Here is a 57,671-nt window from a genome sequence, read left to right as displayed (position 1 = left end):
GAAAGCTCGACGGCGTGCTCGCCGAGACCGACATCCTCATCGCCTCGCTCCCCGGCGGCGACCGCACCCGCCACATCCTCGACGACGCCGCCCTGTCGGCCCTGCCCGACGGCGCCCTCGTCGTCAACGTCGGCCGCGGTCCCCTCATCGACACCGACGCGCTCGTCGACCACGTGCGTCGCGGGCGTCTCCGCGCCGCGCTCGACGTGACCGACCCCGAGCCCCTTCCCGCGGATCACCCGCTCTGGGCCCTGGACGGCGTGCTCATCGCCCCGCACGTCGGAGGAGCCACCGATGCCATGCGCCCGCGCATCGCGCGACTCGTGCGCCGTCAGATCGAGCGCCTCCGCGCCGGCGAGGAACCGCTGAACGTCGTCATCGGCGGCTGAGAGCCGCCGCCGTCGGGCATCAGGCGGAGCGTCGCGGACGCATCGACCGGAGGGTCTGCGCGATGAGGCGGGCGTCGCCGCGGCCCCCCACCGCCATGATCGCCGCCGCTGCCACGAGCCACGCCGCTGCCAGGCAGACCAGGCGGAGCAGAGCGGGCCACGGCCCGAAGACCGCGAGGTCCAGGCCCCACGCGACGAGGGTCGCCCCGCCGCTCACCGCCAGGGGCACGAGGGACGCGCGCACGAGGACCCCGACCTCGAGGCCCGCGCGGGAGGCGAACACGAAGGTTCCCGAGGCCCAGATGAGCACCTGGCCCACGACCACTCCCCAGGCGATCCCCGCGGGAGCCAGGGGCGCCAGCAGCACGATGAGAAGCACCATCGGCACGCGCCCGACGATCTCCGACAGGAAGAGGGCCCCGGAGCGTCCCAGAGCGGCGAACCCCCAGTAGTAGGCGTACGCCGTGGTCTGGAAGACCGTGCCCACGGCGAGGATCGGAAGGAACTGCATCGCGGGGAGCCAGTCGGCGCCCAGCACCACGTCGATCAACGGCGCACCGCACACCACGAGCAGGCCCGTGACGGCGAGCAGCACGTGACTGACGAGGCGCTGCGCGCGCGCCAGCGCCTCGTTGAGGGCGGGAAGGCTGTCGGCGACGTGCGCCAATCGCGGCAGCACCACGCGCGTCAGCGGGGCGGCGACCTGCAGCAGCGGCAGCATCACCAGCTGGTACGCCCGCGAGTAGAACCCGACGATCGCCGACGGGTACCAGGCCCCCATGACGATCGTGTCGACGTTCGTCGTGACGTAGTGCGCTGCGTGGGTGGCGAGCGTCGACAGGCCGAAGGTGAGCAGCGACCCCATCTCGACGCGACGCGGGAGTCCGGGACGCCAGCCCGCCGCGGCGACGGCCCACCCGAGCGACACGACGGCCGCCACCGTGCCCTGCACGGCGAGAGCCAGATAACCCGAGCCGAGCAGCGCGAGCAGGATCGCGGCGACGATGCCCGCGGCATCCCCTCCCACTTCCGACGCGGCGAGGCGCGAGAACCTCTCCCGGCGATTCAGCTCGACCAGGAACTGGACCGCCGCGGCACGGAGGAGGTAGGCGGGTGCCGCGATGAGCACGACCCCGACCAGGCGACCGTCGCCGAACGCGGCGCCGATCGGAACGGCGACGGCCGCCACCAGCAGCGCCAGAACGGCCCCGATGCCGGTGTTGATCCAGAACAGGTTGCTCTTCTGCGCCTGGCTCAGCGACTTCTCGCGCAGGGCGGCGAGGCTGAGCCCGAAGTCGCCGAGCACCGACGCGATGCCGACGATCGCCAGTCCCAGGCTGACCACGCCGAAATCCGCCGGCCCGATCAGGCGTGCCAGCACGACGATGTTGGCGATCTGCAGGACGTACCGCAGCCATTGCGTCGACAGGAGCAGGGTCGCACCCCGGGCCCGTGCGCCCGAAGATCGTTCGGGCGTCACGTCTGTCGTCCTCCTCGCGTGCGCCGCGGGAGCCGCGCTCGAGCAGACTATTTTCGGCCGCGCGCTGCTCACCTCTCCGCCGCCCCTCAGGGGCTCGTTTTCACCCGGTCGGTCGCCCGTTCCGCCCCGGTCCTGACCGCGATCGATCACCGCTCGCGCGCACCTAGCCTGTGCGGATGACCTCCCCCGCCGTCGCCGCGTCCGACCTCTCGGTACGCCCGGAGTCCGAGCCCGGCACACGGCGCGCAGCGCGGCGACAGCGCCTGGCGGCCACGCCGCTCGCGGCACCGGCTCGCAGCACCGCGGCCCGCGTCGTCGCGTTCGGCCTGCTGCTGATGCTGTGGGCGGCCTCGATCGGCGGCACCATCGCGCAGACGCTGACGATGAGCCGCACGCAGGCGGCCGAGGGCCTGACGAGCGTGTACACGCAGGCGGTCGTCGACGCGGGGCACGTCGCCCTGCTGCTTCCCGCGGCCGCCGCCGTCTTCGTGCTGATCTTCCGCGTCGTCTTCGTGCAGAACGACGTCTCGCCCCTGGTGCTCGTCGTCCTGCCGTGGGTGTGGATCGTGTTCAACGAGTTCGCGCGGGGAGGAGCCGTCACCGAGCAGATGCTGCTGCCCATCGGCGTCGCCGTGACCCTGTGGGCGATCCAGCCGCGTGTGTCGGACCTGCGGGCGTACGCCCTCGCCGCCGCGGGGTTGGCGGTGGTCTCGATGGTGCTGACGTCCAGCGCCCCCGCCCTCATGTACATGCCGCAGACGTTCGACGCGAACTCCGAGAAGTCGTTGACCGGGCTCCCCCTGTTGGCGGGCTTCTTCGGTCACCCCAACGGCTACGGCCTGTTCCTGGTGCTCGCCCTGCCCCTGACGCACCTCTTCTCACGCTGGTATCTGCGCTGGACGACGGCCGGCGTGCTCCTCGTCGCCATCCTGTGGTCGGCGTCGCGCACGGCGTTGTTCGGGGTCGCGGTGTGGGCCGTGGTGCTGCTTGTGAGCATGCTGCTGGGCCGCGCGGGCAACCGGACCGTCGGCCGCGTGCTCGGCGCCCTGCTGCTCGTCCTGGTCGTCGTCGTCGTGGCCCTCCCCCTGATCACCACCGACCCCGAGGCGTTCACCAAGCGCGGCGCGATCTGGCGGTTCGCCCTGTCGCAGCTGTCGGGCGATCAGTGGCTCGTCGGGCTCGGCCACAGCTGGTACGTCGACCACTACGACCTGCTCAAGGCTGCCCTCTCCAGCGCCGCCAGCCACGGCCACAACGTCTTCGTGACGTACGTCGTCACGGGCGGCATCGTCCTCGTCGCGCTCCTCGCCGTCGTCCTCGCCGCCGCCGCCCGCGCGGCCGAGCATCTTCCCCGCCGCGACCAGGTCGCGGCGAGCACGTTCCTCTGCGTGCTCACGGCGGTGTCGATCACCGAGACGGCGTGGCGCGTCGAGGCGCCCGACACCCTGTTCGCGGCGATGGTGGTGCCCCTGTTCATCATCGCCGTGCAGGCTCGGGACCTGTCGCCCCTCGCCCGCCGAAGGGGTGACCGGACGGGTGAAACGCCCACCTTCTCGACGCTCACCCGTCGGACGGCATAAGCCGGACGCGCGGTCCTCCGACGCGCGCCCGCTCCCGCGGATCACACGACCCGCGGGAACGAAACCCGGGCCGTCAGGAGCGCCGCACCGCGGCGCGCAACCGCCGCAGGTTGGCCGAGGCCGGGGGCAGATCCCAGGTGAAAAGTGCCGCCACGGCGGCGTCGTCGATGCGTCGGCCCCGCTGGATCGCCCGACGCTCGCGCAGCTTGCGGGGCATCTTGACCGCGGCGATCCCGACGGCCTTCACGGCCGTGCCCCCCTGCCCGCGCAGCACGGCGCGCACGAACGTGAACGAGTACGAGAGCGCGAGGCGCGGGAACACCACCGGCAGGAAACGCGAGGGGACGTTCTTGGTCATGACCCAGAAGAGGTTCTTGAGCGTCTGGTGGGTGGTGAAGCCCGGGATGCGGCCGCTCGTCGCTCCGATCCGGTGGTAGGCGACGGCCCGGGGCGCGAGTTGCACGCGCCATCCCCGCAGCTGCGCCCGCCAGCTGAGGTCGATGTCTTCGAAATAGGCGAAGAAGTCCTCATCGAACAGTCCGACGTCGCGCAGCATCGCGGCGCGATAGAGGGTCGATCCGCCGCTGCCCCCGAAGATGTCGACCGCATCGTCGTACGCGTCGAGGTCCTCTTCGTCGCGCCCCCGCGGGTAGGGCAGGCCCCAGGTCGAGTAGCACTCGCCGGTGCTGTCGATGCGGCGGCCGTCGAGGGTCACGAACTTGCTCGCCACCATGCCGAGATCATCCCCGCTGCGCATGACGGCGACGAGCTCGGCGAGCCAGGTCTTCTCGACCACGGCGTCGTTGTTGAGCAGCGCGATGTGCTCGTGGCCCCGGTGCAGGGCGTAGCGCAGACCGACGTTCACGCCTCCGGCGAAGCCGAGGTTCACGGGCTGCACGAGCAGGGTGACGCCGGGGTACGACGAGCGGATCATCTCGACCGATCCGTCCGTCGAGCCGTTCTCGACGACGATCACCTCCACCGGTTCGGTCTGCTCCGCGAGCGAGTCGAGGCACGCGGCGAGCTCCTCCCGGCCGTTCCAGTTCGGGATGACGACCGCCGACGTCATCGCTCGTCCCCCCGTCCGAACAGGGCGTCCTCGAGTCGCGACGGATAAGTCTCGGCCGAGAAGACCGATCGCGCCCACTCCCTCGTCGCGGTGGCATCGCTCCAGGCCCGACGAGGATCGGCGAGGATCGCGAGGAGTGCCCGCGCGATCGCCTCGGTGTCGTCGGCGACGACGAGACCGCCCGTCTCTCCCTCGCCGACCAGTCCTTCCGCGCCCACGGTCGTGGCCACCACCGGGATCCCCCGCATCAACGCCTCCACGGTCTTGAACTTCAGCCCGGCGCCCATGCGCAGCGGGACGACGACGGCCGTGGCCGCCCGATAAGCCGGGTCGAGCGACTCGACCTCCCCGGTCACCTCGAGCAGCGGGTCGGTCTGCGCCGCGGCGATCATGCGCGCCGTGGGCCCCGCGCCCGCGAGCACGAACCGCACATCGGCCCGCGCCGCCCGCACGCGCGGAATGATCTCGTCGATCAGCCAGTCGGCCGCCTCGACGTTGACGTCGCGGAAGAACGCCCCCACGAACAGCACCGTCGAAAGCCCGGCCGGCGGGCCGTCGGCGGTCACCACCTCGCCGCCGTCCGGCGAGAACGGCGGCCGCAGGACCACGACGTCGTCGGCCGCGACCCCCAGGCGTCGCGCGTAGCCGGCGTCCTTTCCGCTGAAGACGACCACGGCATCCATGTCGCGGTACAGCCGACCCTCGTCGCGCGCGACGCTGTGGTTCCGCCACCGGCCGAGCAGCCGCGCCGCCGTCCATCGACGCGTCGTGGCGAAGATCCGCTCGTAGGTCTGGACGATCAGGTCCTGCGCCACGACCACGCGACGGGCGCGCGGGCCGGTGGGAAGCGCCCGGGCGATCCATCCCATCTCGCTCCAGTGCGCTTCGACGAGGTCGGCGTGCGCCGCCGCGTCTCGCACGGTGCCCGCGCGGAGGATCGCCCGCCGGAACCGCAGCGGCGGCCGCACGGGGAACAGCCGGATCTGCTGCGTGTCGAGCCACGCCGCGAGACGGCCGGAGGAACGCGGCGGGCAGACCAGGACCGTGACGTCCATCGCCTCCCGCAGGCGCCGGGCTCCCTCGTCGTTGCCCCGCCAGTCGGGCGCGACCACAGTGACCTCGTGACCGAGGGCGCGCAGGGCCCGGAGGTGCGACAGCACGTACTGTCCGCCCGCGTGGGGGATGCCGGGGTACGGCACGTGGGCCATGAGACTGACGATCCGCACGGTTCTCCTCCGGTCCCGCTCTCGACGGGCGACCTCGGGCGCCCGGACGGGCGACGCGGGGAGAGACGGGTGTCCCGGGGAACGTACCAACCGGCTCGACGGCATCCCCCGCCGGTGGCGGCGACGGGCGGCTCCGGAGGCGAACCTCACCCGTCGCCTCACCCCCAGCGCCTCGTCGCGGCTCGCGCCGACCGCCGAGAACCCCGGCGCCGGAGGCGGTCATACTCGGCGGCGGACCCCGCCCGAGAAGAGGACTCCGTGCCCACATCCCCGCCGCACATCGTGATCGACGCCCGTTCGATGTTCACCTCCACCGGGCGCTACACGCGCAACCTCATCGCGCACCTCGAGCAGATCGACACCGCGCACCGCTACACGATCGTGCTCCCCCGCGACCGGTTCGACGACTGGACGCCGACCAGTCCGCTCTTCGGGAAGGTCGCCACCGAGACCCCGTACTTCTCGTGGCGCGAGCAGACCTCGTTCGGGCGCGAGCTCCGGGCGCTACGCCCCGATCTGGTGCACTTCGCGATGCCGCAGCAGCCGCTCTACCTGGGCGCGCGCCGCGTGACGACCTTTCTCGACATGACGCTGCTGAAGGTGCGCAACCGCAAGAAGCACTGGGCCGTCTCTGCCGTGAAGCGCGTCATCGGCGCGGGGGCGTTCGTGGTCACGGCGCACCGCTCCCGCGTGAACCTCGTCATCAGCGCGCACGGGGGCCGCGACCTCGTCGCCCACACCCGCGTGCGCGCGTCGAGCCTGTACGTCACCTCGCCCGCGGCCGATGTGATCGCGGATGCCGCGATCCCGGTCGAGACGCCGTTCCCGCGCTTCGTGCTGTACGTCGGCCGGCAGGAGCCGTACAAGAACCTCAAACGGCTCATCCGCGCGGTCGTGCACCTGCGCGACGCCGGCGAAGAGATCGGCCTCGTCGTCGCCGGAAAGATCGACGACGACGGGGCGCGCCTGATCCGGGAACTCGACGAGCAGGAGCGGGGCGCCGTGCACTTCGCCGGTTTCGTCACCGACGCGCAATTGCGCGGGCTGTACGAGGCGGCGGCGGTGTACGCGTTCCCGTCGTTCTTCGAGGGGTTCGGACTGCCGGGTCTCGAGGCGATGCGCCACGGGTGCGCCGTGGTCAGCAGCGATGCGACGTGCCTGCCCGAGGTCTACGGCGACGCCGCGATCTACTTCGACCCCACGAGCACCGCCGGGATGCGCGATGCCGTGGCCCGGGTCCTCACCGACCCCGCGCTCGCACAGACGCTGCGGGAGCGCGGGGGCGCGCGCGCCGAGATGTTCTCGTGGCGGTGGATGGCGACGCGCACGCTCGACGCCTACCGCGACGCCCTGGAGTCCTGAGCGACCGACCGGCGGCGACGGCGACCGCGGGGGCGTCCGGGGTCACGGCATCCGGACCCTGAAGCCCGCCGCCCTCAGCCGCGGAACCCGCCGGGGTTCGACAGCAGGTCGGCGAAAGCGAGCTCGGCGGGGCCGACGAGCATGAGGCGCGAGCGCAGGTGCGCCCGTTCGAGGCGGATCGTGCGCCCCTCGGCGCCGAGGGGATGCACGCGCACGGCATCGGCCAGTCGTTCGCGGCTGACCGAGAGCAGGGCGCCGAGGTAGCCCGACAGAACGACCGTCTCGGGGCTGAAGGCGTTGACGAAGTTGGTCAGCGCGATCGAGAGCACCTCGACCTGGCGCGTCACCTCCGCCATCACGCGAGGGTTGCGAGCCACGCCCAGCTCGACGTCGAGTTCGTCTTCGTCGAGCTTGCGCCGACCCAGCAGGGGCTCGAGCAGGTCGAGGCTCACCTCGGCCTCGAGGCATCCTCGGCGTCCGCACACGCAGGCGCGCCCACGGGGGTCGACGACGGTGTGCCCCAGCTCGCCGGCGTAGCCCGAGGTGCCGCGCAGAAGGGTGCCGTCGATGATGAGACCGCCGCCGATGCTGTGCATCGCCCCGCCCAGGTAGAGCAGGTTGCCGACACCGACGCCGACACCGAAGCGCGACTCGGCGAGCGCGCCGATGCTCGCGTCGTTGCCGGCGGCCACCGGCATGCCGAGCTCGTCGCTCAGGCGCGCCGACACGGGGTCGCGCTTCCATCCCAGGGTGGGCGAGACGAGCACCGAGCCGTTGGCGTTGACGAGTCCGGGCACCGCGAGGCCCGCACCCACCACCCGGTAGTGCCGGTCGATGTCGGCGCGCATGGCCTCGACCGACGAGGCGACGATCTGCACGAACCGGCGCGGCGACGGCGCACTGGCCGTGTCGTGGCGCAGTCGCGCGTGCACCACCCCGCCCAGCCCGACCAGGGCGACGGTGACGGCGTGGGGTTCGGCCCGCACGCTGAGGGCGGCGACGTGGTCTTCGGGCTCGAGGTCGAGGGTCGGGCGCCCGACCTTGCCGGTGCGCTCGGTGCTGGCCGCCTCGCGCACGAGGCCCAGCTCGGTGAGCTCCATGACCAGGCCCGTCACCGTGGAGCGGTTGAGTCCCGTCGTCGCGCCCAGCTGCGCGCGTGAGAGCGCTCCCCGGGAATGGAGCAACGACAGCACCGACGCGAGGTTCTGCTGGCGGATCAGGTCGTTGGTGGTACGACCGACCGGGGGTGCGAGCGGCGTTGCGGGCTCGAACACGGCAGGGGTCATGAGAGGGGCACCTCCCCCATCATCCCATCGCGCAGGAACGGACGGTACGCGCAGCCGTCGAGAAGGACGGGGGCGGGGCCGACGGTCGACGCCGCGGCCCCGGGACGCGGATGGGGAGCGGGCCCCGGGGCCGCGCTCCCCATCCGGTCAGACACCGCCGTTGCGCCGCTTGTTGAAGATATCGAACGCGACGGCCAACAGCAGCACGATGCCCTTGATGGCCATCTGCCAGGCGGCGTCGACGCTGAGGATCGACAGCCCCATGTTCAGCACGCCCATCACCAGTCCACCGACGACCGCACCGACCACGGTGCCGATGCCGCCCTGGACGGCGGCGCCGCCGATGAAGACCGCGGCGATGGCATCCAGCTCGTAGTTCTGACCGGCGGACGCCACGGCGCTGCCGGCGCGCGCGGTGCTCACGACCGCCGCGAGGCCGGCGAGCACGCCCATGTTGACGAAGATGAAGAAGTTGACCCACTTCGTCTTCACACCGCTCATCACGGCGGCGAACAGGTTGCCGCCCATCGCGTACACGTGGCGGCCGAAGGTCGTGCGGTTGAGCACGAACGTGTACGCCAGGACGAGCACCGCGAGGATGATCAGAACGATCGGTGTGCCGTTGTAGGTGGCGAGCGTCAGGGCGATCGCCATGATCGCGACCGCGGCGATGAGGTTCTTCAGCCAGAACGACCACGCGACCTCACGGGGCAGCTCGAGGCGACGGAGCGTCGCGCGGGTGCGCAGCTGCTGGGCGATGAGCGCCACGACGGCGACGAGACCCAGCACGACGGTCAGCGAGTCCCAGTTGCCGATGTAGCCGAGCACCGGGGGCAGCCAGCCGGCGCCGATGGCGGTGAAGCCGTCGGGCAGACCCGCGATCGTGCCACCGGTGAGCAGCACCAGGGTGAGTCCGCGGAACAACAGCATGCCCGCCAGGGTGACGATGAACGCCGGGATGCCGACGAACGCCACCCAGAAGCCCTGCCACGCCCCGACGACCGCGCCGACGGCCAGCGAGAGGATGACGGCGGCCCACCAGGGCAGCCCCCACGAGTTCATCGAGATCGCCGCGATCGCTCCGACCATGGCGACCACCGAGCCGACCGACAGGTCGATGTGCCCCGCGATGATCACCATCACCATGCCGATCGCGAGGATCAGCACGTAGGCGTTCTGCTGGATGAGGTTGTTGACGTTTCCGGGCATGAGCAGTCGGCCGCCGGTCAGCACCTGGAACAGCACGATGATGATGACCAGGGCGGCGAGGATGCCGAACTGCCGGAAGTTGATGCGCGACAGGATGCCGCGGCGGCGCGGTCCCGGCTGCGTGGGCGCCTCGACCGTCTGGGTGGATGCGGTGGCCATGTCTTTCAGTTCCTTCCGGCGGTCATGTGCCGCATGAGGGTCTCCTGCGTGGCGTCGTCGCGGCTGACCTCTGCCGTGATGCGTCCCTCGGAGATCGTGTAGATGCGGTCGGAGAGGCCGATGACCTCGGGCAGCTCCGACGAGATGACGATGACGGCCTTACCCTGGGCCGCGAGTTCGTTGATGATGCCGTAGATCTCGTACTTCGCCCCGACGTCGATGCCGCGGGTCGGCTCGTCGAGGATCAGCACGTCGGGACCGGTGAACATCCACTTCGACAGCACGACCTTCTGCTGGTTCCCGCCGGACAGCCGTCCGGTGATCGCCGCGACGCTGGGGGCCTTGATGTTCATCTTGTAGCGGTACGAATCGGCGACCTTGTACTCGCGGTACCGGTCGACCACGCCCAGGCGGGCGAGGCGCGAGAGGGCGGATGCCGAGACGTTGACCTGGATGTCGCCGATGAGGTTGAGACCGTACTTCTTGCGGTCCTCGGTGGCGTAGGCGATGCCGTGCTTGATGGCCGCGTCGACCGTGCGCACGTCGATCTGCTGGCCGTTCTTGTAGACCTCGCCCGAGATGCCCGTGCCGTACATGCGGCCGAAGATGCTCATGGCGAGCTCGGTGCGACCGGCGCCCATGAGGCCCGCGAAACCGACGATCTCGCCCGCGCGCACCATGAACGAGGCGTCGTCGATGACCACGCGCTCGGTGTCGACCGGGTGGTGCACGGTCCAGTTCTCGACGCGGAAGAGTTCTTCGCCGATGTCGGGTTCGCGAGGGGGGAACAGGCTGTTCAGATCGCGGCCGACCATGGCGCGGATGATGCGCCCCTCGTCGGTGTCGGCGTCGGTGCGGTGCATCGTCTCGATGGTGCGGCCGTCGCGGATGATCGTGATGCGGTCGGAGATGCGCAGCACCTCCTTCAGCTTGTGGCTGATGATGATGCAGGTGATGCCCTGGTCGCGCAGCTGGTCGATCAGATCGAGCAGGTGGGCGGAGTCGTCGTCGTTCAGCGCGGCGGTGGGCTCGTCGAGGATGAGGAGCTTCACCTCTTTGGCCAGGGCCTTGGCGATCTCGACGAGCTGCTGCTTGCCGACGCCGATCTCGTAGATCTTGGTGGCGGGGTTCTCGCGCAGCCCCACGCGCTTGAGCAGCTCCGCGGCCGCGGTGTTCGTGGCGTTCCAGTCGATGACGCCGCGACGGGCCTTCTCGTTGCCCAGGAAGATGTTCTCGGCGATCGAGAGGTAAGGGCTGAGCGCCAACTCCTGGTGGATGATGACGATGCCCGCGGCCTCGCTGTCGTTGATCGAGCGGAACGCCATCTGCTCACCCTCGAGGGTGATGCTCCCCTCGAAGCTGCCCGCCGGGTAGACCCCGCTGAGCACCTTCATGAGGGTGGACTTGCCGGCGCCGTTCTCGCCGCAGATGGCGTGCACCTCTCCGCGGTGCACGTCGATCGACACGTCGGCGAGAGCCGGAACCCCGTTGAAGGACTTCGAGATCCCCGCCATGCGCAGGATCGGTTCGGTCATGGTGTGTGTCGTCCCTTCACCGTCGCCGGGGGCGACGCAAAAGTGGGCCGCCGAAGCGACTCGTGTGATCGTCGCCGGAGGCGACCGATGCCCTCCACCGGGCGGTGAAGGATCGAGCGGCGGGGCGGGCTGAGCCGCCCCGCCGCGAGAAGAGGACGGGGCGGGCGAGCCCGCCCCGTCGGTGATCGATCAGAGTCCGACGTCGGACGCCTTCAGGAAGCCCGAGTCGATGAGCTTCGTCTGCACGTCGTCCTTGACGACGACCTCGGGGGTCAGCAGGTACGAGGGGACGACCTTCTTGCCGTTGTCGTAGGTCTTCTCGTCGTTGACCTCGACGGTCTTGCCGTCCTTGATCTCCTGCACCATCGTGAACACGCGGTCGCCGAGGGCGCGGGTGTCCTTCCAGACCGTCATCGACTGCGCGCCGTCGAGGATCGCCTTGACGTTGGCCTTGTCGGCATCCTGACCCGTGATGATCGGGTAGTCGGCACCGGGGGTGTAGCCGGCCGACTTCAGCGACGCCTCGATACCGATGGCGAGGCTGTCGTTGGGCGAGAGCACCACGTTGACCTTCTTGCCGTCGCCGTAGAACGACGAGAGGCGGTTGTCCATCTCGGACTGCGCCTTGTCGGATGCCCAGCCCTGGATGCCGATCGACGCCCACGCGTCGTCGTTGGCGGGCGACTTGCCGCTGGGGACGACCAGCTGGCCCTTCTCGACGTACGGCTGCAGGACGTCCCACGCGCCGGCGAAGAAGAACTTGGCGTTGTTGTCATCGGGGCTGCCGGCGAAGGGCTCGAGGTTGAAGGGGCCCTTGCCGTCCTTCAGACCCAGCTGCTCTTCGATGTACTGGCCCTGCAGGGTGCCGACCTTGTAGTTGTCGAAGGTGGCGTAGTAGTCGACGTTCTCGCTGCCGTTGATCAGGCGGTCGTAGGCGATGACCGTGGCGTTCTGCGACTTGGCCTCCTGCAGCACCGGGCCGAGCGTCGAGCCGTCGATCGCGGCGATCACGAGGATCTTCGCGCCCCCCGAGATCTGGTTCTGGATCTGGCTGATCTGCTGGTCGGTCTTGTTGTCGGCGTACTGCAGGTCGACGGTGCACCCGGCGTCGGTGAGCTTCTTCTGCAGCTGCTCACCGTCGTTGATCCAGCGCTCGAGGCTGCGGGTCGGCATCGCGATGCCCACGTTGCACTCGGTCGAGCCACCGCCGGCGGCGTCGCCGCCTCCGTCGGCCGGACGGGTGGAGCTGCACGCTCCGAGGCCGACGGCGAGTGCGGCGATAGCCGCACCGGTCAGGATTTTCTTCAGCATGTGATCTGCGTTCCTCTCTGAACAGCAGGGACCTCGTGGTCCGCACCCGCGCCCTCCCCGGCGTCGGATCGGGTACGTCGTCGTCCCGGCACTCTGGTCCGTCGAATTATGACGGCTCCGAAAAATTATCCATCGAGGGGGGTTTTGTCTAGAGGCACGTCAAAATTCCCCGCGGCCGTGATCAGACCGTGACTCAGCGCTCGTCGCGGTCGGCGCCCGACCACAGATCGCCGCATTCGACGAACTCCGCCTCCTGAGCGATCAGGTAGGGCCGCGCCCCGACATCGCCCCGCACCGACGCCCCCACGGCCGCCCAGTGCGCTCGCCCGATGAGCACGGGATGCCCCGGCTCGCCGGTGTACGCCGCCTGGGCGAGGGCGTCGGGAGCCGCCCGCCGCACGAGGCGGGCGATCGCGGCCGGGACGACGTCGGGGGTGTCGACCGGCAGCACGACGACGGCGGATGCGGGTCCGGATGCCGCGGCCTCGAGGCCCGCGCGCAGCGACGTGGCCACCCCCGTCCGCCAGTCGGCGACGCGCACCACCGTCGCCTCGGCGGGCACCAGGAGGGCCGCCTCATCGGCGGCCGCGCCCACGACGACGAGGACGTCGCCGCACCCGCCCGCGCGCAGAGCCCGCACGGCGATCGCGATCCAGGGGACGCCGGCGCGGGTGCGGGCGAGGGCCTTGGGACCACCGAAACGACGCCCGGCGCCCGCGGCGAGGACGAGTCCGCACGGGGGCACGAGGGGGTCGGCGGGCATGGTCACGACAGCGTAGCGTGCGCGAAACACGCCCCGACTACCGTCGCGTCCATGCTCGAACTGGCCGCCGACCTGGTGCCCCTGCTCGACGCGGGAGTGCCCGTCGCGGCGGTCACCGTGACCGCCGTCGTGCGCAGCGCACCGCGCGGGGTGGGGGCCACTCTCGCCGTGACCCGCGACGCCCGCGTGATCGGATCGATCTCGGGAGGCTGCGTCGAGAGCGACGCCGTGATGCTCGGGCTCGATGCCCTGCGCACCGGCACCGTGCGCCGCGCGCGGTTCGGTTTCGGCGACGACGGCACGGTCACCCCCATCGCCGCGGGGCTCGCCTGCGGGGGTGCGGTCGACGTCGTGGCGTACCGGATCGACGCGGACGCCACGCGCGCCGCCCTCGACGACGCGCGCACCGGCCGCGCGGCGACCCTGCGCCTCGACCTCGACGGCGAGGCCCTCGTGCTACACCGCCCGGCACCGCCCCGGCTCATCGTGCTGGGCGCGGGTGAGCACGCCGCGGCGCTCTGCCGACTGGGGGCCGCCGCCGGATTCGCGGTGACCGTGTGCGACGACTGGGCCCTGCTGGTGACGCGCGAACGCTTCCCCGACGCGACCGAGCTGGTCGTCGCGGCCCCCCACGACTACCTCGCCACCCTCGACGAACCCGACGCGCGCACGGCGGTCTGCGTGCTGACGCACGACGAACGGCTCGACGTGCCCGCTCTTCGCGCGGCGCTGCGTCTGCCCGTGGGGTTCGTGGGCGCGATGGGGGCGCGGGCCACCGTCGCGCGCCGCGCGAAGCTCCTGCGCGCGGCGGGGGTCACGGATGCCGAGCTCGCCCGCCTGCACTCCCCCCTGGGCCTCGACCTGGGCGGCGTCACCCCCGAAGAGACGGCGCTCTCGGTGATCGCCGAGATCGTGGCATCCCGCAACGCCGCCGACGCCCGTCCGCTGCGCGACCGGCGCGGCCCCCGCCTGCACGGGATGGACCTCGACGCATCGTGCGCGGTGAGGAGCGCATGAGCGTGCTCGTCGTGCGCGGCGCGGTCGCCGTCGTCGACGGGACGGGGCGCGTGCACACCGGCGACGTCGTGAGCGTCGACGGCACGATCGTCGCCTCGGCCGATCTTTCGGGGGCGACCGTGATCGACGCCACCGGGTGCGTCGTGACCGCCGGGCTGGTCAACGCGCACCACCACCTCCTGCAGACGGCGTTCCGCACGCTGCCCGGCACCCGCGGCATCCCCATGCGCGACTGGTTGCCGGCGATGGCCGCGGCGTACTCCGCCGCCGGCGTCGACCCCGAGCTCACCGGGCTCGCCGCGCGGGCGGGGCTCGCCGAAGCCCTGCTGAGCGGGGTGACCACGGTCGCCGACCACCACCTGACCTGGCCGAGCGGCGCCGACACCGTCGGCATGGCGCGCGCGGCGGCCGCCGCGGCCCGCAACCTCGGCGCCCGACTCGTGTTCGTGCGTGGCGCCGCGCGCGACGATCCCGCCGAGGCGGCGGCCTCGGCCGACGCGATCGTGCGCGCCCTCGTTCCCGGGGCGCCCGGCGGCATCAGCGCCGACGGTGCGCTGCAGGTCGCCGTGGGCCCGGCCGGAGTGCACAGCGATCCCCGTGAGACGTTCGACGCGCTCGGCGAGGTCGCCCGCGTGCACGGTCTGCGCCGCCGCACGCAGGCGAACGAGGTCGTCGACGTCGCCATCGCCCTCGAACGCTACGGTGCCCGCCCGCTCGACCTGCTCGAGGAGTGGGGTTGGCTCGACGCCGACGTGACCCTCGCCCACCTGTGCGACGTGTCGGACGACGAGATCGCCCGGATCGCGGCATCCGGGGCCTCCGCCACCCACGCACCCGGCTGCGACGTGCCGATGGGGTGGGGCGTCGCCCCCGTACGACGACTGCTCGACGCCGGGATCTCCGTCGGGCTCGGCACGAGCGGTGGCGGGAGCAACGACGCGGGGCATCTGCTCGCCGACGCCCGACTGGCGATGCAGGTCTCGGCGCTCGTCGGGCCGCAGCTGCCCGCCGCAGACGTGCTCGCGATGGCCACGGCCGGCTCGGCCGACGGGCTCGGCCGCCCCGAGCTCGGGCGGCTCACCCCGGGATCCGCGGCCGACCTGTGCCTCTGGGACGTCTCGGGGGTCGCCGACGCCGGAGTCGCGGATGCCGTGGCGGGACTGCTGTGGGCCGCACCCGGCCGGCGTCCGCGCGACGTCGTCGTCGGTGGCCGTGTCGTCGTCGCCGGCGGCCGACTGGTCACCGCCGACGAGGACGAGGTCGTCGCCCGGCTGTTCGAGAGGGTGGGACGATGACGACCATGGCTCCCGCGATCCCCGCCGAGAAAACCCCCACCGGCGACGAACGGCTCGGCGCGCACCTGCGCGGACTGCGCAAAGCGCGCGGACTCACGCTGACGCAGCTGGCCGAGGCGGCGACGCTGTCGCATCCCTTCCTCAGCCAGCTCGAACGCGGTCTCGCGCGGCCCAGCATGGCGAGCCTCGAACGACTCGCGCGAGCGCTCGGCACCAGCCGGGTCGAACTCATCGCCGCCTCGGAGCCGCCCCGCCCCGACCACGACGCGCACCCCTCGTTCGTCGGCGCCGACGAGGGCGTGATCGGCCCCTACGCGGAAGGCACCGCGCGTCTGCTCGCGGAGGGCCCCCGACGCTTCGAACCCCTCGAGTTCACCGGCGCCAACCCCGACCCGGGAGACCACTACGTGCACGACGAGGACGAGTTCCTCACCGTGCTCGAAGGGTCGGTGGTGATCTCGTTCGGCGACTTCGGCGAGCGCACCCTGCGGGTCGGCGACTCGGTCTACTGCCGCTCGGGGACCCCGCACCGGTGGCACTCGCCGGGCGGGCTGCCGTATCGGTTGCTCATCGTGAAGGAACTCGTGCACGGCGGCGGTGTCGACGACACCGCAGAAGGAGAGTCATGACCGGAGGCGTCAGCTTCGAAGCCGTCGTCCGCGCCCGTCGCGATGCGGCGGAGGGCGTGGTCGTGCTCGACCTGGAGCGCACGGGTGGCACGCTGCCGCACTGGTCGCCCGGCGCGCACATCGACGTCGTGCTGCCCGACGGTGTCGAGCGGCAGTATTCGCTCTGCGGGTCGCCGACCGAGCGGGGCACGTGGCGCATCGGGGTGCTCCGCGAACGCGAGGGCTCGGTGTGGCTACACGAGAACGCGCACGTCGGTGCACCGCTTCGCGTGCGCGGTCCCGCCAACCACTTCTTGTTCGCCCCCACCGCCGGCCGCGCGTACGTGTTCGTCGCCGGGGGCATCGGCATCACGCCGATCGTGCCCATGATCGAGGCAGCAGAGACCGCCGGGGCGGCGTGGACGCTGCTGTACGCCGGCCGGTCGCGACGCACCATGGCCTTCGTCGACGAGTTGGTCGCGCAGTACGGCGACCGCGTCGAGGTGTACGCCGCCGACGAGGGACGCCGGCTCGACCTCGCGGAGTACTTCGGCGTCCCCGTCGCACGCACCGTCGTCTACTCGTGCGGACCCGCGCGCCTTCTGGAGTCCCTGGATGCCGCGATGGCGGGGTGGCCGCGCGGGAGCCTGCACGTCGAGCGGTTCGAGGCGAAGGTGCTCGGCCCGCCGGTGTGGGCCGAGCCGTTCGAGGTCGACCTGATGATGTCGGGCCTCACCGTGACCGTGCCCCCGGAGCGATCGATCCTCGACGTGGTGGAGGAGCACGGCACGGTCGTCCCCTCGAGCTGTCGGGTGGGCACGTGCGGCACCTGCGAGGTCGCCGTCGTCGACGGCGAGGTGGAGCATCGCGACTCCGTCCTCTCGCCGGAGGAACAGGATGCCAACCGGTCGATGATGGTGTGCGTGTCACGGGCGGCGTGCGGGCGGATCACGCTGGAGCTGTAGGAGCAGGACGGGCATTCGCCGCGGCCGACGGGGCTGCGCGCAAGGTTTGTCACGAGGGTCACGCCCAGGAAATACAGCGGAAACGCGCGGTTCCTAGCATCGGAACATCGCCGGATGTTGGTCACACCAACACTGGCCGGCCACTCCCGGTGGCCCGCCCCGATGCCGTGGCCCCTGTCTCGAAGTCTGTCTGCCCGACTCCCCGGAGGACCCCGTGTCTGCCGTTCCACCCGTCTCGATCGCCGCGCTGCGCGGCGTGCGCCTGACCTCGGGCGCCGTCGTCGACATCGCGCTCGACGGCGACGAGGTGCTCGCGGTCGTGCCGGCCGGAAGCCCCCTCCCCGACACCGACGGCGAGACGCTCGACCTCACCGGGTACCTCGTCACCGCGGCGGGCGCCGAGCCGCACGCCCACCTCGACAAGTCGCAGTCGTGGGACGCCATCCAGCCCCCGTTCGGCGACCTCGTGCGCGCCATCGAGAGCTGGCAGGCCTTCGCCGTCACCCTCGACGAAGACGAGACGCTCGGTCGGGCCCGGTCGACGGCACTGCGGATGCTGGCATCCGGGATCACGTCGATCCGCACCCACGTCGATCTGCTGCACGGCTCCGACCCCCTCATCGGCGTGCGGGCCCTGGTGCGCCTGCGCGACGAGCTCGAGGGCCTGATGGACATCGAGCTCGTCGCCCTCGGCGGCCCCACCGTGCCCGACGCGGTGTTCGACGCCGCGCTCGACGCGGGCGTCGACCTCGTCGGCGGAGCGCCCCACCTCGCCGACGACCCCCTCGCCGACCTCGAGCGCCTCATCGCCCTCGCGCGCCGCCGCGACGTGGGCCTCGACCTGCACACCGACGAGAGCCTCGCCGGAGCCGACACCCTCGCCGCGTACGCCCGCGCCGTCACCGGGTGGCACCGCCCCCGCACGGCCGGTCACTGCGTCCGCCTGAGCATGATGCCCGCCGCCGACCTCGCTCTGCTCGCCGACGAGATCCGCGCCGCCGACATCGGCGTGATCGCCCTGCCCATCACCAACCTGTACCTGCAGGGATGGGATGCCGCGCACGCGGTGCCCCGCGGGATCGCGCCCCTCGGCCGCCTCCGCGCCGCCGGCGTGCGCGTCGCGGCCGGTGCCGACAACGTGCGCGACCCCTTCAACCCCGTGGGCCGCTGCGACCACCTCGAGACCGCCTCGCTGCTCGTCTCGGCCGGTCACCTGGCACCCGAGGCGGCGATGGATGCCGTCACGACCGGTGCCCGCGACGTGATGGGCCTGCCCGTCGCCGGTCCCGTGCCGGGCGCCCGCGCCGACCTCGTCGCCGTGCGCGCCGACTCGCTCGGCGACGCCGTCGCCTTCGCGTCGGCCGACCGCGTCGTCCTGCACCGCGGCCGACTCGTCAGCCGCACCACCGTCTCGACCGAGACCGCGGCATCCGTCGCCCTGCCCGTCCGAACCCGCTCCGCCGCACCCGCGACGGCGTCGTAACCCGCCCCCAACGGAAAGTGAGCGCCCCCGTGACCTTGGCCTCTCCCGCCCCGGCATCCGTCGCGGATCCCACCGCGCCGATCCTGGACTTTCGCAACGTCGCCCTGACATTCCCCAACGGCACGACCGCCCTCTCCGGCGTCGACCTCACCGTCCATCCCGGTGAGTTCGTCAGCGTCGTCGGCCCCTCGGGCTGCGGCAAGTCGACTCTGCTGCGCATCGCCTCGGGCCTCGAAACGGCCAGCGAAGGCACCGCGACCGTCAACACCGACCGCATCGGCTACGTCTTCCAGGACGCGACCCTGCTGCCCTGGCGGGACGTGCAGTCGAACGTCGAACTGCTCGCCGAGCTGAACTGGCAGCCCAAGCGCGTGCGCGTGCCGAAGGCCAAGTGGGCCATCGACCTCGTCGGCCTGAACGGCTTCGAGAAGCACCTGCCGAAGCAGATGTCGGGGGGTATGAAGATGCGCACATCGCTCGCGCGCTCCCTGACCCTCGACCCCGAACTGTTCCTGTTCGACGAGCCGTTCGGCGCACTCGACGAGATCACCCGCGAACGCCTGAACGACGAGCTCATCAAGATCTTCGTCGCGCAGAAGTTCGGCGGTCTCTTCATCACCCACTCGGTCTCCGAGGCCATCTACCTCTCCACCAAGGTCGTCGTGATGTCGGGGCGACCCGGACACCTCGTCGACACCTTCGAGATCCCCTTCGACATGCCGCGCGACCCCGAGATCCGCTACACCGCGGAGTACGCGAAGCTCGTCGGCGAGGTCTCCCACGCCCTTCGGGAAGGACACTCATGAGCACCACTTCTGCAGAGCCGGTCGCCGTCGAGTCGCCCGAGCCCACGGCATCCACTCCCCCACCCACGCCCCCGCGTCCGCGCGCGACCGGCGCCCGTCGCGGGTTCGGGGCTCGCATCGCCGTCATCGCGCCGCCGTTCGCGGTGCTGGTGGTGCTGCTCGGCGTCTGGTACGCCATCTCGATCGGGCTCAGCGCCTCGGGCAAGGGCTTCCTCATGCCCATGCCCCACGAGATGTTCACCCTCGGCTTCTTCGACCCGCAGGTGGGCGCCGACATCTGGATCGCGCTCTTCCGAACGACCGGCGTCGCCCTCACCGGACTGATCGTCGCCATGGTCCTCGGCATCGGCTGGGCGATCGCGATGTCGCTCGCCCGCTGGGTCGAGCGCTCCACCTACGCGTACGCCGTGATGCTGCAGTGCATCCCGATCCTCGCGCTCGTGCCGCTGGTCGGATTCTGGTTCGGCTACGAATTCCTCGCCCGCGTCATCGTCTGCGTGCTGATCGCCCTGTTCCCCATGGTCTCGAACACGCTGTTCGGCCTGCAGTCGGTCGACAAGTCCCAGCGCGAGCTGTTCCGCCTGCAGAAGGCCAACAAGTGGACGGTGCTCACCAAGCTCACCCTCCCGGCCGCGCTCCCCTCGATGTTCGTCGGAATGCGCACCTCGGCCGGCCTGTCAGTCGTCGGCGCGATCGTCGGCGACTACTTCTTCCGACGCGGCGAGCCCGGTATCGGCTCGCTCATCGCCAACTACCAGTCGCGTCTGCAGAGCGCCGAGCTGTTCGCCGCCATCCTCGCCGCGTGCCTGCTCGGAGTCGCACTCTTCGTCTTCTTCGGCTGGCTCTCGAAGGCGGCCGTCGGCCGCTGGTACGACAGCACGCTCTGACCGACTCCCCGCATTCCGGATGCCACGGCTCCCCACTCCGCAACGGGTGGGGAGCGGCATCCGGCGTACCCGAAAACCCGCACTCGAACACCCGCACCCGAACACCCGCACCCGAGAGCTCCACCCGTCACAGAAAGCGAACCAGCATGCAGCGCTCCACCCTTCTTCGCGGCACCGCCGTCACCGGCGCCTTCGCGATCGCCCTCACCCTCACCTCCTGCGCCGGTAGCGCCGGGGAGCAGGCCGCCCCCGCCACCGACATGCCCATCGGCGCCGTCGACCTCTCGGCCGACTGCCCCGCGACCGTCGTCGTGCAGACCGACTGGAACCCCGAAGCCGAGCACGGTCACCTCTACGAGATGATCAAGGACGACTACACGATCGACGCCAACACCAAGGCCGTCACCGGCCCGCTGATGTCGGACGGCGAGTACACCGGCGTCAACCTCGAGATCCGCGCCGGCGGTCCCGCGATCGGCTTCCAGACGGTCTCGGCCCAGATGTACCAGGACGACAAGATCACCCTCGGCTACATCAGCACCGACGAGGCGATCCAGCTGTCGGCCACCACGCCCACCAAGGCCGTCTTCGCTCCCCTCGACATCAGCCCCACCATGGTCATGTGGGACCCCGCCACCTACCCGGACGTCAAGACGATCGACGACGTCAAGGGCGCGCTGTCGTCGAACGGCGGCGTGTGGCGCTACTTCGACGGCTCGGCCTACATCGAGTACCTCAAGAGCGCCGGCCTGGCCGACGCCTCGATCCTCGACGGCTCGTACGACGGGACGCCCTCGAACTTCGTCGCCGCCGGCGGCAAGGACATGCAGCAGGGCTTCGCCTCGGCCGAGCCGTACGTCTACCAGAACGAGGTCTCGGCCTGGGGCAAGCCGGTCGACTTCGCCCTGATCCACGACGCCGGATGGCAGACGTACCAGTCGTCGGTGTCGGTGAAGTCCGACAAGTTCGACGAGCTGTCCCCGTGCCTGTCGAAGCTCGTCCCCGTGCTGCAGAAGGCCGGCGTCGAGTACTACAAGGACCCCTCGGCGGCGAACGACCTCGTGCTGAAGCTCGTCGACGAGTACGCCACCGGCTGGACCTACACGCAGGGCGTCGCCGACTACTCCGTCAAGACCCAGGTCGACCTGGGCCTGGTGGGCAACGGCCCCGACTCCACCTACGGCAACTTCGACGACACCCGCTTCGCGGACTTCTACACCAAGGCCAGCAAGGTCTACTCCGACCTCGGCACCCCGCCCGCCTCGGGCGAGACCGCGGAGGACCTGTACACGAACGAGTTTATCGACACCTCGATCTCGTTCTGACCGCCCCGGCCCGGTCCGCTTCGCGCGGGCCGGGCCGTTCGGTCGGGTCGCCCCGGTCCCCGAGCTCGGCAACGGGACCCCGACCACTTCCTCCCCCACACCCCCGGCATCCCTTCCGCCCGTTCCACCCGGAGACACACCCATGAGCGACACCGCCACCCGCGTCCTCTCCCTCGAGGACGAGCTGCTCGACCTGCTCGGTCCCGCCGCCGTCAGCACCGAACCGCGCGTGCGCGAGCGCGCGAGCATCGACGGCTCGCCGATGTCGCCGATCATCGCCGCCAAGCTCCCCCTCGGCCTCGCCGACCTGGTCGTCTTCGCCGCCGACGCGGAGCAGATCGCCACCGCCGTCGCCGCGGCCTCGCGCCACGGCGTTCCCGTGACCGTGCGCGGCAAGGGCACCGGCAACTACGGCCAGGGCATTCCGATGCAGGGCGGCCTGGTCATCGACACCACCCGCGCCAAGGCCATCGTCGAGGTCGGCGACGGCTACATCACGGCCGAGGCCGGCACCCCGATGGTGCTGCTCGAACAGGCCGCGTGGGCCGCGGGCCAAGCCCTGTGGATGTACCCCTCGACGGCGCAGTCCACCATCGGAGGATTCCTCTCGGGCGGCTCCGGCGGCACCGGCTCGATCGCGCACGGCTCGAACGACCGCGGTTTCGTGGCCGCCCTCGACGTCGTGCACGCCGACGGCAGCGCCGAGATCCACCACTTCGAGGGCGACGAGGCTCAGAAGTACGTGCACAACTACGGCACCGCCGGCGTCATCGTGCGTGCGACCGTGCGCCTCGAACCGCTGCGCGAGTGGCGAGGGCTCTGGGCGAGCTTCCCCGACTACGCCGGCACGCTGTCGGTGCTGCAGACGATCGGCAACCTCGACCCCTCACCGCGCCTGGTGTCGGGCGACGGACCCGAGATCTCGGCATCCCTCCCCGCCGACGAGGCCATCCCCGAGGGCCGGTCGAGCCTGCGCGCGATCATCGACGCCTCGCTCATCGAGACCGTCACCGCGATCATCGAGGGCGCCGGCGGCCGGGTCGAAGCCGTGCGCGAGGGACCGCAGGCCAGCATCCGCCTGTCGATGCTGAGCTACAACCACCCCATCGAGTGGTACCAGAAGAGCCAGCCGCACGAGGTGTTCCACCTCGAGGTCGCGGGCGCTCCCCTGGCCGACGACGTCGACGCCGTCGAGGCCGTGTTCCCGGGCGGGAAGCTGCACATCGAGTCGACCAAGGAGTACCCCATCGGCATGCTCGCCGCTCCCTACGTCAGCGAGGACGACGTGTACCGCGGCATCGCCGACCTCAACGCGATCGGGGTGGGCGTGCACAACCCGCACCAGTGGAACGTCGACTTCAACGTCGAGCAGACCGCCGCCACCGCCCGCCTCACCGACCCGAACGGCCTGCTGAACCCCGGCAAGCTCGACCCCGCCTACGGCGGACCCCGAAAGGGAGCGATCATCTCATGACCCGCCTTCTCGCCGAGCTCAGCGGCCCCGCCGCTGCGGCCGCCCTCACCGAGGACTCGATCCTCGTGCTGCCCACCGGCGCCATCGAGCACCACGGTCCGCACCTTCCGCTCGCGACCGATGCCATCGTCGCCGAGGCCTCGGCCACGGCGGCCGTCGCTCGGGCCGCCGCCCAGGGCCTCGACGTCTGGCAGCTGCCGACCCTGTCGATCACGAAGTCCGACGAGCACTCGTGGGCGCCGGGCACGCTCTGGCTGACGCCTGAGACGATGATGCAGACGGTCGTCGACATCGGCCGCTCGATCCTCACCACCCGCGCCCGCACGCTCGTCTTCCTCAACGGGCACGGTGGCAACGTCGCCCTGCTGAACGTCGCGAACCGCGAGCTGCGTCGCCGCTTCGGCCTGCGCACCTTCTTCATGCCCGCCGCCCGCGTGCCCTCGTTCGACGGCACCGACGGCACCCCCGACGAGCACGGCACCGGCATCCACGCCGGCTACGGCGAGACGAGCATGATCATGCACCTGCGCCCCGAGCTGGTCGACCCGGCCGAATTCCACGCCACCGTGCCCGCGCACATCGGCGAGTTCCGCCACATCGGCTTCAACTCCAAGCCGGTGACCTTCGGCTGGCTGTCGAACGACTTCGGTCCCACCGGCGTGCTGGGCGACCCGACCGGCGCGAACGCCGAGGCCGGCGCGCGGATGTTCGAGGAGAGCGTGTCGTTCGTCGTCGAGGCGCTCGAGGAGATCAGCCGCTTCGACTACACCGCGTGATGCGGGCGAGGCGCGCACGACTCCTGCACGACGGGCGGATGCGGTCGCTTTGCCCGGGCGGGCGACCGGCCCGCAGGAGTCGTGCGCGGCCCGAGGGACGCGCATGAGCGTCGCCGCCGAAACCGGCCAGGGCGTCCGGGCCTACGGCCAGGTGCTGCGCCTGCCCGGGGCGCGGACGTTCGTCGCCGCCGGGATCCTCGCGCGCTTCCCCCGGGCGACACTGTCGCTCGGCATCATCCTCCTCGTCTCGGCCGCGACCGGCAGCTTCGCCTCGGCCGGGCTCGTCGTGGCACCGCTCGTGGTCGGCATGGCGATCGCGGCCCCGCTGTGGTCGTCGCGCATGGATCGGCACGGGCAGTCGCGCGTGATCCTGGTGTCGCTCGGATGCCTCGTGCTCGCGGCATCCGCATTCCTCGCCCTCGTGCTGACGGGGTCACCGTTCTGGACGTGGCTGATCGCGGCGTTCGTGACGGGGGCGGCGACCCCGGATCTCACCTCGGCCGTGCGGGCACGGTGGACGGTGCTGGCCCCGCCGTCGCAGCGGACGGCCGCGTTGGCCCTCGAGACCATCGCCGACCAGATGGTGTTCATCGCCGGTCCCCCCGCCATCACGGCGGTGGCCGCGGCTCTCGATCCGGCCGTCGCGGTGCTGGGGTCGCTCGGACTCGGGCTGATCGGCGGCGTGTGGCTCGCGTCGCAGCGCGGCACGCAACCCGCGTCGACTCCGCGGACGGAGCGGCGCGGTGTGGTGCTGCCGCCCGCCGGGGTGATTCCCATCGCTCTGGCCTGTGTCGCCCTCGGCGGCGTGTTCGGCGCGTTCGACGTGGGCCTGGTCGGCTGGGCCGAGGTGGGTGGGCACCCGTGGCTGGCCGGACCGGCGTTCAGCGCCCTGGCCGTCGCGATCGCGATCGGCTCGGTCGTCACGGGCGCGCGCACGTGGCGTCTCTCGCCCGCCGCGCGCTACATCGGCTTCGCGGCTCTGGCGGCCCTGGTCGCCGTCGGCCTGCCGTTCGCGCAGGGCTCCGTGCCGGTGCTGTTCGGGGTCATCCTGCTGCTCGGGCTGGCGGTGTCGCCGGTGATGGTGTCGGGGATCCTCGTCGCCTCGGCCCGCGCCCCCGAAGGACGCGTCACCGAAACCCTCGCCTACCCGACCGCCGCGATGTCGCTCGGTGTGCCGATCGGCGGTGTGATCGCCGGAGCTGCCCTGGATGCCACGGGCCCGGCCGTAGCCCTCGTCACGATCGCGGTGTCGCTGGCGCTGGCCGCGGGGATTGCCGCGGTGGGCGAGGCGGTGCTGCGGGTGGGGCGGTCTGACCCGACGCCCTGACGCGCGACTCCCACCCCCGTTGAGTGTCCATGACACGCCGCCCCCGACCGCTCGCGAGCGGCGTGTTCTGGACGCTCAACGGGTGAGTGCCGCGCCGAGGTGACGGAGAACCGAGACGTGGCCGTCGTCGGGACGCAGGTCGAGCCTCGCGTGCGGGAGAGCGACCGCCAGCATCCGCGCGTGGGCGGGAGGGATCACGCGGTCGCGTTCGCCCTGGACGAGGAGGACGGATGCCGTGACCTCCGCGAGCTCGAAACCCCAGTGCCGGGTGAAAGCGAGGTCGTCGTCGATCAGACCGTCGGGTCCGAACTCCTCGGCCGCTCCGGCGTCGGCTCCGAGTGAGGCCCACTCATCCTCGAGCGCCGCGAAGTCGGCATCCACGAACTGCGCCGGATCGAACTGATCGGTCTCGGCGAAGCGGCGCCGGGCGGCCTCGCCCTTCAGCGCGGCGCGCAGGCCGCCGGGCGCCTGCATTGCGGCGAACCAGTCGTCGTCGCCGGTGAACGGCGCGGGCGAGGCGAACGTGATCACCGCGCGGACACGGTCGGGCATCGCCGCGGCGCACGCGAGGGCGTGCGGTCCGCCACCCGAGGCTCCGACCGAGACGACGGATGCCACGCCCAACTCGTCGAGCACCGGCCGGGTGCCCGCAGCGACGTCGGCGACCGTGCGTCCGGGCATCCGCGGCGAACCTGCGTAGGCGGGACGGGCGATCGAGACGACCGCGAGACCCCGGGTGTCGGCCGCGCGCTGCACCGGGGGGAGGATCGCCCCCGTCTGCGGCGAACCGTGATGCCAGAGCAGCACGTCGCGTCCGGCGATGTCGGCGTGGGACGTGTGGACGTCGAGCCCCGCGATGGTCCTCTGCATGCGCCTACGCTGGCACGCCCGCCTCGCGAGCGCGAGGGTGCGACCGCCGCCTGCCGAAGCAGTGCGCCGAAACCCGGACGATGACGGGGCGGCCGTACGGCGTGTTGTGGACGCTCAGCGTGTTCATGCGCGCCCGCAGCGCCTCGAAAGACGTTGAATGTCCAGGACACGCCGCCCCCGGCGGGCGGGGCGCGGCGTGTCTTGGACACTCAACAGGGGGATTTTGGGGGGCGGGGGACGGGGGACAGGGACGGGGGATGCCGCGCCGTGGGGCTACAGGATGACGCCGTACTCGTCGGCCAGCGCGGGCAGCTCCTCGTGCAGCACGCGGGATGCCTCGGCGGCGAGCGGGTTGGTCGAGACGCCGCGGTCGTTGACGAGCTTTCCGCCGACGTAGACCTGCTGCAGGTTGCGCAGCCCGCAGGCGAGCACGTAGCTGCGCACGGGGTTCCAGAGCGGTCCGATGTCGGGGGTACGCGGGTCGACCACGACGAAGTCGGCGAACTTGCCCACCTCGAGGCTGCCGACGCGGTCGTCGACGCCCATGATCTCGGCTCCCCCGAGGGTGTGCAGGCGCAGCACGCGCTCGGGCATCATCGACAACGGGTCGTGGGTGCGGGCGCGCTGCATGAACATCCCCATGCGCATGTTCTGCCAGGGGTCGGCGACGTCGGTGCAGGCCTGGTCGTCGAGACCCATGCCGACCTTCATGCCGAGATCGAGCATCTCGGGCACGTGCGCGATGCCCGACGCCAGACGCCCGTTAGATGCCGGCTGCCACGACATGCTCGCGCCGCCGGCCGCGGCATCCTGGATGATCTCGGGCGTGGTCTGGATGAAGTGGCCGAACATCATGCCCGGGCGAAGAGCACCGGCGTTCTTGTACAGCTGGAACTTGGTCTGCTGGTGCTCGATCGCCTCGTAGGTCTCGAGGAAGTGCGCCTGGTTGGTGACGCCGAAGCGGTCCATGACCGCGACCTCGATCTCGGCGGCGTCGGGCCGCGTCGACCACTGCACCTGGCCCATGATCGAGGCGCCGAGGGCGAGGTCGGGGTCCATCGCGAGCACGTGGTCGAGCGACGCCTCGAAGCGCGCGAAGATCTCGTCGTCGGTGCCGACGGTGGCATCCAACGCGATCGAGTCGACGAAGCGGAGGCCGGCGTCGTGGCATCCATCGGCCTGTCGCGTGTGCCAGGACTGGTCGCGGAGCAGTCCGCCGCCGTCGCTGCGCTTGCCCTCGACCATCGGCTCCCACGGCAGGAGCGGGTCGGTGAAGTTGTACGCCGTGGTGACGCCGTTGGCGAGGAAGTCGAGCGAGCCGTGCAGCGTCGCCCAGTAGATCTGGTCGGGTGAGGCGTTGTTCAGCACGCTGAACATCGAGGTGCACCAGCCGTAGAGCGTCTGGTCGACGCCGAGTCCGCGCGAGCCGCTCGTGAAGAGGTGGCTGTGCGACGAGACGAACCCGGGAGCGACGAACTTGCCGTCGACGTCGAGGATCTCGTCGGCGGTGACGCCCGGATCGGGGTCGCCGGCGCCGATCGCCGCGATGCGGCCGTCGGTGACGAGCAGGAAGCCCCGCTCGATGTAACCGGGGTCGTCGGTGCCCGCGGGAACCGTGATGAGCCGTGCGTTGATTACCAGAAGCGACATGTTGATGACGGTAACAATGGCGTGTTTCCGCGGTGTTCCGAGCGGGTAGCGGGTTGTGTGCGCGCGGCGTGGAGCCGCGCGGCCCCGTTGAGTGTCCAGGACACGCCGTGTGGGGGCGGGCTCGTGCGGCGTGTTGTGGACACTCAACGCCGGGAAGGGCGGCGGGGGGCGAGAGGGACGCGCGTCAGGCGGAGGCGCGGCGCACGGCGGGGGCGATGGCGGCGAGCACCTCGTCGCGCGCGGGCGTCGACGGGAACACCAGAAAGAGGTGCGGCACCCCCTCGCGGCGGAGGAACTCGACGGGGACTCCGGATGCCGAGAGCTCGCCCGCGTACTCCTCCGCCTCGTCGGACAGCGGGTCGACGCCCGCCGCGACGATCACCGCCGGCGCGGAGCCGGTGAGGTCGGGGGCGCGCAGCGGCGCGGCCTCGACCGGGACCGCGGACATGGTCGTCGCGGCGACTGCCCCGGGCACCGCTGCCGCCGGGCCGGGCTGCGGCGTCGGGGCCGCGGCCGTGGCCGGGGCCGCGGCATCCTGCACATACAGCCCCCAGTACCACTGCATGCCGCGCGAGGTCAGCGGCAGGTTCTCGGTGTGCGCGCGATAGCTCGGGCGGTCGGGATCGGGCGCGTCGAGCACGGGGCACAGCAGCACCTGGCACCGGATGCCGGGAGCCCGGCCCTCACGCGAACGCAGCGCCAGAGCCGCGGCGAGGTTGCCCCCGGCGCTGTGCCCGGCGACGCCGAGAAGATCGGGGTCGACCAGACCGCCCGCGCCCTCGGCGGCGAAGCGCAGGGCGCGGTCGAGGTCGTCGAGACCGGCCGGGAAAGGGTGCTCGGGCGCCAGTCGGTAGTCCACGCTCAGCACCTGGGTGCCGGTCGCCGCGGCGAGTGCGCGGCAGAGGGCGTCGTTGTTGTCGAGGTTGCCGGCGACCCAGCCGCCGCCGTGAGCGAAGACGAGCGTGCCCCGGTGTCCGGTGCGGGGTCGGTAGAGGCGGAGCGCGAGGCCGTCGGCATCCGTGTCGATCGACTCGACGACGTCGTCGTCGGGCAGGCGTACCCACGACGGGTTGGCACGCAACTCGGCGATGCGCGCGGCGTCGTCGCCGTCGGCATCGGTCGCTCCCGAGGGGATCGTGCCCGCGCTCGCGGCGAGGCGGGCCAGGTGTGCGCGCACGTCGGGGTCGGTGATGGCCGGGTGCACGGTGTCGGTCACGGGGTCTCCAGGCAGGTCGAGTGTCCAGGACACGCCGCGCCGGTGCGGCGGGATGCGGCGTGTCCTGGACACTCACGAGAGGGGATGCGGGCGAGAGCGAGAGTACGGGGCGCGATCGCGCGGCGAGGGCGGGTTCGCCAGAGCGTTACGGGGCCGAAACACCGACGTCGCGCGCCACGCGCACGATGGCGACATGACCGTGCCCGAAGAGCGCGCCGCCTCGATCCTCGCCGCGCAGCGCTACGTCGTGATCGGCACGGCCGATGCCGACGGGCCGTGGACCGCCGCCGCGCAGTACCGTCTGCTCGCGCGCGGCATGTACGTGGAGTCCGGCCGCGCCTCGCGGCACGCCCGCGCGATCTCGGCGTCGGGGGTGGCATCCGGGGTCGTGTACGACTCGTCGGCCGCGATCGCCGACGCCGACGGTGTTCAGCTGTCGTTCCGAGCGAGCGAGGTGGATGCCGACGCCTCGGCGATCAGCGCCGTGCTGGCCGAGCGGTTGCCGAGGGATGCCGGAACCGACGAGGACGCCGCCGCGGTGCTGGCGGTACCCGACAAGCGCCTGTACGTGCTCGAGGTGGAGCGCGTGTTCGTGTTCGACCGCGATGCGTGGCGCACGCGCGGAACCGACGCGCGGCTGGAGGTCGACGCGGCCGCGGTCTGGGCACGACTCACGTGAGATGACGCCCGCCGACGCGGGTGGGCGAGAGCGTTACGCCGCCGAAACAGCCCCGACGTCACGGCGTGCGACGCTCCGCGTACGGTGACGCCCGAGGGCGACCCGAACCTCGCCAGAAGGAGTGCCATGTCCTACCGCGTCATCGTCACCGGGGGCTCCGGCGGCATCGGTGCCGCCATCGTCGCCCGGTTCGCCGCCGACGGCGCCGCGGTCGTCGTGCTCGATCGGCGCGCCCCGGCCGAGGGCGCGGCATCCGGCTTCTTCGCCGTCGACCTGCGGGACCCGCTCGACACCCGGCGTGCGGTGGGCGAAGCGGTCGCGGCCCTCGGCGGCGTCGACGTGCTGGTCAACTGCGCGGGAGTCTTCCAGCACGCGTCGCTGCTCGACATCACCGTCGACGACTGGGACCGCGTGCTCGACATCAACGCGCGCGCGACCCTCGTGACCATGCAGGCGGTCGCGCCGACGATGCTCGAGGCACGCAGCGGCGCGATCGTGAACATCGCCAGCATGGCGGCCAAGCAGGGCGGTGGCGGCGAGGGGCACTACGCGGCGTCGAAGGCCGCGGTCGTGGCCCTCACCCGTGCCGGAGCGCAGGAATGGGGATGCCACGGCGTCACCGTCAACGCCGTATGCCCCGGATACGTGCTCACCGACATGGGCGCCGACACCCGCTCCGAGGCCGACGTCGCCGCGTGGAGCGCGAAGTCTCCGTTGGGACGACTCGGCATTCCGGAGGACGTCGCGGGAGTGACGCACTTCCTCGCGTCGCCGTCCGGCAGCTACCTGACGGGACAGGCCATCAACGTCACCGGCGGAATGGTCATGCACTGAGCCGCGCGGGTACGCCGATGAGGCGGGCGTGGAAAAAGGGCCTTTCGGCTCCGAATAACCCGCCTCGGACTGTTCGCAGATAATTTCCTCGGACCAAAACTGTTTTGTGCCACTATGTCGTCAGTCGTCCGATAAAGACCCGCCGACGGTATAGATGCCGAGGCGCGGACGTTGAACAGCCCTCTCTGAAAGGCGCGATCATCGTCAGTTCTGGAATCCGCGGCACGTTTTTCGATTTCATCGACGACCCGTGGAAGCACGTGGGCAGAGAAGAGGAATCGGCGCGATTCCTCCGTGACGGCCTGCTCGTGGTCGACGACGGCCTGATCGTCGCCTTCGGACCCTTCGACGACATCTCGCCCCAGTACCCCGGTCTCGACATCACCGAGATCAGCGGGCGCATCATCACGCCCGGTTTCATCGACGGCCACGTGCACGTTCCGCAGACGCGGGCCCTCGGCGCTTTCGGGCAGCAGCTCCTGCCGTGGCTCCTCGACACTGTCTTCCCCGAGGAGGCTCGCTACAGCGACCGCGAGTACGCGCGCGCCGGATCGGATCGCTTCCTCGACAACATGCTCGCGGGCGGGACGACGACGGTGCAGGCCTTCACGACGACCTCCACCGTCGCGGTCGAGGAGTTCTTCGAGGCCGCCGCCCGGCGCGACATGCTGGTGATCAGCGGCGTCACCGGTATCGACCAGTTCGCACCGGAGGGCTCGACGAGCACGCCCGAGGAGTTCTACGACGACAGCAAGGCGATGATCGCCAAGTACCACGGCGTGGGCCGTAACCGCTATGCGATCACCCCGCGGTTCGCCCTCGGCGCGAGCAAGGACCTGCTGAAGGCGTGCCAGCGGCTCAAGCAGGAGCACCCCGATCTCTGGGTGAACACCCACATCTCGGAGAACCCGTTGGAGATCTCCAACCTTCTTCTGGCGCACCCGGACTGCACGGATTATCTCGGCGTCTACGAGAAATACGATCTGGTCGGCCCGAAATTCTCGGGAGGGCACGCGGTCTGGCTTTCCGACAACGAATTCGGGCGTCTTTCCGACAGCGGCGGCGCGGTGGTTTTCTGCCCGTGCTCGAACCTTTTCCTCGGCAGCGGCATCTTCCGCCTGGCGAAAGCGACCGACCCCGACAAGCGCGTCAAGATGTCGTTCGGCACCGACATGGGTGGCGGAAACCGGTTCAGCATGATCCAGGTGCTCGACGAGGCCTACAAGGTCGGGATGCTGGGCAACACGTTGCTCGACGGCACGACGAACCGCATCACCCAGGATCTGGCCGCGGCCGAGCGCAGCAAGCTCTCGCCCTACCGCGCGTTCTGGTCGGTCACCCTCGGCGGCGCCGAGGGTCTGTACATCGACGACCAGGTCGGCAACTTCGAGGTCGGGAAGTCCGCGGACTTCGTGGCGCTCGACTGGAACGCCGGTCCGTCCGCGATGCCGTGGCACCAGTCTCTGTTCTTCGGCGACGAGGGCCCGACCACGATGGAACAGGCCGCGCACGCACTGTTCGCGGTGATGATGGTCGGCGACGACCGCAACGTCGACGAGACCTGGGTCTCCGGCATCCGCCGCTACAAGAAGAGCTAGGGGTGGAGCGCCTCGCCGTCACCGACGGCCGACCGGTCGCCGGGGAGGTGTCGGGCGCCGACGACACCGCCGTCACTCTCGTGACCCACCGGAAGGTCGCGGCGCACGACGTCGACGCCTTCGAGGGATGGGTCGAGCAGTCGGGTCGGTCCCTCACGGGCACGCCCGGGTACCTCGGCAGCACCGTGATCACGCCGACCGACGCGCGAGGCGACTGGACGCTCGTGCAGCGCTTCACCGATGCCGCCTCGGCGCGCGCCTGGCTCGACGGCCCCGCTCGGCGTTCGCTCTACGCCCAGATCGCCGACGTACAGGTGCTCGACGAAGAAGTGACGCTGTTCCGGGAGGACCCGACGCACGGCGACGAGGTCTCGGTGCTCATCTCGTCCACCGTTCCCGCGGCGCTCGAGCAGGACTACCTGGCGTGGCAGAAACGCATCTCCGACACCGAGGCGCAGTTCCGGGGCTTTCGAGGGCACCGCATCCAGCGCCCCGTGCCGGGCGTCCAGGACGAGTGGGTCGTCATCCTCACGTTCGACTCGGCCGAGAATCTCGCGGTCTGGATCGACTCGCCCGAGCGGAAACGTCTGCTGCGCGAGGGCGAGCGGTTCAACGCCGACCTCGCTGTCGCCACGTCGAGCTTCGGCTTCGACTTCTGGACGCCCAAGGGCGAGACCGCGCGCGAATCGGTGATGAAGAACAACCTCCTCGTGCTGGCGGCGCTGTATCCGATCGTGTTCGGGTGGGGCTACTTCGTCAGCACCCCGCTCTTCGACGGACCCCACGCCATCCCGTTCTGGCTGTCGCTGTTCGTCGGCAACTTCGTCAGCACGCAACTTCTCGGCTGGTTCGTGATGCCCCGGGTGTTCAAGATGTTCGCCTGGTGGCTGAAGCCGAAGCCGGGCTGGCGCGCGCAACTCCTCGGGTTCGGCATCCTGATCGTCGTCTACGGCGCATCGATGGCGCTCTACGCCTGGTTGCTGTCGCTCGCGGCGTAGTCCCACCCCCGCGCCGACCCCGCGCCTCTCCCGCGTCTCCCCCCTGTTGAGTGTCCGGAACACGCCGCATCGCTGCGCGTCGGCGCGGCGTGTCCTGGACTCTCGACGAGAGGTGTCGCCGGGGCAATGCGCTCGGCACGGCGACGCGGCCGCGCCGGCACGCTCGACAGCGAAGTGCCCGCGGACCGCACGTCGGCGCCGCGCCCCCGCCCCCAGGCGTTGAGTGTCCGGAACACGCCGCATCGCTGCGCGTCGGCGCGGCGTGTCCTGGACACTCAACAGAGAGGTGTCGCCCGGGAGCGGGGCGACGAAGCGCGCTCGGCGGCGAGGTGTCGCCCGCGGCGCGGCGCGGCCGCGACGTGCCGCCGCGCGAACGAACGCGTCAGCACAGCCGCCGGGACACCTCGGCCATCGCCTCGGCGAACGACTCCTCGGCACCCTCGCGACCGCCCGAGAGGTTGACCCCGACGACGCCGGGGAGCGCCAGCATCTCCTCGGCGAGCGCCACGGCCAGGGCGATGCCCTCGGCCCGCGGGTCGTGGGCGTCTCGCACCCGCGAGAGGAAGTCCTCGGGCAGCACGAGCGTGGTGAACGACTCCAGCAGCGCGGCGGACGCGTGATCGACCACCATCGGCACGCACGGGATGTACATCGCCTCCGCGGCGACCTCGTCGATGAACCGGCGCACGGGCGCCGCGCCACCGGCGTGGTTCACGAAGCACACGTCAGCACCCGCCCGGAGCTTCTCGCGCAGTCGGGCGGCCCGGCGCTCGACGGGCGGCGCGGCCGGAGACGCGGCGACCGACACCACGTGCCCGGCGGCACGCGCGAGGGCCGTCGCCTCGGTCGAGTCGAGGTCGAACACGGGCGCGGCATCGGGTCGATGCCCGGTCTCGGTGTGGTCGCCGGTGACGCAGTGCACCCCGGCCACCCCTTCGACGGCCAGCGCCGCCAGCTCCCCCTCGATCGCGACGCGGTTGCGGTCGCGCATGTTCAGCCCGGTCCAGACGCGCAGTCCCCGGCGCTGCACCAGCGACGCGCGGTACGCGGGTGGGAACTGCACCCGGGCGCTCCCCGCGTCGCCGGCGAGGACGGCATCCACTTCTCCGGCGAGGACGGCGGCGCACGCGTCGATGGATGCCACGCTCACAGCGCGCGCGGGAAGATCGGCCACGACCCACGGCCGCGTGCCGAGAGCGTCCAGCGTCGCGAGGGCTCCGGCGGTGCGCGGGGCGGGAGCCGGCAACGTCGATCGGTCGATGCCGGTCCAGGGGACGGTCGGGCGGTGCAGGAACGCGCAGCGGTGATCCGCGTCGATCTCGCACGAACCGTCGAAGCCGACACCGCCGCACGGGCCGTACTCCATGCGCTTGGGACACGCGTCGATGAGGGGCAGCGAGGTCATGGCGGGGAGTGTACGGAGCGCGTGTTTCCACGAATGTTCATGGCGGCAACATCGCCGAAATGCGCGATGCCTACGCTCGGCGATACCCGCAGCCTCCCGGAGGACCCATGATCACGGCCGGCACCACGTTCGGTTTCGACGTCGACGACACCGACGCGCTCGTCGAGGATCCGCTCGCGTTGATGGTGCAGTGGCTTCCTCCCCACGACAGCGAGCTGCGTCCGCTCGCCGCCCTCTCGACCCTCGGCGTCGACGGCCTCCCGTCGCTGCGGCACGTGCTCATCAGCGACCGGGATGCCGCGGGGCTGACGTTCCACACCGACGCCGCCAGCGCGAAGGTCGCCGAGATCGGCGCGAACCCCGTCGCGGCGATGGCAGTCGCGTGGCCCGAGCTCGGTCGGCAGCTCGTCGTGCGCGGGATCGTCGAGCGCGTGACGCCCGCCGAGGCCGCCACCGTGTACGCCCAGCGCTCGCGGTACCTGCAGCTGCTGGCCTGGGTGAACACGCGCGAGAACGCCCACCTCCCCGCGGACGCCCGCCGGCACCTCTGGGCCGAGTTCGACGAGGCGCACCCCCAGCTCGAGCCGCCCGCACGCTGGGTGGGATTCCGCCTGCGTCCCCTCACCCTCACGTTCTGGCGCGGCGATCCCCTCGGCCAGAGCGTCCGGCAGCATTACACGCTCGACGACGGCCGTTGGTCGGGCCGGATCCTGGCGGGCTGACATGGACATCACCACCGTCACCTCGTACCGCCCCGCCCGCACGCGCGCCGATCTCGCCCTCGCCCCCGGCGAGGCCGTCATCGCGGGCGGCACCTGGATCATGAGTGAGCCGCAGCCCGGCACCACCGGCTTCGTCGACCTCACGACCCTCGACTGGCCCGACCTCGAGATCACCGCCGAGGGCCTGCGCATCGGTGCGACCTGCACCATCGCGCGCCTGCTCGCGTGGGCCGAGCACGAGGCACCCCTCGACTGGACCTCGCTCGCCCTCGCCCGCCCGTCCGCCGACGCGCTTCTCGCCTCGTTCAAGATCTGGAACACCGCGACCGTCGGCGGCAACGTGTGCCAGGCGTTCGCGGCGGGGGCCATGATCGCCCTGCTCTCGACCCTGGATGCCACGGCCCTGGTGTGGACGCCCGACGGCGGCGAGCGCGTGATCGCCGTGGCCGATCTCGTCATCGACAATGCCGCCACCTCGCTCGCACCGGGCGAGGTCGTGCGCGCCCTCGACATTCCCGCGCACGCGCTGCGCTCGCGGGTCGGGCTGCAGAAGATCGCCTTGGCCGAGCTCGGGCGCTCGGGCGCCGTCGTCACGGCCCGCGTCGACCCCGACGGGGCGGCCGTGTTCGTCGTGACCGCCGCGGTGCGTCGACCGCGCGTGCTGCGCTTCGGCCGCCTGCCCGGCGCCGGAGAGCTGCGGGATGCCGTGGCCTCCGCCCCCGATTTCTACACCGACCCGCTCGGCAGCGCCGACTGGCGGCGCGGGGTCAGCGTCGTGCTCGCCGAGCGCCTGCGGACGGCGTTGTCGCGGGATCTGCAGGCGGGTGCCGCGTGAGGGCCCGGGCGTTGCCCGCGCGTCGCGCGACCGTCACGGTTTCGATCGCTCGACGGAGGGGCCGCGCGTGAGATTCGAGGTCAACGGGGCGACGGTCGAGGCCGATCCCCGCCCGGGGCAGAGCGCGCGCACGCTGCTGCGCGAGACGGGCCACGTCGAGGTGAAGAAGGGCTGCGACGCGGGTGACTGCGGCGCCTGTTCGGTGCTGCTCGACGGCGCGCCCACGCACTCGTGCATCGTGCCGGCCGTGCGGTTGGAGGGCCGGTCGATCACGACGGCGGCGGGCCTCGCCCCCGGCGACGACCTCCACCCGGTGCAGGAGGCCCTGGCCGCCGGCTTCGGGTTCCAGTGCGGGTTCTGCACTCCGGGGATGAGTGTCACGGCATCCACGCTCACCCCCGACGACCTCCCCGACCTCGACCGCCGGATGAAGGGCAACCTGTGCCGGTGCACGGGGTACCGTCCGATCCGCGAAGCGATCCGGGCGTCGGTGCTGGGTCCCGTGCGCGAGACGGGTGGGGTCGCCGAGACGCGCGCGTCGCGGTCGACGTGCACGACTCCGGCTGTACCGTCGCCGACCGTGCCGGGATCGCTGGGGCAGCCGCATGCGCAGGACTCGTGCGCCCCCGCGACCGGTGCCGGATCGTGCGCGGGACACGGCGCGACCTCGCCGCGTGACGCCCACGCCGAGCCGGGGGTCGACGCCGCGGCAGGGGGACGCATCGGCACCTCGGTCGTCCCCGAAGCGGCGCGTCGGATCGTGCAGGGCCGCGAACCCTTCACGTTCGACGAGCCCGTGCCGGGCGGCCCGCCGCTGATCCTGCGCGTCGTCACCTCGCCGCACGCCCACGCGCGCGTGCGTTCCATCGACACCGCTGCCGCCCTCGCCGTACCCGGCGTCGTCGCCGTGTTCACCCACGCCGACGTCCCCGACGTGCGCTACTCCACCGGGCGTCACGAGCACCGCACCGACGATCCCGACGACACCCGCATGCTCGACGACGTCGTGCGCCACGTCGGCCAGCGCGTCGTCGCGGTCGTCGCCGAGACGGCGGAAGCAGCGGATGCCGGATGCCGGGCCGTCCGCATCGACTACGACGTCTTGCCCACCGTCTTCGAGCCCGACGAGGCGCGGAGCCCGGGCGCCCCGCTGCTGCACCCCGACCGCACGCCCGCGGAGCGCGTGATGGCGGCCGAACGCAATGTCGTCGCGGGCTTCCACACCGGGCACGGCGGCGACATCGATGCCGCCCTCGCCGCGAGCCACACGACCGTGACCGGCGAATGGAGCTCGTCGCGGGTCACGCACGCCGCGCTCGAGACGCACGGCTCGGTCGGATGGCTCGACGACGAGGGGCGCCTCGTCGTGCGCTCATCGACCCAGGTGCCGTTCCTCGCCCGCAACGAACTCGCGCACATCTTCGGCCTCGAGCCGCACCGCGTGCGCGTCTACGCCACCCGTGTCGGCGGCGGTTTCGGCGGTAAGCAGGAGCTGTTCACCGAAGACCTCACGGCCCTCGCCGTGCTGAGACTCGGCCGGCCCGTCGCGTACGAGTTCTCGCGCACCGACCAGTTCGTGCGGGCGTCCCTCCGGCATCCGATGCGCGTACGCGTGAGCTTGGGGGCGGATGCCGGGGGCACACTCACCGCGATGAAGCTCGACGTGCTGAGCGACACCGGCGCGTACGGCAACCACGCGATCGGCGTGCTGTTCCACTCGTGCGCCGAGTCGACGACGCTGTACCGCGTTCCGGTGAAGTGGATCGACGCCGAGGCCGTGTACACGAACAACCCGCCGTCGGGGGCGTTCCGCGGGTACGGCCTCGGGCAGGTGGTCTTCGCCGTCGAGTCGGCGCTCGACGCGCTCGCGGAGCGGCTCGACATCGACCCGTTCGACCTGCGCCGCATCAACGCGGTGAAGGAGGGCGACCCGCTGCACCCCGACGACGACGAGAAGTACGAGGAAGACCTGATCTGGGGCAGTTACGGCCTCGACCAGTGTCTCGACCTCGCGCAGGACGCCCTGCGTCGAGGCAACGGCGTCGAGGCCCCCGCGGGCTGGGTCGTCGGCGAGGGCATGGCCGCCGCGATGATCGCGACGATGGCCCCGCGCGGGCACATCGCCCACACGACGGCGACGCTACGGCCCGACGGCACCTACCTGCTGCGCGTCGGTACCGCCGAGTTCGGCAACGGCACCTCCACGGTGCACCGCCAGATCGCCGCGACCGTGCTCGACGCCGCTCCCGAGCGCCTCGAGCTGTGGGCCGCCGACACCGACGCGGTGCGCCACGACACGGGCGCCTTCGCCTCGGCCGGAACCGTCGTGGCCGGCAAGGCCCTGCACGGCGCGTGCACCGCGCTCCGCCGTCGCATGATCGCCCTCGCGACCGAGCTCGCGGGCGGGGAGTCCGCCGCGGCCGAGACGATCGACGACGTGGAGTTCACGGCATCCGGGGTCCGCGTCGCGAACGAAATCGTCACGTGGGAGCGGATCATCGCGGCCGCCCCCGCCGACCACGTCGACGCCGAGGGCCTCACGGCCGACGGCGCGGAGTTCGGCGACCTGCGCTCGCTGGCGTTCAACGTGCACGCCGTGCGGGTGGCCGTCGACCCCGAGACGGGCACGGTGGCCGTGCTGCAGTCGATCCAGGCCGCCGACGCGGGCGTGGTCATCAACCCGGCGCAGTGCCGCGGGCAGATCGAGGGCGGCGCCGCCCAGGCCCTGGGCGGCGCGCTCTACGAAGAGGTGCTGCTCGAGGACGGCGTCGTGCAGAACCCGGTGTTCCGCACGTACCGCGTACCGCAGTTCGCCGACGTGCCCGACACCGAGGTGTACTTCGCCGAGACCGACGACAGCCTGGGGCCGTTCGGGGCCAAGTCGATGAGCGAATCGCCCTACAACCCGGTCGGCGCCGCCGTCGGCAACGCGGTCTCGCGCGCCCTGGGACGCCGGGGGTACGAGCTGCCGTTCTCGCGTGACCGGGTGTGGAGGTTGGCCGGCGGGGCCTGAGCCGGGCCGGATGCGGCGTGTCCCACTTCGTGCGACTCACGCCCCCGGAACCTGCACGAAGTGGGACACGGGGGCTCGCCGTTAGGGCAGGGTCAGCGTGGCGCGCTTGCGGGGTTCGGGGCGCGCATTGTGCAGTGGGGCGTCCCCCCACTGCACCGTTGCCGCCCCATTTCAGGCGTGGCTCCTCGGCTCGCCGCCGCCGCGTCCGGCGGTCAGAGCGGCGTCGCTCCGCCCCGCACGACGATGCCGCCGGATGCCGGGACGTCGACCTTCAACACGCTCGGCCGGCCGATGTGCCGCCCCTGCCGCACCGTGAAGCCGAACGGAGCGGGAACGCCGACGCGGTCGCGCAGATACGCCCCCAGCGAGGCGGCGGCGGAGCCGGTGGCGGGGTCTTCGGTGATGTCGCCGACGGGGAAGAGGTTGCGAGCCTCGGCGACCAGGCCGTCGGCGAGGCCGCCCTCGACGTGCACCACGATGGCGGTGCCCTTCCATCCGCGTTCGTCGAGGAGTTCCCGCATCGCACCGGGATCGAAGGTGAACGTGTCGAACACCTCGCGCGCGGTCACGGCGACGACCGGGTGCAGGTTGCCGGCGAAGGACTGCGCCAGCGGCATCCGCTCGTCGAGGTCGTCGCGGGTGAGGCCCATCAGGCCGAGCAGGCGGTCGGCCACCTCGGGCTCCAGATCGATGACCCGCGGCTCGACGCTGGTGAACCCGGCGACCAGGGCGCCCTCGGCGTCGCGCTCGGTGACCACGTCGACCGCGCCCGCGGCGGTGTCGAAGACGTAGCTGCCGACGCCCTCGATCTCGGCGAGCGCGACCGCCGTCGCGATGGTGGCGTGGCCGCAGAAGGGTACCTCGTCGTCGGGCGAGAAGTACCGCACGGCGACGCGGTCGCCCTCGCGCGCGGTCACGAACGCCGTCTCGGGGTGGCCGAGGTCAGCCGCGATGCGCTGCATCTGCGCGTCGCCGAGGGAGGTCGCGTCCAGGACGACACCCGCGGGGTTGCCGCCCCCGGGTTCGGCCGCGAAGGCGAGCAACTGCAGGATGCCGGGGGTGTCGGTCATGCCACGATTCTCGTGCAGGACCGGCGATCGTCCGACAGCCAATCCGGAGTGAGTGGATCGGTCGCCGCACTCCGGGGACGCCGCACGTCGGGTGACGTTCGCCGCGCACGCGATCGCCGTACCGCCTCAGCGGGGCTCCACCCCCAGGTGCAGCACCGCCTCGGCGAGCGCGCGGATCCCCACCGCCACGTCGCCGCCCGCGACCGCCTCGTCGGGGTGGTGGCTGATGCCGTCGGGATTGCGCAGGAACAGCATGCCGACGTCGGTGATGGCGCCGATCGCCATGGCGTCGTGCCCCGCGCGGCTGAAGAGGGTGGGGGCCTCGCCGCCGATGCCCGCGCGCACGACGTCCTGCAGCAGCGGGGCACAGAACACCGCGGGCGCACTGTGCACCTCGCGGGCGCTCCACCGCAGGCCGCGGCGGCCCATGATGGCATCCAATTCGGCCGAGATCGCGTTCCACGTGTCGTCGCGGGTGGAGTCGAACTCACCGCGCAGGTCGAGCGAGAGGTGCGCCTCACCGGGCACGACGTTCACCGCGCCGGGGAACGCCTCGAGCTGTCCGACGGTGCCGACGATGTGGTGCTCGCCGCGGCAGATCCGCTCGACAGCGAGAGCTGCCTCGCTCGCGCCCAGCAGGGCGTCACGGCGCAGGTCGTAGGGTGTGCCGCCCGCGTGCCGCGCCTCGCCCTCGACGACGAGCTGGAAGCGCCTGGCCGACGCGATCGACGACACCGCGGCGAGCGCCTGCCCGGCGCGGTGGAGTTCGGGTCCCTGCTCGATGTGGGCTTCGAGGTAGGCGACGAGGTGGTCGGGCTCGCGGGCGGCCTCGCCGATACGGCCGGGGTCGAGACCGAAGTCGCGGAACGCGTCGCGCAGAGTGACGCCGTCGGCATCGGTCAGCTCCCACCACGAGGCATCCCACTGGCCGGCCACCGCCGAAGACCCCAGCAGCGCCTTGCCGAAGCGCGTGCCCTCCTCGTCGGAGAACGCGACGACCTCGAGAGCGAACGGGAAGGGACTGGATGCCACGCCCTCATCGTCGATGCGCCGCACGAGCCGCACGACCTCGAGGGCCATCAGCACACCGACGATGCCGTCGAAACGGCCGGCGTCGGGCACGGTGTCGAGGTGCGAGCCCATCAACAGCGCCGGCGCGTCGGACGCCCCCGCGGGAGCGAGTCGGCCGACCTGGTTGCCCGCCGCGTCCTGTCGCGTCGTCATGCCGAGCTCGCGCATCCACTCGGCCGCGAGACGGTTGACGCGAGCGTGCTCGGGCGAGAGGTAGACGCGCGTGATGCTGCCGGGCGTCGCGGTGATGCGCGCCAGTTCTTCGCACCGCCCCATGACGCGCCGGGCGGCCGCGTCGATGTGCGCGGGATCGACGGCGAGGCGCGTGGCGGCGGTCACGATCGCTCCCCGCGCGAACGAGGGCCGCGGCGACCGCGGCCGACCACGTCGGCCGCACCGGGAACGAGAGCGCGGCTCACGCCACCGCCCCCGCGTACACGCCCTGCGCCGCCTCGACACCGCCGCCCGCGGGCACCGCTGCCCCGTGTCGACGCAGCACCGCCTCGAGGGCGGCGAGGGTGGTGAGCACCGCATCGGTACGGGCGTTGTAGCCCATGGTGCCGATGCGCCAGACGCGCCCGTGCAGCGGGCCGAACGACGTGCCGATCTCGATGCCGAAGTCGCTCAGCAGCTCCGACCGCACCGCGTCGCCGACCACGCCCTCGGGGATCTCGACCGCGACGACGTTCGTCATCTTGTGCGCGACGTCGCCGAACACCGTCAGGCCGAGGCCCTCGACGCCGGCGAGCATCGCGTCGCCGTGCAAGGCGTGCCGGTCGATCACGGCATCCCGGCCCTCGACGAGAAGCACCCGCGCGCACTCCCGCGCGCCGTAGAGCATCGTCGTCGCCTCGGTGTGGTGATTCAGGCGCCGCGGGCCCCAGTAGTCGAGGATCATCGCCAGGTCGAAGTAGTTCGAGCGGATGAAGTCGGAGGCCACGGCATCGCCCTCCTCGCGGATCCCGGCTTCGACGCGCGCGCGGGACCGCACGATCTCGACCGCGCGATCGGACAGGCTGAGCGGCGCCGACCCCGAGGGGCCCCCGAGGCATTTCTGCAGGCCGGCGGTGGCGGCATCCAGCCCCCAGACATCCATCTCGAAGGCGTTGCCGCCGAGCGAAGCGGTCGCATCGGTGTAGAAGAGGGCGCCGTGGGCTCGGCAGATCTCGCCGATCTCGTCGAGGGGCTGCAGCATGGTCGTCGAGGTGTCGCCCTGCACGCAGGCCACCAGGTGCGGCTTCACCCGCTCGATCGCCTCGCGGATCGTCGAGACCGGGAACACCTGCCCCCACGGCACCTCGATCGTGTGCACCTCGGCCAGCGCGCGCTCGGCGATCTCGGCGAGCAGGTGGCCGAAGCGCCCGAACACGGGCACCAGCACCCGGTCCCCGGGACGGATCAGCGAGATCATCGCGGCCTCGATGCCCGCGCGGCTCGTGCCGTCGATGAGCACGGTGGCGTCGTTGTCGGTGCCCCAGACCTGCCGATACAGATCCTGCGTCTCGGTCATGGTCGCGGTCATGAAGGGGTCGTACTGGCCCACGAGCGGCGCACCCATTGCGCGCAGCACGCTGGGGTAGGCCGAGATGGGCCCGGGGCCCATCAGCAGACGCGCGGGCGGGTCGATCGGGCCGGGGATCTGGGTATTCACGAGGTCTCCATGGTGCGGGAGCGGGAGGGACGGGGGCGGCGGCCGAGGCCGAGGGAGGCACAGCGGGAGCGGGAGGGGCCGGGGCGGAGGGACGCGCCGTGCAGAACTCCTGAGTTTTCGACGGCGCTCGTGGTTCGCGCCCCGTCGTCATGGGGTCGGGTGCCGCACACGACGCGTTTTCTCAGGAGTTTCGCACGGGAGGGCTCGCCGTCCCGGAACCGCATCCGCAGCCTCACGACGTGCCCACGCCCGCGCCCACCAGGGCGGCGAGCCGACGCGCGAGGCGCACGAGGGCGATGTCGGTGCCGGCGCGCGAGACCAGGCACACGCCGACCGGCGCCGGACCGGCCGACGTCGGCAGCGTCAGCAACGGCACCGAGACGGCGGGGAGCCCCGCCACCGCCGCCGGGGCCGTCATGCGCAACGTCGCGGCGCGGACGGCCTCGACGTCGGCCGTCCGCAGCGGAGCGGGGCCCGGCACCGTGGGGAAGATCAGCACGGCGTCGCCGACCAGCTCGGTGAGGTGCTCGGCGAGGGGCTCGAGGTCGGCGCGGGCTCCCGCCTCCGCCTCGGGCGTGATGCGCGAGGCGATCTCGAAACGTTCGGCCACGGCCGGGCCGACGGCGCCGGGATGCGCGCGCAGCCAGTCGCCGTCGTTGCGCCACGCCTCGGCGCCCTGCACCGTGCGGAACGCCGTGAACGTGGCATCGAGATCGCCCGTGTGCACGGCCCGGAACGGGGGCGGATCATCGGATGCCGCGAGCGCGGCCAACAGACGCGAGAACGCCGCGCGGGTGGCGGGTTCGACGTGGTCGAGGATCTCTTCGGGCACGAGGAAGCGCCACGGCAGGTCGGCACCCGAAGCTCCGTAGACGTTCTCGGTCGAGTCGGAGCCGTCGTAACTGAGGCACCAGTCGGCCACCTTCTGCAGCGTCGCACCGTCGCGGGTGAGCCAGCCGACGGTGTCGAAGGACTGCGCGAGCGGCAGCATGCCCTGGCGGGGAACGAGGTCGTGGGTCGTGCGCAGACCCCACAGGCCCTGGTACGACGCCGGCACACGGATGGAACCCGCGGTGTCGGTGGCGAGGCCGATGTCGGCGTGTCCCGAGGCGACCGCCGATGCCGGTCCGCTCGACGATCCCCCCGGGAGCGCGCCGACGACGGCGCCGTTGGGCGGGGTGCCGTAGTGCGCGTTGTCTCCGGCGATCGAGTAGGCGAACTCGTCGGTGCGGGCGATCCCGCGAAGCGACGCACCGCCCCGCAGCAGGTCGGCGACCGCGGGAGCCGTGGCCTTCTCGGGGCGCGCCTCTTCGAGGAAGGTCGGGTTTCCGGCGCCGATGCGGAACCCGGCGATCGCGAAGAGGTCTTTGACCGCGACCGTGAGCCCCGCCAGCGGCCCCTCCCACGCGCCCTGCAAGAACGGATCGCCGACGCTGCGCCAGATCGTGCGGTCGAGCGCCGGGGTACGCGGGGTGACATGCGCGGCGGTGATGAGCCAGCGTCCGTCGATCCGCTGCCACACCTGCGTCTGCAGGCCGCGCCCACCGCCGACGAAGCGCGAGACCGACATCAGCAGGGCGGCGTCGCCGTCGGTGCTCTCCCCCTCGGTCGCGGACGAGAGCGGCCGGTAGTGGATCTCGGCGATGTCGCGAGGGGGGACGCCGCCGCGAAGCGAGCGGAAACCGCTGATCGCGTCGTGACCGATCAGGAGCCCCGCCGTATCACCGCGGAGGGTGTCGGGGCCGGGCGCGAAGAACGCGTCGAGGGCGTCGAGGTCGTTCGCGACGATCGCGCGCTCGTACGCGTCGAAGGCCGCACGGAGGTCGGCGGGGAGAGGCGGGGCGCCGGCGGCTCCGGGCGCGGTCTCGGTCGGGCGAGTGGCCGGGACGGCGGCTCCGGGCGCGGTCTCGGCCGTCCGGGCGGCGGGCGCGGTGCCGGTATCGCCGGTTCCGGTGGCCGGGTTGCTGGCATCCGTCATCGTGCGACCCCGTGCCCTCTGTCGTCGCGCCCGTCGAGTGTCCGAGACACGCCGTTCCGGGGCGGTGCCTCACGGCGTGTGGTGGACACTCGACCCTCCGCGGGCTCGAGGGTGGGGTCGAGGGCGGGCTGGAGGGCGGACTCGACGCGGGCGAGTGCGGCGGCCAGTGCGGGGGTCATGCGGTGCCTCCGTCGGGGATGGGGCGGGATGCCAGGGGCTCGGGCTCGACGGCCGGGACACCCGCGAAGTCGGCCTCGCGGATGCGCGCGTGCACGCCCGAGACGATGTCGACCACCTGCGAGATGTCGAAGTCGGTTGCCGCGCTCAGGTAGGCGTAGCCCAGGTGCTCGTCCATGCCCCAGCGGCCGCGCAGGAGTGCGAGCGACGAGCGCACGCAGGCGCGCATGGCCGCATCGAGGTCGGGATCCATCCCCGTCGGCACGAGATAGTCGGGCGTGCGCACGAGGGGACCTGCAACCTCGCCGAACGCTGCGCGGGCCGCGATCGCGGGAATCACCTCGAAGCGCAGCGTGGCACGCAGCGATGCCTCGAGCGCGGTGAGCGCGACCTCGCCGTCGCCCTGAGCGAAGTGCGGGTCGCCGACGTACGCGAGCGCCCCCTCGACCTGCACGGGGAGGTAGAGGATCGTCCCCTCGACGAGGAGGTTGATGTCGATGTTGCCGCCGTGCGTGCCCGGCGGCACCGAGTGGGGTCGGTCGGAACCTGCGACGGCGACCCCCATCGTGCCGAGGAACGGCGCGAGGGGGAACGCGACGACCGGGTCGCCGCCCTCGACGACGGGGAGCGTGCCATGCAGGATGCCGTCGCGTTCGGCGACGGCGGCGAAGACGCTGACGTTGTGCTCGCCGCGCGGCAGCTCGCCCACGAGCGCACCCTTGCCGTGGCGGTTCGAGATGACGCCGTAGGGCACCCGCGGAACGAGCGTCTCGACGGTGATCTTGAGCAGGTCGCCGGGGTGCGCATCGCGCACGTGCACGGGACCGACGACGACGTGGGGTCCGTCGGCCATCGCATCGCGCGAGACGGATGCCGCGATCTCGACGGCGTCGTCGAGCACCTGCTCCCGCGGAACCCCGTGTGCCGCGAAGTAGGCGGCCGGGTCTTTGCCCTGGTCGTCGAGGATGCCCTCGTGGCTGACGGTGTCGAACGTGACGCTGGCACCCGACGCGATCTCGAGCACGGCGGTGTCGCCCGCGCACGGCAGGCGCCCCCACAGCACGGTGTCGGGGGTGGCGCGGAGGTAGTGATCGCCAGGCACGGCACCGACGCCGGGCTGGAGGATCGGCACCGGCGACGCGGCACCGGGCACGGTCGCCTCGACAGGCTCAGGGACTTCGGCCTGAACCCTGGCCCCGGCGTAGGCCCCGGCCGCAGCACGGGTCGCGGCGGGGACCCCGGCCGCGGGGGCGCTCACGCCTCCACCGCCGCGGGGGTGTGCAGGATCTCGCGGCCCTCACGCTCGGTCACGGCGGCACCGCGGCGGTACACCGACTCGCCGCGCAGCCAGGTCTCGCGTACGACGCCGGTGAGGGTCTTGCCGTGCCACGGCGTCACGGGGTTGCGGTACTCCAGCGCCGCGGCATCGACCACGAAGGTCTCGTCGGGAGCGAAGGCGACGAGGTGAGCCGGCGCTCCCGGTTCGATGACGCCGAGCCCCTCGAGGCCCGCGATACGCGCGGGGCCCGTCGTGAACAACGGCAGGAGGCTCTCGAAGGCCAGCCCGCGCTCGCGGGCGGTGGTGTGCACAGCCGACAGGCCGGTCTGCAGCCCCGCGATGCCGCCCCAGGCGAGGCCGAAGTCGGGATTGCCCTTCAGCTCGACGGTGGACGGCGAATGGTCGCTGACGATCGCGTCGATGGTGCCGTCGATGACCCCCGCCCACAGCAGGTCGCGATTGGCGCCGCCGCGGATCGGCGGGCAGCACTTGAACGCCCCCGCACCGTCGGGAACGTCTTCGGCCTCGAGGGTCAGGTAGTGCGGACACGTCTCGACCGTGAGGCGCACGCCCTCGGCCTTCGCCGCCCGCACGTCGTCGAGCGCGCCCCCGTCGGAGACGTGCACGATGTGCGCGCGGGCGCCCGTGCGGCGTGCGGCGTCGATCACCCGGCGGATCGCGGCCCGTTCGCTGAGCGGGGGGCGACTGGCCTCGAAGTCGCTGTAGCGGGGTCCGAGTGCGCCATCGGGGTGCAGGTGCGCGGGGTCTTCGGCGTGCACGATGAGCAGGCCGTCGAACTCGGCGAGTTCGGCGAGGCACCGCTCGAGCTGGTCGGTGTCGAGGTGTCCGAACTCGTCGATGCCGCTCGGCGACAGGAAGCACTTGAACCCGACGACGCCGGCCTCGGAGAGCGTGCGCAGCGTTCCGAGGTTCTCGGGGACGGCGCCGCCCCAGTACGCCACGTCGACGGCGAGCTTTCCCGCCGCGGCTCGGCGCTTGGCATCCAGAGCTTCGGGGGTGGTGGTGACGGGCAGGCTGTTCAGCGGCATGTCGACCACCGTCGTGACCCCACCGGCCGCCGCGGCGGCGGTGCCCGTCGCGAACCCCTCCCACTCGGTGCGGCCCGGTTCGTCGAGATGCACGTGCGAGTCGACGAGCCCGGGCAGCAGCACCGCGTCGCCGGGCAGCACGGTGGCGGCAGCGGCGTCGAAGGGCTCGACGGCGGTGATCACGCCGTCGTCGATCACGACGGTGGCGGGGCTGAAGGCGCCGTCGAGGTAGACCCGTCGGGCGGCGATCCGTGTGCTCATGTCGTTCACGCTAGGCGCCCCGCATTTCCTGAATGTAACCGTCATCAACATTCATGCGAAAACTGCGAGATCGCCCGCGTGGGGAGAAGGGGCGCGGACCGACCCCGCCGCGCCGCCCGCCGCCATACCGGGGCGCTCGCCGTGCACCGGGGCGTCCACCGACCGCCCCGGTGCACGAAACGCGCCCCGTTCGCGGCCGCCCGCGCCATCCGACACCCCCGCGGGGCGGGGCTCCCGCGGCGGCCGCGCGTACTCGTCGCGCTTGCTGGTTCGAAGCCCCATGCGCACCATCCCGGATGCCATGCCCACAGCCGCCGCGACCCCGTCGACGACCGGCACCCCGATGCGCGCCGTGAGCTCGGCGCAGAGATCGGCCATGCCGGCGCAGCCGAGCACGATGACGTCGGCGCCGGCGGCCGCGGCGCGCGCCCCGTACCGCTCGATGGTCGTGACCGCCTCGGATCCCGTGTCCTCGAGGTCGAGCACTGGGATGCCGGTCGCCGCCAGCGACACGCAGGCGCGCTCCATGCCGTACCGGGCGACGAGGTCTTCGGCACGGCCCAGCGTGCGGCTGAGTGTGGTCACGACCCCGAAATGCCGACCCGACACCGCCGCCAGGTGCATCGCCGCCTCGGCGATGCCGACCACCGGGACTTCTACGATCTCGCGCGCCGCGTCGAGGCCCGGGTCGCCGAAGCACGCGATGACGTACGCGTCGGCCGGGTCGTGGCCGTCGCGATCGGCCGCGATCGCCTCGACGACGGCCGCCGCCGCCGCGATCTCGTCGATGTGGCTCTCGATCGCCTCGGCTCCGGTGGCGGGGCACACGGCCTCGATGAGCACGTCGGGTCCCGCCACCTCCCGGGCGGCGTCGGCGATCTTCTCGGTCATCGCCCGGGAGGTGTTGGGGTTGATCAGCAGGATCCTCACGCGAGCGCCTCGCGGGAGGGTCCGGCGGTCGGTCGCCGGAGCGCTGACGCGGGGGTCGCGGCATCCGGAACCTCGTTCGCGAGCACCGGCGCCGAGTCCGGCGCGGCCGCAGCGTTCTGCGCGAGCACCACACCCGACGCCGAGGCTGCGGTCCCGGCATCCTGAACCGTCTGCGCGAGCACCGGAGCCTCGGATGCCGCGACCTCGGCGACCGCGTCGACGGTGCCGTCGGAGATGCCCTCCGTCTCGCCCTCGAACGTCGGGATGCGGGGGTCGCGGCGCTCGAACAGCAGGAACAGCACGTAGCCCAGGCCGCAGCCGATGAACCAGCTGTAGTCGCTGATCCACGAGACGTTGAAGAGGGCCAGATCGGAGAACAGCTTCGGGAAGATCGCGATCGCGACCGTCGGAACACCCGCGGCGATGACCGCCTTGACCGCGTTCGGGTTGAAGCCGTTGCGGTACCAATAGGGGCCGGCGGTGTCCATCGTGAACATCGCGTCGACCTTCACGCGCTGACGGGCGGCGATGTAGTACCCGGCGATCAGGATGCCGAAGAGCGGGCCGATCAGCGCCCCCAGCACGCCGAGCGAGTAGTGGATGGCGTCGGCGTTGGAGTACCAGTTCCAGGGCATGAGGAACGTCGAACCGACGGCGGCGATCATGCCGCCCGCGCGCCACGAGATCTTCTTCGGGGCGACGTTGGAGAAGTCGAACGCGGGCGAGATGAAGTTGGCGACGATGTTGATGCCCACCGTGGCGGTGACGAAGGTCAGGCCGCCGAGGAGGATCGCGAAGGGGGTGTCGATGCGCTCGACCGTCGCGATCGGGTCGGTGATGAGCGAGCCGAACACCGGCACGGTCGCCGAGGCGGTGATGACGGTCAGCAGCGAGAAGAAGAGGAAGTTGATCGGCAGACCCCAGAAGTTGCCCTTCTTCACCGCGGCGAAGTTCTTGCCGTAGCGGGCGAAGTCGCCGAAGTTCAGCATCGGGCCCGAGAAGTACGACACCACGAGCGCGACCGCGGCGAACATCACGGGGATCGAGGCCCAGAAGTCGAGCTGGGTCGTCGAGAGGGTGAACGAGATGTTCTGGATGCCGGCCTGCGACACGAGGTAGACGGCGAGCACGATCATCACAAGGTAGACCGCCGGTCCCGCCCAGTCGATGAAGCGGCGGATGACCTCCATGCCGTTCCAGAACAGCAGGAACTGCGCCGTCCACAGAATGGCGTACGAGATCCAGCCCAGGGCCGACAACCCCGCGAACGACACGTCGAGCAGGGCCGCGGAACCGGGGATGAACTTCAGGAACACGATGTTCAGCGACTCGGCCGCGAGGAACGTCTGCACGCCGTACCAGGCGATGGCGATGAGGCCGCGGATGATCGCGGGGATGTTCGCGCCCCGGATGCCGAACACCACGCGGTTGATCACGGGGTAGGGCACGCCCGTCTTCTGGCTGGGCTTGGCGACCAGGTTGGCGAAGATCTGCACGATGACGATGCCGGCGATCAGCGCCACCAGCACCTGCCACGACTGCAGCCCGAGCGCGAAGAGCGAGCCCGCGGTGACGTAGCCGCCGACGGAGTGCACGTCGCTCATCCAGAACGCGAAGATGTTGTAGCTCGACCACTTCTGCTTTCGCAGCGGGGCGAGATCCTCGTTGGCGAGTCGGTCGTCGTAGTGCGGCTTCATGTTGCCCCCGCCGTGGGGGTGGCCAGCGGCCTCCACGAGATCGTGGGGACCGGTGAGCGGCGTCGTGGTCATGTCATTCCTCTCAGGACGATGGATGCCACGACGTGGAGTCCGCGGCCGGAGTGGAGCTCTAATGTGAAGTTATGGGTTCACATCGTGCGCTGGGTTTCACTCGTGTAACAGACATGTGAAGTCAGGTCTTCACGAGCGAGGCGTCCTTAGACTCGGGGCATGACGCAGCCCGCCGCCATTGACGACGCCCGCGCCACGCCCACCGCCGCCCGCACCGACGTCGCGACCACGACGGACGCGGGAGTACCCGCCGAGGCATCCGTCGGCGGACGCATCCGCGACCTGCGCCAGTCCCGCGGCATCTCCGCACGCGCCCTCGCGAAGACCCTCGGCATCTCCCCCAGCGCCGTCTCGCAGATCGAGCGGGGAGTGATGCAGCCGAGCGTCTCGCGCCTCATCGCCATCACCGACGCCCTCGGGGTTCCGCTCGTGGCGGCCTTCGACCCGGCATCCGACCGCCCCCTCGAACCCGCCGGCCCCTCGGGATTCACGCTGCAGCGCGCGGGGCAGACGCCCGACATCGTGCTCGACAGCGGGGTGTCGTTCCGCCGCCTCACCCCCGGTTCGTCACCGGGCATCGACTACTTCGAATCGATCTACCCGCCCGGAGCCGCCGCCCACGGCGCCGACGGCCTCTTCCATCACGAGGGGTACGAGGTCGGCACGGTCGTGGCGGGCGAGCTCACCATCGACTTCGAGGCCGAGCGCGTGATCCTGCGCGCCGGCGACGCGATCAGCTACCCCTGCTCGGTCCCCCACCGCCTGCACAACACCGGCGACGCGGATGCCGTGGCGCACTGGCTGATCGTGCACGGCTGAGTCCGCCGCGCGGCCGGGCGCGGCCGGGCGCAACCGGGTCGCGGCCGGGTGGGGTCCGGGGCGCGATGCGTGCACCGGGGCGGTCGTTGCGCGCCCCGGTGCACGGAACGCGCCCCGCAGCGGCGCGTCCGGCCCGCCTCCGCCACCGGAATGTTCCCCACAGCAACATCGCCGACACATCGCGCCACAGCCCCGTAACGCAGCACCCCTAACCTGGCCGACATGCACCTGCACGACTTCCATGCCCTCGACGACGCGGATGCCACGGCGGTCGTCCGCGTCTGGGCCGACGTGCCCGGCTGGGTCGACGCCGTCGTCGACGGCCGCCCGTACGCGAGCGTCGACGCCCTCGCCGCCTACGCCGCAGACCTCGCCGCCGCCTGGTCGCCCGCCGACCTCGAGGCCGCCCTGCACGCCCACCCCCGCATCGGGGCGAACGTCTCCGGCGACGGCGCCGAGGCCGCGGCATCCCGTCGCGAACAGGGCTCGATGGCCGCCGCCGCCGATGACGACGTCGCCGCGATCGCCGCCGGCAACGCCGCGTACGAGCAGCGCTTCGGCCGCGTCTTCCTCATCCGCGCCGCCGGCCGCACCCCGGGCGAGCTGCGCGCCGAACTCGAGCGCCGCCTCGGCAACGACCCCGACGGCGAGACCATCGAAGCCACGCGCCAACTCGCCGAGATCGCCCTGCTGCGCCTGCGCACGACCTTCGCCGACGACGCCCCCGCCGAACCGGAGGCCGCCGAATGAGCCACCTCACCACCCACATCCTGGATGCCACGGCGGGCACCCCCGCCGCGGGCGTCGCCGTGACGCTGGCCCATCTCGACGGCGCGACGATCGACGCGGCCGAGACCGACGCCGACGGCCGCCTCGCCCTCGGGCCCGACCGCCTCGACGACGGCGACTACAGCCTGACCTTCGCCACCGGGGCGTACTTCCGCGCCCAGGGTGTCGCGTCGTTCCACCCCGTGGCGAGCGTCGCGTTCACCGTCGCGGGCGACGCGCACCTGCACGTGCCGCTGCTGTTGAGCCCGTTCGCCTACTCGACCTACCGCGGCAGCTGAGGAGCGTCATGAAGGTCATCGTCATCGGCGCCGGCGTCGGCGGCACCTCGGCCGCCCTCGCCCTGCAGAAGCTCGGCCACGACGTCGTCGTCTACGACCGCATGCGCGAGAACCGTCCGGTCGGAGCAGCCCTGTCGCTGTGGTCCAACGGCGTCAAGGTGCTCAACTGGCTCGGCCTCGGACCCCAGGTCGCCGCCCTCGGCGGGCAGATGGACGACATGGCCTACTACGACGGCCACACCGGAGACGAGCTCTGCCGCTTCAGCCTCGCCCCCGTCACCACCCAGACCGGTCAGCGTCCGTACCCGGTCGCGCGCGCCGACCTGCAGCAGCTGATGATGGATGCCGTGGGCCCGGCGAACATCCGCCTCGGCCGTCAACTGGTCGGGGTGTCCGACGACGGCGAGACGGTGACGGCCACGTTCGCCGACGGGACCACCGACACCGCCGACCTGCTCATCGGCGCCGACGGGGCGCGCTCGATCGTGCGGGACTACGTCACCGAGCCCACCGGCATCCGCCCCGAACGCTCGTACTCGGGCTACGTCAACTACAACGGCCTCGTCGCCGCCGATGAGCGCATCGGGCCCCTCGACCAGTGGACGACCTACGTCGGCGACGGCAAACGGTGCGCCGTCATGCCCGTCGCCGGCGACCGCTTCTACTTCTTCGTCGATGTGCCCGGGCCTTCGGGCGTGGTCGAAGACCGCATGTCGGCTCTCGAGGCCGCGTTCGGCTCGTGGGGCGCCCCCGGGGTGCGCGCGCTCCTCGACGGCATCGACGCCGACGAGTCCCTGAACCGCGTGGAGATCTGGGACATCGACCCGTTCGACACCTGGGTGCGCGGTCGCGTGGCCATCCTCGGCGACGCGGCGCACAACACCGCCCCCGACATCGGTCAGGGCGCCTGCTCTGCCCTGGAAGACAGCTTCGCCCTGGGCATCGTGTTCGCGACCTCGACCCTCGGCGTGGAGGACGCGTTGAAGCGGTACGAGCGCATCCGCACCGAGCGGGCGGGCGACCTGGTGCTGCGCGCCCGCAGGCGCGCCCACGAGACGCACGCCTTCGACATCGACGCGACCCAGGCCTGGTACGACGGCCTGCGCCGTGAGGACGGCACGGGCGTCATCCGCGGCATCGTCGGCAACATCGAGGGCAGCCCGGTAGAACTCGGGGCGAGCGTGCTGGGCTGAGCCTCGCCGCGACCTCGTCCCGCTTTCGGCTGTCTAGGAGTCGCGCAGGCAGCCGTTTCGGGGACACGGTCCACCAATAGCGGGACGTCGATTCGCCGCCGACGCCCGCGACCTCGTCCCACTTTCGGCGGCCTGGGAGCCGCGCAGGCAGCCACTTCTGGGACACGGTCCGCCAAAAGCGGGACACGGTCCGCGCGGACGCGACGCGAAGCCGAGCCGCGCGTGTGACCTCGCGTGACGGCGGGACGGGGACGAGCGCGGAGGGCCGTGGCACCGTGGGACCGACGCACACCGACCCCGCACTGCCTTCGGGAGGCACCATGTCCGAGTACTTCGACCGCACCGCCGACAAGACCTACACCAAGGTCTACAAGGCCGAGACGCCCGACATCCTCGCCGCGTTCGCCGCCTTCGACCAGGCCGTCTTCGCTCCCGAGGGGCGCGCGATCCCGCTGAAGTACCGCGAGCTGATCGCGCTGGCGGTGGGCATCACGACGCAGTGCGTGTACTGCATCGACGGGCACTCGCAGAACGCCGTGAAGGCCGGCGCGACAGAGGCCGAGCTCGCCGAGGCGGCGTGGGTCGCCACCGCCATCCGCGCCGGCGGCGGCTACGCGCACGGACGCCTGGCGTTCAAACTCGCCGACGACGCCCGCCCCGACCACCAGCACTGACCCGCGCCGTGGCCGACGTATCCCCCCTCGAGGCCGAAGCGCTCGAGTTCATCCGCGCCCTGATCCGCATCGACAGCGTCAACACGGGTGAGGCCGCGACCATCGGCGACGGCGAGACCCGGGCCGCGCTGTTCGTGCAGGAGCAGCTGCGCGACGCCGGATACGACACGACGCTGGTCGAGCCGGTGCCGGGACGCGCGAGCGTGATCGCGCGTCTGGCGGGGTCGGATCCGGATGCCGGAGCCCTCGTCGCCCACGCCCATCTCGACGTCGTGCCCGTCGAGGCCGAGAACTGGACGCACCCGCCCTTCGGGGCCGAGATCCACGACGGTGTCCTGTACGGCCGAGGGGCCGTCGACATGAAGAACTTCGCCGGGATGCTGCTCGCGATCGCCCGCGCCTTCCGCCGCGACGGCATCGTGCCGCGGCGCGACCTGATCTTCGCCTTCTTCGCCGACGAAGAGGCCGGGGGCGTCTGGGGCGCACGGTGGATCGTCGACAACCGCCCCGAGCTGTTCGCCGGAGCGACCGAAGCGCTCAGCGAAGTGGGCGGCTTCTCGCTGCCGCTGCCCGACGACCGCCGCGCCTACCTCGTCGCCACCGCCGAGAAGGGCGTCACCTGGGCCACCCTCACCGCGCGCGGCCACGCGGCCCACGGCTCTCGGCCCACCGCCGACAACGCCATCGTGCGGCTGTCGCGGGCGGTCGCCGCCGTCGGCGCGCACCGCTTCCCCCTCGTGCGCACGGCCACCCTCGAGCGTTTCCTCGAGGTCTACGGACGTGCCAGCGGTCGTCCCTTCGACGGCGCCGACCTCGACGACGATCTCGAGCGGCTGGGTTTCGCCGCCTCGCTGATCGGCGCGAGCACCCGCTCGACGGCCTCGCCCACCGTGCTCGAGGCGGGCACGAAGACGAACGTCATCCCCTCGTCGGCCTCGGCGCGCCTCGACATCCGCGTGCTGCCCGGGCAGGACGACGCCCTGCGCGACGAGCTCACGGCGCTCGTCGGACCCGACATCGAGATCGCGTGGGGACGCGCGGTGCACGCGATCGAGTCGCCCGTCGACGCGCGGCTCGTCGACGTGCTGCAGGACGCCATCACCGCGGAGGACCCCGAGGGCACGGTCGTGCCGTACCTGCTGCCGGCCAGCACCGACAACAAGCACCTCGCGCACCTCGGCATCCGGGGCTACGGTTTCGTGCCGTTGCGGGTGCCCGCCGACTTCGACGTGTTCGGGCAGTTCCACGCCGCCGACGAGTGCGTGCCCGTCGACGCCCTGCACTTCGGCACGCGGGTGACGGCTCGGATCCTGCGGGAGGCGTGAGGCCGGGCTGGCGGCCGCGAGTCGCCGCAGCGCCCCCGCTGCGGCGGGCCGAACTCCTGATGCACCGGGTGCCGAGGCCGACTCCGTCGCGGAACGACGCACCGCGCGCTTCGCCGCCGTCGCGATCCTCAGGAGTTCGGCCCGCACCGGCCCGGTAATCCAGCCCGCCCCCGGCCTGTCCCCGCCGTACCTCGACGAGCCGTCACGCGCCAGCCTGTTACCCCGCGTGGCGCGGGGTTGCGGTGCGTATCGGGGCATTGCGGCGTGTGAAACCGCGCCGCACGCGCCCTCCGACCCCGTCATAGCGTTTCGGTCACCCACCGGCGTCCCCGCCGGTCCGGAGTCCGAGGAGCACCCATGACCACCACCGCGCCGGCGTCTGCCGCCCGCCCGATCGCCGAGCCCGCCGGCGCGCCCGCCGCCGCCCGCATCGACCTCGGCACGATTGCCGTCGTCCCCACGCGTCACTGGTGGCGCTGGATCTTCAGCGCGCTGCTGGTGTTCGTCGTCGCGCAGTTCGCGTGGAGCCTCGTCACGAACGACCGCTACATGTGGGACACCTTCGCGCAGTACTTCTTCTCGGAGCCCGTGCTCATCGGCATCGGTTACACGCTCTCGCTCACCGCCGTCTCGACGGTCGTGGGGTTCACGCTCGGCACGGTCCTCGCCCTCGGCCGCCTGTCGGCGTCGCCGCTGCTCAACGCCGCGGCGTGGGGCTACATCTGGTTCTTCCGCTCGGTGCCCCTGGTGGTGCAGATCATCGTCTGGTACAACCTCGGCTATCTGTACCCGACGCTGGGCCTGGGTACCCCGTTCACCACCGACTTCTGGATCGTGGAGTTCCCGACGGTGCAGCTGGTCAGTGCGTTCGCGGCGGCGATCCTGGGGCTGGGTCTTCATCAGGCGGCCTACTCGGCCGAGATCATCCGCGGCGGTCTGGTCTCGGTCGACCCGGGTCAGCACGAGGCGGCGGCGGCGCTGGGCATCCCGGCATCGCGTCGACTGTTCCGCATCATCCTCCCGCAGGCCATGCGCTCGATCGTGCCCAACGCCACGAACGAGGTGATCGGTCTGGTGAAGGGCGCGTCGGTGGTCTTCGTGATCGCCATCCCCGAGCTCTTCTACGCGGTTCAGGTCATCTACAACCGCAACAGTCGGGTGATCCCGCTGCTGCTGGTGGCGGTGGTCTGGTACACGCTCATCACGACGATCCTCAGCGTCGCCCAGTACTACATCGAGCGCCACTACGCCCGGGGCGCGGCTCGGGCCCTGCCGCCGACCCCGGTGCAGCGGGCGCGCACCTGGGCCGGCGTCCAGTGGGCGCGCCTCGGCGACACCCCAGCGCCGCCGGGGCGAACGGATGCCACCGAGCCCGCCGCGACGTCGACGGGGGGCCGCGCATGACCGCCGTCACCGCGACGCGCGGGCTCGTCGAGATCCATAACGTCCACAAGAGCTTCCACGGCGTCGAAGTGCTCAACGGCATCGACCTCACGGTCCAGCCCGGCGAGGTCGTGGCGCTGCTCGGACCCAGCGGTTCCGGCAAGTCGACGCTGCTGCGCACGATCAACCACCTCGAGACGGTGGATGCCGGCTCGATCACGGTCGACGGCGAGTTCATCGGCTACGAGCTGCGCCACGGCAGGCTGCACGAGTTGCACGAGCGCGAGGTGCTGCAGCGGCGGACGCGGGTGGGGATCGTGTTCCAGAACTTCCACCTCTTCCCCCACCTCACCGCGCTCGAGAACATCACCGAGGCGCCCCTGGCCCTGAAGCGGTTGGGGAGAGACGAGGCGCGCACGCTCGCCCGGGCTCTGCTCGACCGGGTCGGTCTGACCGACAAGGCCGACGCCTACCCGCGGCAGCTCTCGGGCGGCCAGCAGCAGCGCGTCGCGATCGCGCGGGCGCTGGCCCTCACACCTCAGGTGCTGCTCTTCGACGAACCCACGAGCGCGCTCGATCCGGAACTCGTCGGGGAGGTGCTCGACGTGATCCGCGACCTGGCGAAGCTCGGCACCACGCTGGTGATCGTCACGCACGAGATCGGCTTCGCCCGCGAGGTCGCCGATCGCGTCGTGTTCCTCGACCAGGGACGCATCGTCGAGCAGGGCACACCCGACGAGGTGCTGGAGCACCCGCAGCACCCGCGCACGCGGGAGTTCCTGGCCAAAGTCCTCGGCTGAACCCGGGCCCCGCCCCCCCCCCC

General features: G+C 71.7%; 49 protein-coding genes (1 of these 49 running past the window's edge). 29 read left to right on the top strand and 20 right to left on the bottom strand.

Features of this window, described 5'->3' with window-relative positions:
* Positions 1-389, top strand: the 3' portion of a protein-coding gene (locus IFU19_RS15430) for a 2-hydroxyacid dehydrogenase (protein ID WP_342030290.1). The gene continues 541 nt to the left of window position 1, outside the view; only the last 389 of its 930 coding nucleotides appear in the window; its start codon lies beyond the left edge, outside the window; it ends in the stop codon at positions 387-389.
* A 19-nt stretch (positions 390-408) separates the two neighbouring features.
* Here IFU19_RS15430 and IFU19_RS15425 read toward each other — a convergent pair whose 3' ends face one another.
* On the bottom strand, positions 409-1,869 hold the full coding sequence (locus tag IFU19_RS15425; protein ID WP_192212134.1) for an oligosaccharide flippase family protein: 1,461 nt from the start codon (positions 1,867-1,869) through the stop codon (positions 409-411).
* A 176-nt stretch (positions 1,870-2,045) separates the two neighbouring features.
* Between IFU19_RS15425 and IFU19_RS15420 the strand changes: the two genes are divergently transcribed.
* Complete coding sequence (locus IFU19_RS15420) at positions 2,046-3,449, top strand: hypothetical protein (protein WP_192212133.1); 1,404 nt, start codon at positions 2,046-2,048, stop codon at positions 3,447-3,449.
* Positions 3,450-3,522: 73 nt separating this feature from the next.
* Here the strand turns inward: IFU19_RS15420 and IFU19_RS15415 are convergent, their stop codons facing one another.
* Complete coding sequence (locus IFU19_RS15415) at positions 3,523-4,518, bottom strand: glycosyltransferase family 2 protein (RefSeq protein WP_192212132.1); 996 nt, start codon at positions 4,516-4,518, stop codon at positions 3,523-3,525.
* Complete coding sequence (locus tag IFU19_RS15410; protein ID WP_192212131.1) at positions 4,515-5,744, bottom strand: glycosyltransferase; 1,230 nt, start codon at positions 5,742-5,744, stop codon at positions 4,515-4,517. The genes IFU19_RS15415 and IFU19_RS15410 overlap by 4 nt, the downstream gene beginning before the upstream one ends.
* Positions 5,745-6,002: 258 nt before the next feature.
* Here IFU19_RS15410 and IFU19_RS15405 point away from each other — a divergent pair, with 258 nt between their 5' ends.
* On the top strand, positions 6,003-7,106 hold the full coding sequence (locus IFU19_RS15405) for a glycosyltransferase (protein ID WP_191916194.1): 1,104 nt from the start codon (positions 6,003-6,005) through the stop codon (positions 7,104-7,106).
* A gap of 74 nt (positions 7,107-7,180) precedes the next feature.
* On the opposite strand, the gene IFU19_RS15400 is transcribed toward IFU19_RS15405, so the two are convergent.
* The 5 genes from IFU19_RS15400 to IFU19_RS15380 all read right to left on the bottom strand — a co-directional run bounded on the left by IFU19_RS15400 (position 7,181) and on the right by IFU19_RS15380 (position 13,369).
* Entirely contained in the window at positions 7,181-8,392 is a 1,212-nt protein-coding gene (locus tag IFU19_RS15400) for an ROK family protein (protein WP_055935490.1), read from the bottom strand.
* A 147-nt stretch (positions 8,393-8,539) separates the two neighbouring features.
* Complete coding sequence (gene mmsB, locus IFU19_RS15395) at positions 8,540-9,760, bottom strand: multiple monosaccharide ABC transporter permease (RefSeq protein ID WP_055831990.1); 1,221 nt, start codon at positions 9,758-9,760, stop codon at positions 8,540-8,542.
* Positions 9,761-9,765: 5 nt separating this feature from the next.
* Positions 9,766-11,295, bottom strand: a complete 1,530-nt coding sequence (gene mmsA, locus IFU19_RS15390) for a multiple monosaccharide ABC transporter ATP-binding protein (RefSeq protein ID WP_055831992.1) — start codon at positions 11,293-11,295, stop codon at positions 9,766-9,768.
* A 189-nt stretch (positions 11,296-11,484) separates the two neighbouring features.
* Positions 11,485-12,606, bottom strand: coding sequence for a multiple monosaccharide ABC transporter substrate-binding protein (chvE, locus tag IFU19_RS15385; RefSeq protein ID WP_055831994.1), 1,122 nt, complete (start codon positions 12,604-12,606; stop codon positions 11,485-11,487).
* A gap of 193 nt (positions 12,607-12,799) precedes the next feature.
* Positions 12,800-13,369 (bottom strand): nucleotidyltransferase family protein, encoded by a 570-nt coding sequence (locus IFU19_RS15380; protein WP_191916196.1) that lies wholly within the window; start codon positions 13,367-13,369, stop codon positions 12,800-12,802.
* Positions 13,370-13,420: 51 nt separating this feature from the next.
* On the opposite strand from IFU19_RS15380, the gene IFU19_RS15375 reads away from it, so the two are divergent.
* From IFU19_RS15375 to IFU19_RS15325, 11 genes are all read left to right on the top strand, one after another.
* On the top strand, positions 13,421-14,386 hold the full coding sequence (locus IFU19_RS15375; RefSeq protein WP_191916197.1) for an XdhC family protein: 966 nt from the start codon (positions 13,421-13,423) through the stop codon (positions 14,384-14,386).
* Positions 14,383-15,681 (top strand): amidohydrolase family protein, encoded by a 1,299-nt coding sequence (locus tag IFU19_RS15370; RefSeq protein ID WP_191916198.1) that lies wholly within the window; start codon positions 14,383-14,385, stop codon positions 15,679-15,681. The genes IFU19_RS15375 and IFU19_RS15370 overlap by 4 nt, the downstream gene beginning before the upstream one ends.
* A complete protein-coding gene (locus IFU19_RS15365) occupies positions 15,678-16,310 on the top strand; it encodes an XRE family transcriptional regulator (protein WP_055935486.1) in 633 nt (210 codons plus the stop codon). Before IFU19_RS15370 ends, IFU19_RS15365 begins: the two co-directional genes overlap by 4 nt.
* Positions 16,307-17,254, top strand: a complete 948-nt coding sequence (locus IFU19_RS15360; protein ID WP_191916199.1) for a PDR/VanB family oxidoreductase — start codon at positions 16,307-16,309, stop codon at positions 17,252-17,254. Before IFU19_RS15365 ends, IFU19_RS15360 begins: the two co-directional genes overlap by 4 nt.
* Before the next feature lie 214 nt (positions 17,255-17,468).
* Positions 17,469-18,737: an amidohydrolase family protein gene (locus IFU19_RS15355; protein ID WP_055832001.1), complete on the top strand. Its 1,269-nt coding sequence runs from the start codon at positions 17,469-17,471 to the stop codon at positions 18,735-18,737.
* A 29-nt stretch (positions 18,738-18,766) separates the two neighbouring features.
* Positions 18,767-19,543 (top strand): ABC transporter ATP-binding protein, encoded by a 777-nt coding sequence (locus IFU19_RS15350; protein WP_055832004.1) that lies wholly within the window; start codon positions 18,767-18,769, stop codon positions 19,541-19,543.
* Positions 19,540-20,430, top strand: a complete 891-nt coding sequence (locus IFU19_RS15345; RefSeq protein WP_192212130.1) for an ABC transporter permease — start codon at positions 19,540-19,542, stop codon at positions 20,428-20,430. The genes IFU19_RS15350 and IFU19_RS15345 overlap by 4 nt, the downstream gene beginning before the upstream one ends.
* 146 nt (positions 20,431-20,576) lie before the next feature.
* Positions 20,577-21,755 (top strand): ABC transporter substrate-binding protein, encoded by a 1,179-nt coding sequence (locus IFU19_RS15340; protein ID WP_191916200.1) that lies wholly within the window; start codon positions 20,577-20,579, stop codon positions 21,753-21,755.
* A 142-nt stretch (positions 21,756-21,897) separates the two neighbouring features.
* Positions 21,898-23,229 carry an FAD-binding oxidoreductase gene (locus tag IFU19_RS15335; protein ID WP_191916201.1) on the top strand — a complete coding sequence of 444 codons (1,332 nt, stop codon included), beginning with the start codon at positions 21,898-21,900 and terminating at the stop codon, positions 23,227-23,229.
* A complete protein-coding gene (locus IFU19_RS15330) occupies positions 23,226-24,005 on the top strand; it encodes a creatininase family protein (protein ID WP_055935478.1) in 780 nt (259 codons plus the stop codon). The genes IFU19_RS15335 and IFU19_RS15330 overlap by 4 nt, the downstream gene beginning before the upstream one ends.
* A gap of 103 nt (positions 24,006-24,108) precedes the next feature.
* Positions 24,109-25,332 carry an MFS transporter gene (locus IFU19_RS15325; protein ID WP_191916202.1) on the top strand — a complete coding sequence of 408 codons (1,224 nt, stop codon included), beginning with the start codon at positions 24,109-24,111 and terminating at the stop codon, positions 25,330-25,332.
* A gap of 75 nt (positions 25,333-25,407) precedes the next feature.
* Here IFU19_RS15325 and IFU19_RS15320 read toward each other — a convergent pair whose 3' ends face one another.
* The 3 genes from IFU19_RS15320 to IFU19_RS15310 all read right to left on the bottom strand — a co-directional run bounded on the left by IFU19_RS15320 (position 25,408) and on the right by IFU19_RS15310 (position 29,068).
* Complete coding sequence (locus IFU19_RS15320; protein ID WP_191916203.1) at positions 25,408-26,202, bottom strand: alpha/beta fold hydrolase; 795 nt, start codon at positions 26,200-26,202, stop codon at positions 25,408-25,410.
* Positions 26,203-26,475: 273 nt separating this feature from the next.
* Positions 26,476-27,852: an amidohydrolase family protein gene (locus IFU19_RS15315; protein ID WP_191916204.1), complete on the bottom strand. Its 1,377-nt coding sequence runs from the start codon at positions 27,850-27,852 to the stop codon at positions 26,476-26,478.
* Positions 27,853-28,036: 184 nt separating this feature from the next.
* On the bottom strand, positions 28,037-29,068 hold the full coding sequence (locus tag IFU19_RS15310) for an alpha/beta hydrolase fold domain-containing protein (protein WP_191916205.1): 1,032 nt from the start codon (positions 29,066-29,068) through the stop codon (positions 28,037-28,039).
* A gap of 193 nt (positions 29,069-29,261) precedes the next feature.
* On the opposite strand from IFU19_RS15310, the gene IFU19_RS15305 reads away from it, so the two are divergent.
* From IFU19_RS15305 to IFU19_RS15290, 4 genes are all read left to right on the top strand, one after another.
* Positions 29,262-29,747 (top strand): pyridoxamine 5'-phosphate oxidase family protein, encoded by a 486-nt coding sequence (locus tag IFU19_RS15305; RefSeq protein ID WP_191916206.1) that lies wholly within the window; start codon positions 29,262-29,264, stop codon positions 29,745-29,747.
* 126 nt (positions 29,748-29,873) lie between these two features.
* A complete protein-coding gene (locus IFU19_RS15300; RefSeq protein ID WP_055935465.1) occupies positions 29,874-30,581 on the top strand; it encodes an SDR family NAD(P)-dependent oxidoreductase in 708 nt (235 codons plus the stop codon).
* Positions 30,582-30,685: 104 nt separating this feature from the next.
* Positions 30,686-32,179, top strand: a complete 1,494-nt coding sequence (gene guaD, locus IFU19_RS15295; RefSeq protein ID WP_197978634.1) for a guanine deaminase — start codon at positions 30,686-30,688, stop codon at positions 32,177-32,179.
* 2 nt (positions 32,180-32,181) lie between these two features.
* Positions 32,182-33,177 carry an antibiotic biosynthesis monooxygenase gene (locus IFU19_RS15290; protein ID WP_055935463.1) on the top strand — a complete coding sequence of 332 codons (996 nt, stop codon included), beginning with the start codon at positions 32,182-32,184 and terminating at the stop codon, positions 33,175-33,177.
* 382 nt (positions 33,178-33,559) lie between these two features.
* Here the strand turns inward: IFU19_RS15290 and IFU19_RS15285 are convergent, their stop codons facing one another.
* Positions 33,560-34,582 carry a methylenetetrahydrofolate reductase C-terminal domain-containing protein gene (locus tag IFU19_RS15285; protein WP_192212129.1) on the bottom strand — a complete coding sequence of 341 codons (1,023 nt, stop codon included), beginning with the start codon at positions 34,580-34,582 and terminating at the stop codon, positions 33,560-33,562.
* A 107-nt stretch (positions 34,583-34,689) separates the two neighbouring features.
* On the opposite strand from IFU19_RS15285, the gene IFU19_RS15280 reads away from it, so the two are divergent.
* From IFU19_RS15280 to IFU19_RS17100, 3 genes are all read left to right on the top strand, one after another.
* Entirely contained in the window at positions 34,690-35,304 is a 615-nt protein-coding gene (locus tag IFU19_RS15280) for a pyridoxine/pyridoxamine 5'-phosphate oxidase (protein WP_192212128.1), read from the top strand.
* Between the two features lies 1 nt (position 35,305).
* On the top strand, positions 35,306-36,139 hold the full coding sequence (locus IFU19_RS15275) for an FAD binding domain-containing protein (RefSeq protein WP_192212127.1): 834 nt from the start codon (positions 35,306-35,308) through the stop codon (positions 36,137-36,139).
* A gap of 67 nt (positions 36,140-36,206) precedes the next feature.
* Complete coding sequence (locus tag IFU19_RS17100) at positions 36,207-39,152, top strand: molybdopterin cofactor-binding domain-containing protein (RefSeq protein ID WP_192212126.1); 2,946 nt, start codon at positions 36,207-36,209, stop codon at positions 39,150-39,152.
* A gap of 212 nt (positions 39,153-39,364) precedes the next feature.
* Here IFU19_RS17100 and IFU19_RS15265 read toward each other — a convergent pair whose 3' ends face one another.
* The 8 genes from IFU19_RS15265 to IFU19_RS15230 all read right to left on the bottom strand — a co-directional run bounded on the left by IFU19_RS15265 (position 39,365) and on the right by IFU19_RS15230 (position 50,387).
* Positions 39,365-40,222: a PhzF family phenazine biosynthesis protein gene (locus IFU19_RS15265; RefSeq protein ID WP_192212125.1), complete on the bottom strand. Its 858-nt coding sequence runs from the start codon at positions 40,220-40,222 to the stop codon at positions 39,365-39,367.
* Positions 40,223-40,348: 126 nt separating this feature from the next.
* Positions 40,349-41,632: an allantoate amidohydrolase gene (locus IFU19_RS15260; protein ID WP_192212124.1), complete on the bottom strand. Its 1,284-nt coding sequence runs from the start codon at positions 41,630-41,632 to the stop codon at positions 40,349-40,351.
* Positions 41,633-41,708: 76 nt separating this feature from the next.
* Entirely contained in the window at positions 41,709-42,896 is a 1,188-nt protein-coding gene (locus IFU19_RS15255) for a pyridoxal-phosphate-dependent aminotransferase family protein (protein WP_192212166.1), read from the bottom strand.
* A 280-nt stretch (positions 42,897-43,176) separates the two neighbouring features.
* A complete protein-coding gene (locus IFU19_RS15250) occupies positions 43,177-44,922 on the bottom strand; it encodes an AtzH-like domain-containing protein (RefSeq protein WP_199858831.1) in 1,746 nt (581 codons plus the stop codon).
* A 175-nt stretch (positions 44,923-45,097) separates the two neighbouring features.
* Positions 45,098-46,252 carry an acetamidase/formamidase family protein gene (locus IFU19_RS15245; protein ID WP_192212164.1) on the bottom strand — a complete coding sequence of 385 codons (1,155 nt, stop codon included), beginning with the start codon at positions 46,250-46,252 and terminating at the stop codon, positions 45,098-45,100.
* Between the two features lie 101 nt (positions 46,253-46,353).
* Positions 46,354-47,688, bottom strand: a complete 1,335-nt coding sequence (gene allB, locus IFU19_RS15240; protein ID WP_192212123.1) for an allantoinase AllB — start codon at positions 47,686-47,688, stop codon at positions 46,354-46,356.
* A gap of 51 nt (positions 47,689-47,739) precedes the next feature.
* A complete protein-coding gene (locus IFU19_RS15235; RefSeq protein ID WP_342343440.1) occupies positions 47,740-48,618 on the bottom strand; it encodes an aspartate/glutamate racemase family protein in 879 nt (292 codons plus the stop codon).
* Entirely contained in the window at positions 48,615-50,387 is a 1,773-nt protein-coding gene (locus IFU19_RS15230) for an NCS1 family nucleobase:cation symporter-1 (RefSeq protein WP_192212122.1), read from the bottom strand. The genes IFU19_RS15235 and IFU19_RS15230 overlap by 4 nt, the downstream gene beginning before the upstream one ends.
* Before the next feature lie 159 nt (positions 50,388-50,546).
* Between IFU19_RS15230 and IFU19_RS15225 the strand changes: the two genes are divergently transcribed.
* The 8 genes from IFU19_RS15225 (at position 50,547) to IFU19_RS15190 (ending at position 57,648) form a co-directional block, all read left to right on the top strand.
* Complete coding sequence (locus IFU19_RS15225; RefSeq protein WP_249405523.1) at positions 50,547-51,206, top strand: helix-turn-helix domain-containing protein; 660 nt, start codon at positions 50,547-50,549, stop codon at positions 51,204-51,206.
* A 222-nt stretch (positions 51,207-51,428) separates the two neighbouring features.
* On the top strand, positions 51,429-51,956 hold the full coding sequence (uraD, locus tag IFU19_RS15220; RefSeq protein WP_055832038.1) for a 2-oxo-4-hydroxy-4-carboxy-5-ureidoimidazoline decarboxylase: 528 nt from the start codon (positions 51,429-51,431) through the stop codon (positions 51,954-51,956).
* Positions 51,953-52,273 (top strand): hydroxyisourate hydrolase, encoded by a 321-nt coding sequence (uraH, locus tag IFU19_RS15215; RefSeq protein WP_192212121.1) that lies wholly within the window; start codon positions 51,953-51,955, stop codon positions 52,271-52,273. Before uraD ends, uraH begins: the two co-directional genes overlap by 4 nt.
* A gap of 8 nt (positions 52,274-52,281) precedes the next feature.
* The gene (hpxO, locus tag IFU19_RS15210; RefSeq protein WP_192212120.1) at positions 52,282-53,466 is read left to right on the top strand and encodes an FAD-dependent urate hydroxylase HpxO; all 1,185 of its coding nucleotides are present in this window, start codon (positions 52,282-52,284) and stop codon (positions 53,464-53,466) included.
* A gap of 320 nt (positions 53,467-53,786) precedes the next feature.
* Entirely contained in the window at positions 53,787-54,140 is a 354-nt protein-coding gene (locus IFU19_RS15205; RefSeq protein ID WP_055935442.1) for a carboxymuconolactone decarboxylase family protein, read from the top strand.
* A gap of 8 nt (positions 54,141-54,148) precedes the next feature.
* The gene (locus tag IFU19_RS15200) at positions 54,149-55,465 is read left to right on the top strand and encodes a M20/M25/M40 family metallo-hydrolase (RefSeq protein ID WP_191916218.1); all 1,317 of its coding nucleotides are present in this window, start codon (positions 54,149-54,151) and stop codon (positions 55,463-55,465) included.
* Between the two features lie 357 nt (positions 55,466-55,822).
* The gene (locus tag IFU19_RS15195) at positions 55,823-56,869 is read left to right on the top strand and encodes an amino acid ABC transporter permease (RefSeq protein ID WP_192212119.1); all 1,047 of its coding nucleotides are present in this window, start codon (positions 55,823-55,825) and stop codon (positions 56,867-56,869) included.
* Positions 56,866-57,648, top strand: a complete 783-nt coding sequence (locus IFU19_RS15190) for an amino acid ABC transporter ATP-binding protein (RefSeq protein WP_192212118.1) — start codon at positions 56,866-56,868, stop codon at positions 57,646-57,648. The genes IFU19_RS15195 and IFU19_RS15190 overlap by 4 nt, the downstream gene beginning before the upstream one ends.
* Positions 57,649-57,671 lie beyond the last annotated feature (23 nt).

This window comes from Microbacterium sp. CFBP 8794, assembly GCF_014841235.1.
In the GTDB taxonomy this organism is placed as follows: domain Bacteria; phylum Actinomycetota; class Actinomycetes; order Actinomycetales; family Microbacteriaceae; genus Microbacterium.
The sequence above is the reverse complement of the archived record's forward strand: the minus strand, read 5'-3'. Positions and strand labels throughout refer to the sequence as shown.

Bases quoted from the DNA above. Each gene is read 5' to 3' on its own strand.
- IFU19_RS15280 (WP_192212128.1), top strand. From the start codon at position 34,690: ATGATCACGGCCGGCACCACGTTCGGTTTCGACGTCGACGACACCGAC.
- IFU19_RS15380 (WP_191916196.1), bottom strand. From the start codon at position 13,369: ATGCCCGCCGACCCCCTCGTGCCCCCGTGCGGACTCGTCCTCGCCGCG.
- IFU19_RS15205 (WP_055935442.1), top strand. From the start codon at position 53,787: ATGTCCGAGTACTTCGACCGCACCGCCGACAAGACCTACACCAAGGTC.
- chvE (WP_055831994.1), bottom strand. From the start codon at position 12,606: ATGCTGAAGAAAATCCTGACCGGTGCGGCTATCGCCGCACTCGCCGTC.
- IFU19_RS15375 (WP_191916197.1), top strand. From the start codon at position 13,421: ATGCTCGAACTGGCCGCCGACCTGGTGCCCCTGCTCGACGCGGGAGTG.
- mmsB (WP_055831990.1), bottom strand. From the start codon at position 9,760: ATGGCCACCGCATCCACCCAGACGGTCGAGGCGCCCACGCAGCCGGGA.
- IFU19_RS15190 (WP_192212118.1), top strand. From the start codon at position 56,866: ATGACCGCCGTCACCGCGACGCGCGGGCTCGTCGAGATCCATAACGTC.
- IFU19_RS15370 (WP_191916198.1), top strand. From the start codon at position 14,383: ATGAGCGTGCTCGTCGTGCGCGGCGCGGTCGCCGTCGTCGACGGGACG.
- IFU19_RS15265 (WP_192212125.1), bottom strand. From the start codon at position 40,222: ATGACCGACACCCCCGGCATCCTGCAGTTGCTCGCCTTCGCGGCCGAA.
- IFU19_RS15400 (WP_055935490.1), bottom strand. From the start codon at position 8,392: ATGACCCCTGCCGTGTTCGAGCCCGCAACGCCGCTCGCACCCCCGGTC.
- IFU19_RS15225 (WP_249405523.1), top strand. From the start codon at position 50,547: ATGACGCAGCCCGCCGCCATTGACGACGCCCGCGCCACGCCCACCGCC.
- uraH (WP_192212121.1), top strand. From the start codon at position 51,953: ATGAGCCACCTCACCACCCACATCCTGGATGCCACGGCGGGCACCCCC.
- IFU19_RS15305 (WP_191916206.1), top strand. From the start codon at position 29,262: ATGACCGTGCCCGAAGAGCGCGCCGCCTCGATCCTCGCCGCGCAGCGC.
- IFU19_RS15360 (WP_191916199.1), top strand. From the start codon at position 16,307: ATGACCGGAGGCGTCAGCTTCGAAGCCGTCGTCCGCGCCCGTCGCGAT.
- IFU19_RS15315 (WP_191916204.1), bottom strand. From the start codon at position 27,852: ATGTCGCTTCTGGTAATCAACGCACGGCTCATCACGGTTCCCGCGGGC.
- IFU19_RS15340 (WP_191916200.1), top strand. From the start codon at position 20,577: ATGCAGCGCTCCACCCTTCTTCGCGGCACCGCCGTCACCGGCGCCTTC.
- hpxO (WP_192212120.1), top strand. From the start codon at position 52,282: ATGAAGGTCATCGTCATCGGCGCCGGCGTCGGCGGCACCTCGGCCGCC.
- mmsA (WP_055831992.1), bottom strand. From the start codon at position 11,295: ATGACCGAACCGATCCTGCGCATGGCGGGGATCTCGAAGTCCTTCAAC.
- IFU19_RS15320 (WP_191916203.1), bottom strand. From the start codon at position 26,202: ATGCAGAGGACCATCGCGGGGCTCGACGTCCACACGTCCCACGCCGAC.
- IFU19_RS15255 (WP_192212166.1), bottom strand. From the start codon at position 42,896: ATGGGCCCCGGGCCCATCTCGGCCTACCCCAGCGTGCTGCGCGCAATG.
- IFU19_RS15250 (WP_199858831.1), bottom strand. From the start codon at position 44,922: ATGACGGATGCCAGCAACCCGGCCACCGGAACCGGCGATACCGGCACC.
- allB (WP_192212123.1), bottom strand. From the start codon at position 47,688: ATGAGCACACGGATCGCCGCCCGACGGGTCTACCTCGACGGCGCCTTC.
- IFU19_RS15335 (WP_191916201.1), top strand. From the start codon at position 21,898: ATGAGCGACACCGCCACCCGCGTCCTCTCCCTCGAGGACGAGCTGCTC.
- IFU19_RS15230 (WP_192212122.1), bottom strand. From the start codon at position 50,387: ATGACCACGACGCCGCTCACCGGTCCCCACGATCTCGTGGAGGCCGCT.
- IFU19_RS15275 (WP_192212127.1), top strand. From the start codon at position 35,306: ATGGACATCACCACCGTCACCTCGTACCGCCCCGCCCGCACGCGCGCC.
- IFU19_RS15415 (WP_192212132.1), bottom strand. From the start codon at position 4,518: ATGACGTCGGCGGTCGTCATCCCGAACTGGAACGGCCGGGAGGAGCTC.
- IFU19_RS15325 (WP_191916202.1), top strand. From the start codon at position 24,109: ATGAGCGTCGCCGCCGAAACCGGCCAGGGCGTCCGGGCCTACGGCCAG.
- uraD (WP_055832038.1), top strand. From the start codon at position 51,429: ATGCACCTGCACGACTTCCATGCCCTCGACGACGCGGATGCCACGGCG.
- IFU19_RS15285 (WP_192212129.1), bottom strand. From the start codon at position 34,582: ATGACCTCGCTGCCCCTCATCGACGCGTGTCCCAAGCGCATGGAGTAC.
- IFU19_RS15330 (WP_055935478.1), top strand. From the start codon at position 23,226: ATGACCCGCCTTCTCGCCGAGCTCAGCGGCCCCGCCGCTGCGGCCGCC.
- IFU19_RS15300 (WP_055935465.1), top strand. From the start codon at position 29,874: ATGTCCTACCGCGTCATCGTCACCGGGGGCTCCGGCGGCATCGGTGCC.
- IFU19_RS15420 (WP_192212133.1), top strand. From the start codon at position 2,046: ATGACCTCCCCCGCCGTCGCCGCGTCCGACCTCTCGGTACGCCCGGAG.
- IFU19_RS15195 (WP_192212119.1), top strand. From the start codon at position 55,823: ATGACCACCACCGCGCCGGCGTCTGCCGCCCGCCCGATCGCCGAGCCC.
- IFU19_RS15345 (WP_192212130.1), top strand. From the start codon at position 19,540: ATGAGCACCACTTCTGCAGAGCCGGTCGCCGTCGAGTCGCCCGAGCCC.
- IFU19_RS15365 (WP_055935486.1), top strand. From the start codon at position 15,678: ATGACGACCATGGCTCCCGCGATCCCCGCCGAGAAAACCCCCACCGGC.